At 37.3% G+C, this 57,671-nt stretch carries 45 protein-coding genes (1 of these 45 running past the window's edge); 23 read left to right on the top strand and 22 right to left on the bottom strand.

Annotated features, from left to right (window positions below; genetic code table 11):
- Positions 1-1,319, bottom strand: partial view of a glutamate--tRNA ligase gene (gene gltX / locus GVN22_RS21315; protein ID WP_205690989.1) — the 5' portion only. Its footprint begins 178 nt before the window's first position; only the first 1,319 of its 1,497 coding nucleotides appear in the window; the start codon lies at positions 1,317-1,319; the stop codon falls past the left edge of the window.
- Between the two features lie 293 nt (positions 1,320-1,612).
- The gene (locus GVN22_RS21310; protein ID WP_166553032.1) at positions 1,613-1,984 is read right to left on the bottom strand and encodes a Rid family detoxifying hydrolase; all 372 of its coding nucleotides are present in this window, start codon (positions 1,982-1,984) and stop codon (positions 1,613-1,615) included.
- A 170-nt stretch (positions 1,985-2,154) separates the two neighbouring features.
- Here GVN22_RS21310 and GVN22_RS21305 point away from each other — a divergent pair, with 170 nt between their 5' ends.
- The 12 genes from GVN22_RS21305 (at position 2,155) to GVN22_RS21250 (ending at position 15,244) form a co-directional block, all read left to right on the top strand.
- A complete protein-coding gene (locus GVN22_RS21305; RefSeq protein WP_166553031.1) occupies positions 2,155-2,544 on the top strand; it encodes a VOC family protein in 390 nt (129 codons plus the stop codon).
- Positions 2,534-3,418, top strand: a complete 885-nt coding sequence (locus tag GVN22_RS21300) for a DMT family transporter (protein WP_166553030.1) — start codon at positions 2,534-2,536, stop codon at positions 3,416-3,418. Before GVN22_RS21305 ends, GVN22_RS21300 begins: the two co-directional genes overlap by 11 nt.
- Before the next feature lie 11 nt (positions 3,419-3,429).
- Positions 3,430-4,251 carry an RsiV family protein gene (locus GVN22_RS21295; RefSeq protein WP_166553029.1) on the top strand — a complete coding sequence of 274 codons (822 nt, stop codon included), beginning with the start codon at positions 3,430-3,432 and terminating at the stop codon, positions 4,249-4,251.
- Between the two features lie 311 nt (positions 4,252-4,562).
- On the top strand, positions 4,563-4,895 hold the full coding sequence (locus GVN22_RS21290; protein ID WP_166553028.1) for a tRNA-binding protein: 333 nt from the start codon (positions 4,563-4,565) through the stop codon (positions 4,893-4,895).
- Positions 4,896-5,022: 127 nt separating this feature from the next.
- Positions 5,023-5,346 (top strand): hypothetical protein, encoded by a 324-nt coding sequence (locus GVN22_RS21285; RefSeq protein WP_166553027.1) that lies wholly within the window; start codon positions 5,023-5,025, stop codon positions 5,344-5,346.
- Positions 5,347-5,349: 3 nt separating this feature from the next.
- Positions 5,350-5,784, top strand: a complete 435-nt coding sequence (locus GVN22_RS21280) for a hypothetical protein (RefSeq protein ID WP_166553026.1) — start codon at positions 5,350-5,352, stop codon at positions 5,782-5,784.
- 91 nt (positions 5,785-5,875) lie between these two features.
- A complete protein-coding gene (locus GVN22_RS21275; RefSeq protein WP_166553025.1) occupies positions 5,876-8,125 on the top strand; it encodes a TonB-dependent receptor in 2,250 nt (749 codons plus the stop codon).
- Positions 8,126-8,170: 45 nt separating this feature from the next.
- A complete protein-coding gene (locus GVN22_RS27925; RefSeq protein WP_166552992.1) occupies positions 8,171-8,410 on the top strand; it encodes a heavy metal-binding domain-containing protein in 240 nt (79 codons plus the stop codon).
- Positions 8,411-8,492: 82 nt separating this feature from the next.
- The gene (locus GVN22_RS21265) at positions 8,493-8,834 is read left to right on the top strand and encodes a heavy-metal-associated domain-containing protein (RefSeq protein ID WP_166553024.1); all 342 of its coding nucleotides are present in this window, start codon (positions 8,493-8,495) and stop codon (positions 8,832-8,834) included.
- A gap of 101 nt (positions 8,835-8,935) precedes the next feature.
- A complete protein-coding gene (locus GVN22_RS21260; protein WP_166553023.1) occupies positions 8,936-9,373 on the top strand; it encodes a hypothetical protein in 438 nt (145 codons plus the stop codon).
- Between the two features lie 329 nt (positions 9,374-9,702).
- Positions 9,703-10,932, top strand: a complete 1,230-nt coding sequence (locus GVN22_RS21255; protein WP_166553022.1) for a dicarboxylate/amino acid:cation symporter — start codon at positions 9,703-9,705, stop codon at positions 10,930-10,932.
- Between the two features lie 211 nt (positions 10,933-11,143).
- Positions 11,144-15,244: a DEAD/DEAH box helicase gene (locus GVN22_RS21250; RefSeq protein ID WP_166553021.1), complete on the top strand. Its 4,101-nt coding sequence runs from the start codon at positions 11,144-11,146 to the stop codon at positions 15,242-15,244.
- 217 nt (positions 15,245-15,461) lie between these two features.
- On the opposite strand, the gene GVN22_RS21245 is transcribed toward GVN22_RS21250, so the two are convergent.
- Both GVN22_RS21245 and rbfA read right to left on the bottom strand, forming a co-directional pair.
- Positions 15,462-16,670 carry an ABC transporter permease gene (locus GVN22_RS21245; protein WP_166553020.1) on the bottom strand — a complete coding sequence of 403 codons (1,209 nt, stop codon included), beginning with the start codon at positions 16,668-16,670 and terminating at the stop codon, positions 15,462-15,464.
- Positions 16,671-16,801: 131 nt separating this feature from the next.
- A complete protein-coding gene (rbfA, locus tag GVN22_RS21240; RefSeq protein WP_166553019.1) occupies positions 16,802-17,182 on the bottom strand; it encodes a 30S ribosome-binding factor RbfA in 381 nt (126 codons plus the stop codon).
- Between the two features lie 223 nt (positions 17,183-17,405).
- On the opposite strand from rbfA, the gene GVN22_RS21235 reads away from it, so the two are divergent.
- Positions 17,406-18,755 (top strand): hypothetical protein, encoded by a 1,350-nt coding sequence (locus GVN22_RS21235; protein ID WP_205690988.1) that lies wholly within the window; start codon positions 17,406-17,408, stop codon positions 18,753-18,755.
- Between the two features lie 149 nt (positions 18,756-18,904).
- Here GVN22_RS21235 and GVN22_RS21230 read toward each other — a convergent pair whose 3' ends face one another.
- Together GVN22_RS21230 and GVN22_RS21225 are read right to left on the bottom strand one after the other, a co-directional pair.
- Positions 18,905-20,590: a PHP domain-containing protein gene (locus GVN22_RS21230; protein WP_166553017.1), complete on the bottom strand. Its 1,686-nt coding sequence runs from the start codon at positions 20,588-20,590 to the stop codon at positions 18,905-18,907.
- A 152-nt stretch (positions 20,591-20,742) separates the two neighbouring features.
- Positions 20,743-21,246: a DUF4494 domain-containing protein gene (locus GVN22_RS21225; RefSeq protein ID WP_166553016.1), complete on the bottom strand. Its 504-nt coding sequence runs from the start codon at positions 21,244-21,246 to the stop codon at positions 20,743-20,745.
- Positions 21,247-21,462: 216 nt separating this feature from the next.
- Here GVN22_RS21225 and GVN22_RS21220 point away from each other — a divergent pair, with 216 nt between their 5' ends.
- The 3 genes from GVN22_RS21220 (at position 21,463) to GVN22_RS21210 (ending at position 25,642) form a co-directional block, all read left to right on the top strand.
- On the top strand, positions 21,463-22,689 hold the full coding sequence (locus GVN22_RS21220) for a serine hydrolase (RefSeq protein WP_166553015.1): 1,227 nt from the start codon (positions 21,463-21,465) through the stop codon (positions 22,687-22,689).
- Between the two features lie 215 nt (positions 22,690-22,904).
- Positions 22,905-24,335: a circularly permuted type 2 ATP-grasp protein gene (locus tag GVN22_RS21215; protein WP_095166547.1), complete on the top strand. Its 1,431-nt coding sequence runs from the start codon at positions 22,905-22,907 to the stop codon at positions 24,333-24,335.
- A gap of 329 nt (positions 24,336-24,664) precedes the next feature.
- Positions 24,665-25,642 carry a DUF2167 domain-containing protein gene (locus tag GVN22_RS21210; RefSeq protein WP_166553014.1) on the top strand — a complete coding sequence of 326 codons (978 nt, stop codon included), beginning with the start codon at positions 24,665-24,667 and terminating at the stop codon, positions 25,640-25,642.
- Positions 25,643-25,990: 348 nt separating this feature from the next.
- On the opposite strand, the gene GVN22_RS21205 is transcribed toward GVN22_RS21210, so the two are convergent.
- From GVN22_RS21205 to GVN22_RS21190, 4 genes are all read right to left on the bottom strand, one after another.
- Entirely contained in the window at positions 25,991-27,685 is a 1,695-nt protein-coding gene (locus GVN22_RS21205; protein ID WP_166553013.1) for an FG-GAP-like repeat-containing protein, read from the bottom strand.
- A gap of 456 nt (positions 27,686-28,141) precedes the next feature.
- Positions 28,142-29,515: a vanadium-dependent haloperoxidase gene (locus GVN22_RS21200; RefSeq protein WP_205690987.1), complete on the bottom strand. Its 1,374-nt coding sequence runs from the start codon at positions 29,513-29,515 to the stop codon at positions 28,142-28,144.
- A 230-nt stretch (positions 29,516-29,745) separates the two neighbouring features.
- Positions 29,746-31,629, bottom strand: coding sequence for a RagB/SusD family nutrient uptake outer membrane protein (locus GVN22_RS21195; RefSeq protein WP_166553012.1), 1,884 nt, complete (start codon positions 31,627-31,629; stop codon positions 29,746-29,748).
- Positions 31,630-31,643: 14 nt separating this feature from the next.
- A complete protein-coding gene (locus GVN22_RS21190; RefSeq protein WP_166553011.1) occupies positions 31,644-34,841 on the bottom strand; it encodes a TonB-dependent receptor in 3,198 nt (1,065 codons plus the stop codon).
- Positions 34,842-35,625: 784 nt separating this feature from the next.
- Between GVN22_RS21190 and GVN22_RS21185 the strand changes: the two genes are divergently transcribed.
- On the top strand, positions 35,626-38,943 hold the full coding sequence (locus GVN22_RS21185; protein WP_166553010.1) for a VCBS repeat-containing protein: 3,318 nt from the start codon (positions 35,626-35,628) through the stop codon (positions 38,941-38,943).
- 216 nt (positions 38,944-39,159) lie between these two features.
- Here the strand turns inward: GVN22_RS21185 and GVN22_RS21180 are convergent, their stop codons facing one another.
- The 5 genes from GVN22_RS21180 to asnS form a co-directional block, all read right to left on the bottom strand.
- Positions 39,160-39,534 (bottom strand): diacylglycerol kinase family protein, encoded by a 375-nt coding sequence (locus GVN22_RS21180; RefSeq protein ID WP_205690986.1) that lies wholly within the window; start codon positions 39,532-39,534, stop codon positions 39,160-39,162.
- 27 nt (positions 39,535-39,561) lie between these two features.
- The gene (locus GVN22_RS21175) at positions 39,562-40,218 is read right to left on the bottom strand and encodes a hypothetical protein (protein WP_166553009.1); all 657 of its coding nucleotides are present in this window, start codon (positions 40,216-40,218) and stop codon (positions 39,562-39,564) included.
- Between the two features lies 1 nt (position 40,219).
- Positions 40,220-41,590, bottom strand: coding sequence for an ATP-binding protein (locus GVN22_RS21170; protein ID WP_166553008.1), 1,371 nt, complete (start codon positions 41,588-41,590; stop codon positions 40,220-40,222).
- A 253-nt stretch (positions 41,591-41,843) separates the two neighbouring features.
- Entirely contained in the window at positions 41,844-42,311 is a 468-nt protein-coding gene (locus GVN22_RS21165; RefSeq protein WP_166553007.1) for a nuclear transport factor 2 family protein, read from the bottom strand.
- Positions 42,312-42,576: 265 nt separating this feature from the next.
- Positions 42,577-44,022, bottom strand: coding sequence for an asparagine--tRNA ligase (gene asnS, locus GVN22_RS21160; protein ID WP_166553006.1), 1,446 nt, complete (start codon positions 44,020-44,022; stop codon positions 42,577-42,579).
- A gap of 370 nt (positions 44,023-44,392) precedes the next feature.
- Between asnS and rpoN the strand changes: the two genes are divergently transcribed.
- The 6 genes from rpoN to cdaA all read left to right on the top strand — a co-directional run bounded on the left by rpoN (position 44,393) and on the right by cdaA (position 51,036).
- Positions 44,393-45,862: an RNA polymerase factor sigma-54 gene (gene rpoN / locus GVN22_RS21155; protein WP_166553005.1), complete on the top strand. Its 1,470-nt coding sequence runs from the start codon at positions 44,393-44,395 to the stop codon at positions 45,860-45,862.
- Between the two features lie 140 nt (positions 45,863-46,002).
- The gene (locus GVN22_RS21150; RefSeq protein WP_166553004.1) at positions 46,003-46,602 is read left to right on the top strand and encodes a hypothetical protein; all 600 of its coding nucleotides are present in this window, start codon (positions 46,003-46,005) and stop codon (positions 46,600-46,602) included.
- Positions 46,603-46,728: 126 nt separating this feature from the next.
- Positions 46,729-47,508: an enoyl-CoA hydratase/isomerase family protein gene (locus GVN22_RS21145; RefSeq protein WP_166553003.1), complete on the top strand. Its 780-nt coding sequence runs from the start codon at positions 46,729-46,731 to the stop codon at positions 47,506-47,508.
- Between the two features lie 980 nt (positions 47,509-48,488).
- A complete protein-coding gene (locus tag GVN22_RS21140; RefSeq protein ID WP_166553002.1) occupies positions 48,489-49,511 on the top strand; it encodes an SPASM domain-containing protein in 1,023 nt (340 codons plus the stop codon).
- A gap of 32 nt (positions 49,512-49,543) precedes the next feature.
- Positions 49,544-50,224: a peptidoglycan DD-metalloendopeptidase family protein gene (locus GVN22_RS21135; protein WP_166553001.1), complete on the top strand. Its 681-nt coding sequence runs from the start codon at positions 49,544-49,546 to the stop codon at positions 50,222-50,224.
- A gap of 29 nt (positions 50,225-50,253) precedes the next feature.
- Positions 50,254-51,036 (top strand): diadenylate cyclase CdaA, encoded by a 783-nt coding sequence (cdaA, locus tag GVN22_RS21130; RefSeq protein ID WP_166553000.1) that lies wholly within the window; start codon positions 50,254-50,256, stop codon positions 51,034-51,036.
- Between the two features lie 222 nt (positions 51,037-51,258).
- On the opposite strand, the gene GVN22_RS21125 is transcribed toward cdaA, so the two are convergent.
- The 7 genes from GVN22_RS21125 to meaB form a co-directional block, all read right to left on the bottom strand.
- Positions 51,259-52,881 carry an NADP-dependent glyceraldehyde-3-phosphate dehydrogenase gene (locus GVN22_RS21125; RefSeq protein ID WP_166552999.1) on the bottom strand — a complete coding sequence of 541 codons (1,623 nt, stop codon included), beginning with the start codon at positions 52,879-52,881 and terminating at the stop codon, positions 51,259-51,261.
- A gap of 397 nt (positions 52,882-53,278) precedes the next feature.
- Positions 53,279-53,686, bottom strand: coding sequence for a DUF4332 domain-containing protein (locus tag GVN22_RS21120; protein ID WP_166552998.1), 408 nt, complete (start codon positions 53,684-53,686; stop codon positions 53,279-53,281).
- Positions 53,687-54,113: 427 nt separating this feature from the next.
- Positions 54,114-54,539 carry a hypothetical protein gene (locus GVN22_RS21115; RefSeq protein ID WP_166552997.1) on the bottom strand — a complete coding sequence of 142 codons (426 nt, stop codon included), beginning with the start codon at positions 54,537-54,539 and terminating at the stop codon, positions 54,114-54,116.
- A gap of 34 nt (positions 54,540-54,573) precedes the next feature.
- Entirely contained in the window at positions 54,574-54,879 is a 306-nt protein-coding gene (locus GVN22_RS21110) for a hypothetical protein (protein WP_166552996.1), read from the bottom strand.
- Positions 54,880-54,944: 65 nt separating this feature from the next.
- Entirely contained in the window at positions 54,945-55,130 is a 186-nt protein-coding gene (locus GVN22_RS21105; RefSeq protein WP_166552995.1) for a hypothetical protein, read from the bottom strand.
- A gap of 18 nt (positions 55,131-55,148) precedes the next feature.
- Positions 55,149-56,252, bottom strand: a complete 1,104-nt coding sequence (locus GVN22_RS21100) for an MFS transporter (protein ID WP_370520457.1) — start codon at positions 56,250-56,252, stop codon at positions 55,149-55,151.
- A 141-nt stretch (positions 56,253-56,393) separates the two neighbouring features.
- The gene (gene meaB, locus GVN22_RS21095) at positions 56,394-57,389 is read right to left on the bottom strand and encodes a methylmalonyl Co-A mutase-associated GTPase MeaB (RefSeq protein ID WP_166552993.1); all 996 of its coding nucleotides are present in this window, start codon (positions 57,387-57,389) and stop codon (positions 56,394-56,396) included.
- Positions 57,390-57,671 lie beyond the last annotated feature (282 nt).

Raw genomic sequence — 57,671 nt, 5'->3', positions numbered from 1 at the left:
ATTTCGTCGGCTACAAAATTTTCTAAAGCTGGCAATGCCTCTTTGAAAGTAGTGATTGCTTTTTTAGCATCGTCGTTCCATTTTGAAGCAATAACCGCTTGGTCATAACTTGTTGGAGCTACAAATAGCGCATTAGCTTCTGAAACAATTTGCTGAGGGAATGTTACACGCTCTTTGAACAGATGAACGATTTTTACCGCTTTATCACTTTCAAAGTCTGTTAAGTATTGAGATGCTAAAGCCTCGTCAGTTTGTTGACGCAAATACTGCTCGTTATACCATTTTGCTTTATTAATGTCAAATTTGGCACCCGATTTATTGATACGCTCCAAAGAGAAAGCCTGTGTCAATTCTTCCAAACTGAAAATTTCTTGTTCGGTGCCTGGGTTCCAGCCTAAGAAAGCCAAGAAGTTGATTAAAGCTTCTTTCAAATAACCTTCTTCTCTAAAACCAATTGATTTAACGCCTTCAGGGTTAGTCCATTCTAATGGGAATACTGGGAAACCGCCGATTTCTGCATCACGTTTTGATAATTTGCCATTGCCTTCTGGCTTAAGCAATAATGGAAGGTGAGCAAATTGAGGCATGGTGTTTTCCCAACCAAATGCACGATACAACATCACGTGCAATGGCGCCGAAGGTAACCATTCTTCTCCACGAATTACGTGGGTGATATTCATCAAATGGTCATCAACAACGTTTGCCAAGTGATAAGTTGGTAAACCGTCAGACTTCATCAAAACTTTATCGTCGATGGTTGAAGAGTGAACGTGTACCCAATCACGGATTAAATCTTTGAAACGGATTTCCTCTTTAGCAGGTACTTTCAAACGAATTACGTACGGTTCGCCTGCTTCGATTTTTGCTTTTACCTCTTCTTCCGTTAAAGTCAATGAGTTTTTCAAGCGAGTACGAGTTACAGCATTGTATTGGAATGCCGAACCTTGGCTTTCGAAAGTAGCACGCATCGCATCTAATTCTTCAGACGTATCAAAAGCGTAATAAGCTTTACCAGCGTCCAATAAGATTTGAGCATGTTCTTGATAAATAGCCGAACGCTCAGATTGGCGATATGGCTCATGTGGACCGCCTACACCAACACCTTCGTCAATAGTGATTCCCAACCATTGAAGCGACTCAATGATGTATTGCTCAGCGCCAGGAACAAAGCGGTTTTGGTCTGTATCTTCAATACGGAGCAACATTTTGCCCCCTAATTTTTTAGCTAATAAATAATTATACAGTGCTGTTCTTACTCCACCAATATGCAAAGGCCCCGTAGGACTTGGAGCAAATCGAACTCTTACTTCTTGACTCATTATCTCTTGGTTTTATTCAGACTGCAAAGATAATTGAGATTTATGTGAATATTGTACGGAAAAGGAAAAATAGCAGAGAAAGAGAGGAAACAAGAAAAATCCATCCATGAGCAGGGCTATATCGGATTTGAGATTTGGGATTTCGGATAGGGGGGGGTATTACTCAAAAGAAACAATGACACCCCTATCCGAAATGAAATATCCAATATCCGCAGCTTTCACAATTTTCGATTACAACTTTATGCATGGATGAATCGAGCTATGAAAGCAGAAAGCTGATATCCGAATGCCAATTAGGCTACTGCAATACAAGAAATCTCAACGTTCACGTCTTTAGGTAAACGAGCTACCTCAACAGTTTCGCGAGCGGGAGGGTTAACCGTAAAATAGCTACCATACACTTCGTTTATCAAAGCAAAATTGTTCATGTCTTTTACAAAAATCGAACACTTTACCACGTTTTCGAAAGTCATATTTGCTGCTTCAAGAATCGCTTTTAAGTTTTCCATCACTTGTTTAGTTTCTTCTTGGATGCTTGCACCTGCTTCTACCAACGCCAAGGCGATTTGACCAGATACATATAAAGTACCGTTTGAAAGAACCGCTTGTGAATAAGGACCGATTGCCGCTGGCGCTTTTTCTGTGAAAATTATTTGCTTACTCATGGATAGTTTAATACGTTTGTTAACGGAAAAAATGATTTTGCTTGCAAGATACAAAGTTTGATTCTTTATCAGGAAGGAAATATCCGATTATGTTTAAATGCCTTTCTGTAATCAATATCGTTAATGTATTGCACAAACATCATTTATCATTTATCTAAACTATCCCCATCATGTTACCTATCAATCATATTCATCATATCGCCATTATTTGTAGTAATTACGAGGTTTCGAAAAAGTTTTATACCGAAATCATGGGTTTTGAGATTCTACAAGAGGTTTATCGTGAACAAAGAGATTCGTACAAACTGGATTTGAAAGTAAATGGTATATATCAAATAGAACTGTTCTCTTTTCCTAATCCTCCAGCACGTCCGTCACGCCCCGAAGCAGTTGGTTTGCGTCATATTGCTTTTGAAACCGACGATGTTAAACTAGTACATCAATTAATTACCCAAAAAGGTGTCGAATGCGAGCCTGTTCGTATCGACGAAACAACAGGCAAAGAATTTTTCTTTTTTGCCGACCCTGATGGATTACCCATAGAGTTTTATGAAAAATAAAGGTGTTCAATACATGCTAATGTCCTCTTTATGTTTTGCCATAATGAGCGCCATAGCAAAGGTATTGGGCAAAGTATTTCCTTCGGTCGAACTGGTGTTTTTTCGAAATATTGTAGGATTAATTTTTATTATTTCCTCCATCGTCAAGCGACCTTTACAGCAAGTAGGAGGGCGGTTTGGTCTTCTGACCTTACGAGGTATTATGGGGACGATTTCTCTGTACACCTTATTTTATTGCATTACGCATATTGGTTTAGCTCAAACGAGTACCTACGGACAAGCATTTCCCATATTTCTTGCTATTTTTTCCTATTTCTTAACCAAAGACGAGCAACTCAATCGAAAACAATGGGCAGCTGTTGGACTAGGGTTTGTCGGGATTTTATTGATTTTCAAACCTGATGTTCGTATACCAATGCAACATCATTTGGCAGGATTAAACTATGCGATTTTTACAGCACTATCTTTCTTATCAATCCGTGAACTGAAGCGATATTATGATACCCGTTCGGTAGTCATGTCTTTTATGCTTACAGGTGTTGTGGCAAGTATTGTGTCTATGATTTTGGGCGAGTGGATTACCGATCATCGCTGGGATTTTATGATAGGGAAATTTGTGATGCCACAAGGTATGCAATGGTTTTGGGTATTGCTCATGGGGCTTTTAGCGATGGGCGTACAAATTTTCAATACCTTAGCATTAGGAGCCGAAAAAGCTGGAATCGTAGGAGTAGTAAGTTACAGCAGTATAGTCTTTGCGATGATTCTTGGTACAATTTTGGGTGACAAACTACCCGATACGATTACTATTCTAGGCATTGTCTGTATCATTATTTCTGGTATTTATATTTCCATCAAAAAGGATTCAAAATAAAAAATATACCCATGAAAAAAGTCTTATTAGGGATTACAATATTGGTTGTTGGCTTGGCAAGCTGTAAAAAATCAGGCAATTCATTCGAAACCGCAACAAGCGATACTTTAACGTATGAATTAAAAAAGTTTGAAAAGAAAAGCGATAACTGTATAAAAGAAGACTCGTTGTGTGCGACGGTACGTTTTGAGTATCCTTTTTTTAAGAATGAAGCATTAGACCAGCAAATTCAAACAGATTTGATTGCTATTTTTCAGGATAGTTCTGATTCCACTGTTGTACCTGCTAAGAAAGTCGACGACCTAGCTGAACCCTTCATTAAAGAATACGCACAAACGCTTGAAGAAGGCAAGAATTATGCGGAAGATGCCAATGAGAAAAACCCTGGAGGCTTTTTTGTGATGCCATGGATAGAGGAAGCAAGTTTGAAAGTCGAACGTCAGACAGATACCTATCTGATGCTCAAGGCCAATACCAATTGGTTTAAAGGCGGTGCACATCCCATCAGTATGGAATACTATTTTGTGTATAATCGTGAAACCTTGAAAAGAGTAAAACTAGAAGACTTGTTTGAAAAAGGATTTGACCAAAAATTGCTGGCAATAGCAGAGAAGCAGTTTAGAATCAATGAAAAACTCAAGCCCAATGAGCCATTAGACGACTTACATGGGTATTTTTTCGAAAATGCAAAGTTTATTCTGAATGATAATTTTACATTAACTCCCAAAGGGCTCAAATTTTTGTATAATGTGTATGAAATTAAAGCCTACGCTTTTGGAGTCACGGAGCTGGAGATTCCTTATGAAGACTTAAAAGAAATTTTGAAAAAATAAATAAAAAAAGAGGCAAAATCGATTGAAATTGCCTCTTTTAAATTTAAGATTTAAGTGAACTTTTGTGTAAAATGAAACTATTAATTTGCCAGGGGTAAGGTAAAAGGGTACATCTGTAACCCATGATATTATTTGTTTAAACGTGACTAGTGTAGAATATTCGTGATAATCTAAAAATCAACTACTTCCGTAGCTGTTTGGTGCAGGAATCTGTAACAAATGTAAGAGATAACCCGTGGAAGGTGTCAACCGTTTACTCAATCATCGACCGTTTACGCATTTTTTTTAACAAGAATCAAGAAATTTATTTAATGATAACTTGGCAGGATTTTGAAAAAGTAGACCTCCGTGTGGGGACTATTATCGAAGTGCAGGATTTTCCCAAAGCGAAAAAGCCTGCTTATCAACTCAAAGTAGATTTGGGTGAAGAAATTGGTATTAAAAAATCTTCTGCTCAGATTACTAAGCTCTACACCAAAGAGGAGCTTATCGGCAGACAGGTGATTTGTGTGGTGAATTTTCCTCCTCGACAAATAGCCAACTTTATTTCTGAAGTGTTGGTGACGGGTTTTGAACAAAGCGACGGAGAGGTCGTTCTCACTACCGTTGAGCGGAACGTTCCTAATGGTGCAAGACTCTTTTAGATAACATTTTATATTTTAGTGGGTTAACAAATATTAACGTTTGAAACTTTTTTTCGAATCGAGAAGTTTTGTAAATTGCAATGTCATTTGAAGTAACGTTCTTTTTAGCCTTGATAACCTTCTCAGTATGAAAACATCTACTCAAAATAAAATTTTGCTTTCAACTTTACTACTTGGCGTATGGGTCAGTAGTAGTGGATTTGGTTTGGTTGAGCCGACAACGGTTCTCGAAAATCGTCGCCATAAATCAGAAATGAGAGCTGATTCTAGTCAGAGTCTTGAAAGATTGAAGTTGGAGCAGGACAAGGATAAGAAAGAAAGCTCCAATAATTCAAATCAAGATTCGGATGATTCTGATAAAAAAGTAACCGATTCATTGATTCAATGGATAGCCAATAGTCTTCATGTTGTGTTTATCAATTTTATAAATGCATTGTTCCATTTAAAGTAATATATGAAACTTTTTCTCTCACGCATATTTTGCCTGTTTTTGGCTTTGCAAGTGCTTCTTTCGAGCGCTGGCTTTGCTATGAATGAGCATTATTGTAAAATTAAAGGAGAGAAAGTATGGTCGTTGAGTAAAGTTAGAGGTTGTTGTTCTGTTAAAGAAAAAAAGCAATTTCAAACTAAATCCCCTTCTTACAAAAAATCCAAATGCTGTAACGATAAGGTTTTTCATGCCAAAGTAACAACAGAATCAAGTCAGAATACCTATACTGATTCGATTGACCATGTTTCTTTGATTTGGGAAAGCCAAATGCCTCCGATGTGGGTTTTCCGCAACGAGATTTTGCCTATCGAAACGGCTTCTGTTTTATATTACCATTCTCCTGCGCCACCACCTTCGGGGCGCCAAATTCTTGTTAAAATTCAATCTTTCCTCATTTGAGATTACACTTTTGATCATATCATTAGTGTGTTAAAGGTGTGCATTTTTGAAAATGCCTCACTTTTTATATTTCCTCAAAATGAAAGATTTTATGAAAACTACCTATAAAGGGTTGATTCCTAGTATAATTCTTGGAGTAATCCTGCTCTTTATTTCTTCTTATTCAATCATGGCTCAAACAGTGGTAAAAGGTGCTGTTTATGAGCAAAAAAGTGATAACTCTTTAGAGCCTCTTATTGGTGCTAGTGTGCGCTGGGCCAATGCCAAAAGTGGTGTACTTACCGATACGGAGGGAAATTTTTCTATCTCGAAAAAGCCTGAAAATCATGAGCTTATTGTAAGTTTTGTAGGTTATAAAACTGATACGCTTATGGTACACACCACTGGATTTGTGAAAGTACTTTTGCAAGTAGCTGGTCAGCTTAACGAAGTAACGGTTACTTCATCTCCTACCAATATCGACCGACTAAATCCCATACAAACAGAGTTTATTAATACCAAAACATTGGCAAAAGCTGCGTGTTGTAACTTATCTGAAAGTTTTGAGACAAATGCTTCTGTATCTGTGAGTTATGCGGATGCGATTACGGGGTCTAAACAAATTCAAATGTTGGGTTTGTCAGGTAATTATGTACAAACCAATGTAGAGAATATCCCAAGTGTTCGTGGGTTGGCAACTACTTTTGGATTAAACTATATTCCTGGTACTTGGATTTCTTCGATTGATGTATCAAAAGGCGCAAGTTCGGTTGTAAATGGCTATGAATCAATGACTGGAGCATTGAATGTAGAGCTCCAAAAACCTGATGATTCAGACAAACTGTATGTGAATACCTATATTAATTCTTTTGGTCGTGGGGAGTTGAATATCAATACCGCTCGTAAATTGAATGATAAATGGTCGGTAGGTTTGTTGACGCACGGTTCGGGACAAAGTATTTCGATTGATCAAAACCACGATACGTTTAGAGATGTGCCGTTATTTGGTTTGGCTACTGCACTCAATCGCTGGAAATATCAGTCTGACCGTATGATGGCACAATTTGGCATAAAAGGCTTGTATGAAAATAGAACAGGAGGACAAAATGCTGCTGATTTTGTCAATAAGCCTTATTACGAGTTTGGCAATAGAACCAAAAGGGTAGAGGCATTTGCGAAGATTGCAGCGCTTTTTCCAGAAAAACCTTACAAAGGTTTGGGCTTTATTATGAATGCTTCTGTACATGATGCCAATGCGTATTTTGGTTTGACATCTCGTAGTTATACAGGATTACAGAAGACGTTTTACAGTAATTTGATTTATCAAAATATCATCGACAATACCAATCACACTTATAAAGTAGGAGCAAGTTTTATCGCGGATTCGTATCGTGAAAGCTATTTAGATTCGGCTTTTCATCGCAATGAAATAGTGCCAGGTGTATTTGGTGAATATACTTATGTAATTCCTGAAAAATTCACGTTGGTCTTGGGTGGACGCATGGATTTTCATAATCTTTATGGAAATCGTTTTACGCCAAGAATTCATGCAAAATATGACTTGTCGAGCAACACACACTTGCGAGCAAGCGCAGGTAAAGGCTGGAGAATGCCCAATGCTATTGCCGAAAACTTTGCGATGTTAGTTAACTCAAGACAACTATTGGTACTCGATCAAATTCGCCCTGAAGAATCATGGAATTATGGCGCAAGTTTAAGTCATGACTTTAAAGTAGGTACTCGCAATGCCAATTTGACCTTAGACTACTATCGTACCGATTTCAATAATCAATTGACTGTAGACATGGAGTCAGCTTATTATATCAAGTTTTATAATCAACGAGGCAAAAGCTATTCTAATAGTTTCCAGGCTGAGCTAAATTATTCGCCCATCAAACGAATGGATGTGAAATTGGCTTATCGCTTATTTGATGTGAAAAACGATATAGTGACAAGCTCAGGAGAATTGGCTTTGCTACCTAAAATGTTTGTCAACCGAGATAGAATTCTTGTAAATGTGGGCTATGCTACCAAGTTTGACAAATGGAAATTTGACCTTACATGGCAGTGGAATGGCAAACGTCGCATTCCTGATGCAAGCCATGAGCATGTTCAAACCATAGATTCTGAGCCAGTCTACGCTCCAGCTTTTTCTAATATCAACGCCCAAGTTACTAGAGGGTTTTATCGTTGGGAGCTGTATGTTGGAGGAGAAAACCTGACAGGATTTAGACAAAGTAATCCAATTATGAGCGCTAGTAACCCATTTAGTCAACACTTTGATGCCTCAATGGTCTGGGGACCTATCACAGGAAGAATGGTGTATGTAGGAATGCGTTGGAAAATTCCTTCGAAAGTCTAGTATAAACGTAAATTTATTCATAAACTCAATTTAAAAATCAAACTCATGAAAAAACTATTGGTATTAGCGATGCTTGCAACAGGATTGGCATCATGTGGACAAAAAGAAGCTGCGAAAGAAGAAACAAAAACAGAAGCTGTAGCAGCGGATTCTACTCAGCATGCAGAAGCACACAGCGATAGCACAAAAGCTTATAAATGTCCAATGAAATGTGAGGGAGAAAAAACGTATGCTCAAGCTGGAAAATGCCCATCTTGTGGTATGGATTTGGCTCAGGTTAAGTAAGCAAAACGATGAGTTGAGAATGTAGCGTCATTCTTAACTCATCGTTTTTAATTGTTATTTTAAACTTCTAATAAACATCAACATGAAAAAGCTAGCAATTATGTGGGTATTGATACTCACCACATTTTTATCCTTTGCAGATAATCCATCGACGGTAAAAATCAAAACATCGGCTATTTGTGAAATGTGCAAAGAGCGTATCGAAAAACGTTTGGCATTTACGAAGGGCGTTAAAGATGTGAATCTGAATTTGGATGATAAAGTCGTTTCGGTGACTTTTAACCCAAAGAAAACCAATGTTGAAGCACTTAAAAAAGTGATTACAGAAACAGGTTACGACGCCGACGATGTACAAAAAAATGAGGAGGCACATAGCAAACTTCCAAGTTGTTGCCAAAAAACTAGTAAGGGAATGAAACACTAAAATATGTTTAGTGAAAGATGACCAACCTTTGTTCAAACTTTTAAGTGGAAAGAGAGTTATTAAGGAAAAGCAAAGAATACCTAAGCTTGCTTTTGAACTATATGAATATTTTTCTGAAGACCTCAGTTGAAAAAAGTATCCAAGAAGTGTGGGATGGTTTTGATGAAAAGCTTTTCAAGGCTTTGGCTCCTCCATTTCCACCCTTTCGAGTATTACGATTTGACGGATGTTTGACTGGCGATAAAGTTGGAATAGAGTTAGATTTTATCTTTTTTAAACAAAATTGGGAATCAGATATTATTGAGCATCAAAAAGCGGACGGAGAATACTATTTTGTAGATAAGGGAAGTAGGTTGCCATTTTTTTTGAGTACTTGGCTGCACAAACATCGAATTGTTAGAGAAAATGAGCAGACCTATATAATTGATGATATAAAATATAAAACACCAAATATAATTTTGGACTTTTTGATTTATCCAGTTTTATATCTTCAATTTTTGTACAGAAAACCAATTTACAGAAGATACTTCAATACGTAGATTTGTTACTCAAAATCCTAAAACAGAATCCACTCTATTTGCAAAGGGTGGATTTTTTGCTTTATTTCGTTAATTCAAAATCCACTAAGAGAAGGTTTGAAAATTTTATTTGACATTTTTGAAAAAACTAAATTTCCTTTCGCCACACCTTACTTTTCTTGTCTTGACACAAGAAAAGTAACAAAAGAAAGTCAAGAAATCCTAAACTCGCCTTCGGCTCAAACAATAGGATTTCATAGATATAAACTTTTTCTCTTTTAATGATTTATAAAATTTAAACAAGCTCTAATCGGAAGAAAACTTCGTATTACAGACTAAACATTTATCAAATGAAATTAAACATTACGACAAAAATTCTATTGGGTTTTGTGATTGGTGTAGCCATCGGACAGTTTCTGAATGTGAGTATGAGTCCAGAGGCGGCTGCGGCCATTTCATCAAAATTTCAAATCCTCAGTAAGGTATTCCTTAAGCTCATCAAGATGATTGTTGGGCCGTTGGTATTTTGTACATTGGTAGTAGGGATTGCCAAATTAGGGGATTTCAAAGTGGTAGGTCGTATTGGTATCAAGACCCTATTATATTTTTACTTTGCTACTATTTTATCGTTAATCGTGGGGATGGTGGTTGTAAATGTAACCCGTCCTGGCGAAGTGCAACAGTGGCCTCGTCCGCAAGCAGGTACAGATACGGGTATTACTGGTAGCAAAATGAAGTCGATGGAAGACTTTATCTTACATATCTTTCCTGATAGTTTGTTTAAGGCATTAGCCGAAAATGAAATTCTTCAGATTGTAGTATTCTCTATCTTTTTTGGTATTGCACTTGGTTCGATTGGTGATAAAGGTAAGATTATCATCAAAGCCATTGATTCTTTAGCCGAAGCAGTATTCAAAGTAGTAAGTTATGTCATGGAGCTTGCTCCGTTTGGCGTATTGGGTGCTATGACTGCCGTAGTTGCTAGCAAAGGGTTAGGAATTTTGGTGAGCTATGCTTACCTATTGCTTTGTTTCTTTGGAGGATTACTTTTCTTCATATTCGTAGTACTTTGGGCTATTTGTTTGGTTATGAAAATTCCATATTGGAAATTATTGGCCGAAGTAAAAGATGCGCTATTTTTATCATTTAGTACTGCTAGTTCTGAAGCATCATTTCCACAAACTATTGCAGCTTTGGAACGTTTTGGGTGTTCGCAGCGTATCATCGGGTTTGTATTGCCATTAGGTTATAGCTTTAACCTCGATGGTTCAATGATGTATATGACCTTTGCTACAGGCTTTATCGCTCAGGCGTATGGTGTACCATTGTCATTAGAACAACAAATTACGATGCTTTTAACGTTGATGATTACCTCAAAAGGTATCGCAGGCGTACCACGTGCCTCATTAGTCGTAATCGCAGGAACGTTAGCCATGTTTGATTTACCTACCGAAGGTATTGCGCTCATTCTAGGCGTAGACCCATTCTTAGATATGGGACGTTCAGCAACTTCGGTTGCTGGTAATGCAGTGGCAACTTGTGTGGTGTCGAAGTTGGAAGGTGAGTTGCAGAATGTGTAATTAGCAATACATGATAACGAAAAAGGGATTGAGCTTGCTCAATCCCTTTTTCGTTATCATGTATTAATTATTTTCAATAAATACGAGCTTTTAAGAAAAAGAAACTTTTTAATAGGTAGAGTAGATGGAATAAACCTATCATGTTTAGTATTATTCAGAAAGTAACTAACTTTAGACTTTTAGCGTTTCAAGAATCATTAGAGGAATAAATATGACAAGTGCTAGTGCAGAAGAGTTGAAATTGAAGTATCAGGAGCTGGAGCAAGCAGAGAAAAAAATCCTGTTGGTGCTTTCCTATCTCAATAAATTCATACCAATTGGGGTAGTATATAAATTATTTGATGTATATCAAATCAAAGATGAGAATAGAAAGGATTTTACACAACAAAAGACCAAAAGATGTATCGATGACTTGAAGAAAACAGGTTTTTTAAGAACCTATTTTGGAGCAGAAATAGCTCTTTCAGATGAGATTTCTACCTATATATTTGAAGAACTTATCAAAAGTCCTTATCTGGAAAGTATCCAACAGTTGACAAAGGCTAATAGTCGGTTTATGACTGATAATAGACTTTATTTTAACGATTTGAATGAGTTTAGAGTTGCTATTTATACTGGTGATTTTAGTCAGTTTAGTGTCAAGAGTCAGAAAGATGTTTATGTAAGCTATTCTCGTATAAACTTATTTCAAGACGCAATTGGTTCGGGATTAGATATTACCAATTTACTTGGAGGCTACATTGCTGGTCAGCAAATTCAATGTGTCGAATACGCTTTTCTGTATTACCTAAATATAGGAAAAGATTTAAGCCAGTTTATTTCAGGCTTGAATGACTTTAATGTCGACAGTCAGTTAATAGATTTGTACAAAGCCTACTATCATTTTTTTAGAGCAGAATGGCAGGAGTTTAGTGCAATTGTTGAAGAAAATAATAGTTACTCCGACATATTAGCATTGCATGCCTTCTCGGAAGTAATGAAAGGAGAATATACGCGTGCGATTGAACTGTACGAAAAGTCGATTAAGCTTTGGAGAAAAGAAAACAATAAAAAGAAAGGATATTCAAATACCTTTTCACTTTTCGGATATGTACTGTCGTTGGCAAAAGTCGATAAATCTAAATTTATAACGTTCTACGAAGATTATTATGCTTTTCACCAGAAAAGTAACGTCCATTCTATTGTCTTTGAATTGATTATTTACTTTTACGGTTATTTTATTCAATCTTCTAAGTCAAAACTTACCAACACGCTCCCACCAAGTATTTTTAGCTATTTTGGTTTAAGTATTATCAATGCTCTCTTTAAAAATGCTAGTTTGTCCTATAGTTTGGCAGAAGCCCTACCATACCTGACTTCCAATAATTATATAGTGATTGAGGCCGAAGTGTTAAATGCCATTGCGAAAAGAGAAGAAGAAAAACATACACAAGCTAATGAAGAAAGATTAACGTTCTTAAAAGAACAGATAGGTACCACAATTTTGGGTAATCTTTTGGCAGAGCAAGAGGACTGGCAACGGGCATTGTTACTCTTACAAAAAGTAGCAGATTCAATTGGTGGAGTTACAAGTACTAATGAAAAATCAAACGTACGTCTGGCTTGGGGGATAGATTTACACTTTGATGAAGTTTGGCCAATTGAACAAAAATTACAAAAAAATGGTACTTGGTCGGTAGGAAGAAAAGTGGCACTCAAGAGATTGTACAATGACGAGTTAGATTATTTGACCGAACAGGATAAATTGGTTATTCAAAAGAGCATTAGCGTTCAAAATAGCTATAATGATTGGAGATATAATTCTAGCCAATACGTAATTAATTCCTCCGAAGCTTACAAGTTACTCTGTGATCATCCTCATTTGTATCTACAAAAAGGTGCTGAGATGATTCCATTTACGCTATCCAAAGGCGAGGTGATACTTCAAGTAAAAAGTACGAAATCCAAGCTAACGGTAAAATTTGATGAGAAAATAGAGGGTTCTGGTATAAGGCTGATTAAGCAAACGCCTAATCATTATAAACTTGTCGAAATAACACCTGCGCATGTGGCCATTAAGAATGCGTTCGGGAATAATAATTTGGAAGTTCCTATCGAAGCGAAGACTGAACTATTGAAATCATTGGAGTTGATTTCTAAAAAAGTGGTCATTCAAAGTGATTTAGAAGAACAGTTTGAATCATTACCTATTTTGGATGCCGATGATAGGATATATGCCCTGATTAATCCACAAAATGATGGGTTTTTAATAGAGTTTTTTATCAAACCTTCTAGTAAAAAAGCCATGTTTTTGCCTGTAGGCAAGGGTTCCGAAACCCTCGTTTCTACGGTTGATGATGTTCGAGTACAACTCAAGCGAAATCTGAAGAAAGAACGCAAAAATTATGAGGCTATAATAGAACAATGCCCAACATTGGGAATGTTTGAAAGTGGGAATAACCAATGGACAGTTGATTCGCCTAATGATTGTTTGACTATCTTACAAGAAATGGCTGAACCATTCAAACAAGGTAAATTAGTCATAGAATGGCCAAAAGGTCAGAAAATGAATTATTTAGGAGAAATTAATACCCAAAATTTATCGCTTAAGCTCAAAAGCCAAACCGATTGGTTTGAGGTATCTGGCGAGGCAAAATTAGATGATAAGTTGGTGCTGTCGCTTCGAGATATTTTGGAAAAACTCGATACGAATGCCAATTTTATAGAATTATCAGAAGGGCAATTTATTGCTATTACCGAAAAGCTTCGTAAACAATTACAGTTGATGAACCGTATATTGGACAACAAAATGCGCGGTAATATGCTTTTGTCAGAAACTGTCGAAGATTTATCGAATGATTTAGATAGTTTCAAAGCCGATAAAGCTTGGCTTGAAAATTTGAAGCGTATCAAGAAAATTCGTGACACAACCTATGAAGTGCCCAAAACGTTTGAGGCTCAACTAAGACCTTATCAGTTAGAGGGTTATCAATGGCTCGCTCGCTTGTCTGAATGGGGAGTAGGGGCGTGTTTGGCGGATGATATGGGTTTGGGTAAAACGGTACAATCTTTGGCATTGTTACTCAAGCGCGCCGAACTCGGACCAGCACTGGTGATAGCACCCGTAAGTGTTTGTCGAAATTGGGAGTCCGAAGCGCTAAAGTTTGCACCAACACTCAATGTACTGACCTTCGCAACGGCAAGCAATAGAGCAGAAATGCTTGAAAATGCAGGTACATTTGATATTGTAATTACAAGCTATGGCTTATTGCAAAGTGAAGAAGCGCTTTTTACGAAAAAGAAATTTGCGACTATTTTGCTCGACGAAGCGCAGGCTATCAAAAATAAAGCCACTAAGCGCTCAAAAGTTGTTATGGCATTGGACGGTGATTTTAAGATTGCAACAACAGGTACACCTGTCGAAAATCATTTGGGCGAACTCTGGAATTTGTTCAGATTCCTTAATCCAAGCCTATTGGGAAGCCATGATAGTTTTCAAGAGAAATTCTCAAATCCAATTGAAAGATACCAAGATAAAGATGCCCAAAAGGCGTTACAGAAAGTCGTAAAACCTTTTATCCTCAGAAGACGTAAAAATCAGGTGTTAGATGATCTTCCTGCCAAAACAGAAATTGTATTGAATATCGAAATGTCTGTTGAGGAACGCTCATTTTATGAGTCTTTGAGACAGTCGGCTCTTGAAAGATTAACCAGTGAAGAAGAAGGTCAGGATAAACGATTTAAGATTCTTGCCGAATTGACAAAACTCAGATTGGCGTGTTGTAATCCAAAATTAGTCAATGAAGACGTACCAATTGGTAGTTCGAAGCTCGAAGCTTTTGTTGAAATACTCGAAGAACTTCGTGAAAATAATCATAGAGCATTAGTCTTTAGCCAGTTTGTAAAACACCTAGAGATTATCAAACAATATCTCACAGAAAATGGCATTGCTTATCAATACTTAGATGGCAGTACGCCTGCCAACAAACGACAAGAGAGCATTGATGCTTTCCAGAAGGGAACTGGCGATGTATTTTTGATTAGTTTAAAAGCTGGTGGAGTAGGGCTAAATTTGACAGCAGCCGATTATGTGATTCACCTCGATCCGTGGTGGAATCCTGCCGTAGAAGACCAAGCAACCGACCGTGCGCACCGTATTGGTCAGCAACGCCCAGTAACGGTATATAGGTTGGTTACAGAAGATACCGTTGAGTCCAAAATATTGAAACTTCATGAAACGAAAAGGGATTTGGCAGATAGTTTGCTTGAAGGTACTGAAGGAAGTGGTAAATTATCAGCTGAGGAGTTATTGGCCTTGATTAGAGAAATATAGTTTTCAATGAGTGAGTGTTGATTGAGTTAGCGATTATTTTAAAGTCTATATTTTAGCTGTAGAGACGCAATGATTGCGTCTAAAGCCGAGTTGTATCTCGTATCAAAAAAGCGGTCGGAAATTGTTTTTCCGACCGCTTTTTTCATAAAAAGTTGGATAATAACCTTTATGCTAAAATTCTGGATGACTTATGTTTTAATATCTAGCCATAAGGTAATTAAAACTTCACTGCACGCTTGGCAGGGAAGTACGATGCTACAAGGGTCATGATAATTACGACAACTGCGGTAAAAAAGAAATCATTGAAGCGCATTTCTACAGGATAGGCATCTACTAAAGAACCTACGATTCCCATTGAAACAAAACCATATACTTTCTGAAGCCAACAAATGGTAAAACCTAAAATCAAGCCTACCAAAGCACCACTAAACGCCACAATAGCACCTTCATATAAGAAAATTCGCTTAATTACACTTTTTGATGCGCCCATAGCACGAAGGGTTTTAACATCTGGTTTTTTCTCAATAGCCAACATTGAAAGTGAGAAAAAGATATTAAAGCTGGCAATTCCTATGATAAATGACAGAGTAAGAAATACAAAAAGTTTTTCGATTTTGATAGCACGTAATAGACTGGCGTGTTGCTCGTCTTGGTTTTGTACGACAAAACTTTCTCCTAATAAATCCTGAATCTTACTCTGGATTTGAGGGATCTGTTTAGGGTCTTTTACTTGGATTTCTAGAGAAGTACGTTGGTTGCCATATTCGAACAGCTCTTGGGCAAAACTAAGTGGCACAAACACAAAATTATTGTCATATTCTTGCTCGATGGCAAAAATACCTGTTGGTAATAAGTTTAAACGATTAAATGCGTCTGTCGAATTAAAATCGATGGTTTTACTATGATTATTGCGTGGATACCATGTTTCGAGTGGATAAAATGCGTCTACATCAACCCCTAGTGTAAAAGCTACCCCAGAGCCAACCACTGCATAAGAGATACCTTGACCGCCCAATTTTAATTCACCGTCAATAATGCTCGATTTGAGGCGTTGTTGTTTGAGAAAATTGTCATCAACACCTTTTAACGTTACTACCATTTGGGCTTCTTTATACCTAATGAGGGCACTTTCTTGAATAACTTGTGTAATAGTGCTTACACCATCTACCGCTTGAATTTTGGCAAGAAAGGCAGGAGTACATGGAAAGTTTTTCCCTTTTTTAGCACTGATTTTTAATTCTGCATCAAAAGTTCGGAAAAGACCTTTTTGGAAAGCTTCTAATCCATTAAACACCGATAAAACAATCACCAATGCCATTGTACCAACGCAAACGCCGAGCATTGAAATCCAAGAAATAAGGGAAATAAAGGAAGTCTTTTTTCGAGCAATGAAATATCGTTTCGCAACAAAGAAAGGCAAATTCATGATAGGGAGCTCTTGGAGATAAGATAAACAAATATATAAGAAGCAATGAGTATAAAAGTGAAGGAAATGAAACGTAAATGAGATTACGTTTCAAACCTAAATTCTTCACTTCCTATTGGTGCAATCCAATATTAATCCTCAATTTCTTCTCCTTCTTTCAAAGGTGGAATGTCTAAGCTTGAAATTAAACGATCCATTTTGGCAGCATATTCGGCGGTATCATCCAAAAAGAACTCCAAATCAGGAATAATACGAGCTTGGTGACGGATACGTTGTCCCAAAACTCCCCTGATTTGTTTCGTTTTTTCACGAATCTCCTGCATCAAACCTTGTTTATCGTTGGCAAGCATGAAGCTCAAGTAGATACGGGCAATAGACAAATCTGGTGTTACTTTTACATCGGTGATCGTGATGAAAGCATTACCAAAAGCACTACGCATATCTTTTTGAAAAATCTCGCTCAAATCTTTTTGAATCTGACGAGAAAATTTTTGTTGTCTTTTCGAATCCATTTCCGCTAGTCTTTACAAATCGGCATATATTGCCATCTATGAATAAATAAACCAATAGCACTGGTTATCATAGCGATTTTCTGAGGGTGCTATTGTAATATTAATGCAAATTTCGGGAATTTAATTTGATTAACCGTAATTTCGTGAAAAATACCTTTTAATTAAAGTAACAGTTATGTTAAGTTTTTTCAGGGTGAATGCCCTCTATCAAATATTTAGTTTATTGATTTTACTAATCATATCTCGTATTCATATATTCTTGTACGGTTCGCCTGAACTGATTCCTGAATTACAGTGGATGCTAGTCGGCGAGCAAATCAATAAAGGTTTTGTAATGTACTCAGATATTTGGGATAATACCGCGCCGTTCTCTGCTATGGTATATGCAGGAATTGATAGTATTGTTGGTCGTTCTCAATTTGCGTATCAATTTCTAGCCTTTTTTGTAGCTGCTTTTCAGGTAATATATTTCAATGTGGTGATTAACAATAGAGATATTTTCCCCAAAAGAACCTATTTGCCTGGTTTGATGTATGTAATCTTTTTAAATATCTCGATTGACTGCGCTACGCTATCACCCGTGTTGATGGGCACTAGTTTTTTGTTGCTAGCTTTCGGGACAATTGTTAAGCAAGTTAACCGACTAGAGGCTACCGATGAAGTGTTTGAAATTGGCTTTTTGATTGGGGTGGCCACATTGTTTTATCCTCCTGCTGGTGTTTTTATTTTGTGGGCAATTGCTTCATTATTGTTCTTTAGTGGTGCTACATTGCGTCAGCATTCATTGGCTATATTTGGTTTCTTGTTCCCTTTATTTTTGACTGGACTATTCTTTTATTTGGATGGTACTTACGATGATTTTTTCCAAATATTTATCTCATCTGTATTCCAAATTCGCCAGTATAATCTTAATGACTTCCGTACGTTATTGGCGACGTTGTTTCTGCCATTTATTTTTGCTGTTTTGGGTTTTTTGAGATTGGTTAATGCCACAGGATTCGTCAATTTTCAGCTTCGTTGTCAACAAGTGATGATGCTTTGGGGATTAACAGGTTTTCTTTCGATAGGACTAATGCCCTTTTTGGCGCCAATGCAGTTCATTATTTTTGTGCCAGCTTTGGCATTTTTTGCAACAAATTTTTTTAGTAGTTTCAAAAAAACATGGATGGCCGAAATGCTCTTTTTGGGTAGTTTATCAGTAATGATTTTTTTCTATTTCCAAGGGGCAAACGATAGCGATGAATCTTTTGCAAAGCTAAATAATTTGAAAATCAAGCGTAATAGTGCTTTTCCTTTCAAGAGTAAAAAAGTATTAGTGTTGGGAAATGGTATGGAGGAATACTTGGATAACTATGCTGCCACGCCTTACCTTAACTGGAACTTGGCAAAATATGAATTAGAGAATTTAGATAATTACGAAAATGTAATAAGTATCTTGAGAAATTTTGAAAAAGATACGCCAGAAGTCATTATAGACAAAGCGAATTTAGTTCCTAAACTGTTTAAAAGAATCCCCGCACTAGCCCGTCGCTATCATGCTGATGGTAAAGGCGTTTATTTATTGAATTCGTAAAGGCTAAATTTAGTGAGCGAATGGGTAATTATTTTTAATTGTAGAGACGCAATGTTTTGTGTCTAAAGAGGTATCAGGAGAAATACGGTATCAAAAAAAGCGTTCGAAAACCTATTTTCGAACGCTTTTCATATTTATATCATAATCATTTACTTTTTTCTACCCCTCAAATACGCTTCCATTTCGGATATACTCATTGCATTAAAAGTCATATCTGCTGTCAAGCCACCTTTGCGGGCGTTGGCAACACCAAAGTGCATATCAAAATACCCTTCTTTTTCGTGAGCATCTGGATTAATAGACAACTTAACGTTTTTCTCCAAAGCATATTGAATATATCGCCAGTCCAAATCCAAACGATAAGGGCTTGCATTGATTTCAATCACAACACCATTGGCAGCACAAGCATCGATTAGTTTATAGTGATCGACAGGATAACCTGCTCTTGATAATATCAATCGTCCTGTAGGGTGCCCCAAAATCGTTGTATAAGGATTTTCTATGGCTTTTATCAAACGATACATGGCTTTTTCTTCAGTCATTTTCAGGTTTTGGTGCACCGATGCTACGATATAATCAAAGCTTTTTAAAACCTCCTCATCATAGTCCAAAGAACCATCTCCCAGAATATCGGATTCTATGCCTTTGAGAATTTTAAAAGGTTTGTCGCCTAGCGTATATTGTGCATTAAGCTGGTCGATTTCGGCATGTTGTTCCGCCACACGGACTTCGTTGAGCCCACGTGCATACGACGCTGTTTTGGAGTGGTCGGCAATGCCAAGATACTCAAAGCCCAATTCACGACAATAATTGGCCATCTCAGCCAAAGTATTTTTACCATCTGAATAGGTAGAGTGATTGTGCAAAATACCTTTGAGCGAGTCCCAAGTTACGAGTTGGTCGTTATGATGTTTTTGAATCCAATCAAACTCAAATGCACCTTCACGCATTTCAGGGATGATATATGGAATGCCCACTTTGGCATAAATATCCTCTTCGGAGTCAAAAGACTGATTTTGAACGGTCTGATAAAGATGATGCTTGGCTAAATGTTTTGGCGAAGCACTGAATATAAAACTTTGATTAATAAATTGTTTTTCAGGACAAATAATCACTTCGATAGGAATCAGTTTGCCTTCTATATTGCCACGCCAAGTAAATGGCGACGAATCTTTTTCATTTTGTTGTAGGGTAGGAGTAGCATTGAGTAATTGTTGTACCTCCCAAGGTTGATCGTGACCCACAACCAATTGAATAGACTCAACCACTTCATTTTTACGACGAATATCTCCTACGATTTGGACATGTTCAAAAACTGGCTCAAGAATATCGAGAATAAAATCGGCAATTTCTTGTCCTTTTTCCATTCTTAATTTACCCGAATTCGACTGGTTGTAAAGAATAGATTGCTTAATACTCTCTTGAATTTTGTCCCCAAAACCTTTGAGTTTGGCTACTTCACCATTTTCACAAGCTAGCAATAATTCACGGGTATCGGTAATTCCCAATTCCTGCCAAATCATGCGCACTTTTTTAGGACCTATTCCTTTAATTTTGAACATCTCCAAAATGCCTTCTGGAGTTTTATTTAATAGCTCATTTAACTCTGCAAGTTGTCCTGTAGTACGAATTTCTTCGATTTTAGAGGCAGTGCTTTTCCCAACTCCTTGGATAGCCGCCAACTGTGCTATGGGAGTCGTGATAAAGTCCTCAGTAGCTTTGTCCAATGCACGCACAGCAAAGCTGAGGTTTTTTATTTTAAATTCATTCTCGTCGTGAAGTTCCAATAACTTGACGGTTAGTTCGAGAATGTCCAGTATATCTTGATTGTTCATATCGTAAAATTTAAAAGCGCAAGGAAATAGAGTTGTTGTACTACACCTCATTTAAGGGCGTTGGCAAGCACGTTACTTCTTTTCAAAAATAGCAAAAAGGGTACAAAACAGCGATTGTGTATGTACCCTTTTATCAGAATTTTCTCAAAGTATTAGGACTGTTGATTAGCTTCTTGCTCCGCCAATACCTCTGCTACTGGACGAAAATTGCCTTTTTTGAGCATTTCGTTTTCTGGCTCATAAGGACATACTTCCAAGATCGTTGTAATATTAATATCAGTAATCTGGTAATCGTTGAGGTTGCCCAAATTCTTTTTTAGTAAAGTATAAACTTCACCTGGGTCGTTGGCATTGATTAGCATCATGTGAGCCGTTTTTTTCTCTTTTTGAGATTTCTCATCAAAAGAAATATACTGCACTTTTGCTTTAAACCAAGTTTCGGCATTGTTGTCTTCAAAAAACACCTCACTTAGTTTCATTTTTGTAAGGTTTGTAATTTGAAATTCGGGTGTATTGCTGGCCACAATCTCAAAAACTCTAGCCTCTGCGTCGGTGTAAGATACTGCATCAATCAAATACGCTTCGTTGATGGTTTTTAATGAGCCTGCCTCGTCCTCTCTCTGGTAACGAATTTTGGCCAAATACCAAGTTGCCATAATTAATCTGTTTTATTTTATGCCTGCAAAACTATCAAGACTTTCTTAATATTCCTCAAAGCGCGACCCAAACATTTTCGGTACAATTATTCTTCTTGAATGAATAAGCGAATTTTTTCTGTTGCTTCGAACAATTGTCGATTGATGTAGCGTAAATTTGGCTATTGAGTTGCTACTTATCTGAAATAACTCATTTTCATCCCAACTAAAAACCTTATGAAAAAAATAGTACTTATACTTACCTGCTTGTGTGAATCATTATTAGGTTTTTCACAAAAGAAATCTGTTGCAGTTACGCCAACGGTTTATTATCCTGAGGCAAAAGAGTGGCAAATAAAATCTCCAGAAAGTGTAGGTTTAAAATCAGACAAAATTCAAGCGGCAATAGAGTTTGCTAAGTCCCACGAAATTAAGAATCCTCGTAGCATGGAGGTTAATCATTACCAAACCTTCGGTAAAGAACCTTATGGTATCGGAATAGGACCTTTTGCAGATAGGGGCGAACCAACAGGAGTGATTATACATAAAGGATATGTCGTGGCGACTTGGGGTGAACCATTGCGTTGTGACATGACCCACTCAGTAACCAAAAGTTTTTTGTCGACCGTCGTTGGCTTGGCTGTTGACAACGGGCTTATTGGTTCTGTCAATGATACAGTATATAAATATGTGCCACCGATTGAGGTTTATGGAAACCCAGTTGCTCGACCAGCCGAGGACTACGGTAAACCAGAATTGCTCAAACCGTTTGATACGCCACACAATCGTAAAATCACTTGGGATCATTTGTTGCGTCAGACGAGCGATTGGGAAGGAACACTTTGGGGTAAGCCTGAGTGGGTAGATCGCCCAAGCGCTAACCCTGCCGAATGGACTACCCGACCACGCAATACGCCAGGTTCAGTGTATGAGTACAACGATGTACGGGTAAATGCTTTGGCTTTGGCAGCTACAGGCGTTTGGCGTAAACCTTTACCCCAAGTACTCAAAACCATGATTATGGATCCAATTGGTGCTTCGAATACTTGGCGCTGGACGGGTTATCGCAATTCTTGGATTGTACTAGACGGACAGCCCGTGCAATCAGTGAGTGGAGGTGGACATTGGGGCGGAGGTATGTTTATCAATGCTTATGATATGGCTAGATTTGGTCTATTATGCTTGAGAAAAGGTCGTTGGAAAGACCAACAACTTATTTCAGAAAATTGGATTAAACAAGCCTTAACGCCAACCTCAGCCGAACCAACGTATGGTTATATGAACTGGTTTTTAAATACAAATCAGAAATTGCTACCGAGTGCTTCGCCAAACGTGTATTATCATTTGGGCAATGGCACCAACATGGTTTATGTCGACCCAGACCATGACTTGGTAATGGTGGTGCGATGGATTGATAATAAATCTTTAGATGGAATGGTAAAAGCTGTTTTGGAGGCTTTTTGAGATGGTAAAAAAATTTAGAAAAAAATACGCTAAAAAATATAGTGAGTAAAAATACTTATTTTTAAAAGGGATTCTTTTTTATTTATAATCTCCCATTTAAAAAGTACTATAAAATTATTATTTTCAAAATATTGTTTGGTAAATCAATTTGGAAGCAAAATATAATTTTAATAAATTAGGTTTTACGTTCTGAACAAAACACTAAAAGAAAGCCTATGAACTTTAGCTTCAACAATTACAATACAGAAGGATTTTACGATGAAATGTTCGATGCAGAAGGAAATGTACGAATAGGATATGAAGCCTTCAAAGAGCGTGCCGAGCAATTGGGCGTAGAGGAATTTCTTCGTCGTCATCAAGCGGCTGAACGTTCGTTGATGGCCTTGGGCATTACTTTTAACGTGTATTCTGAAAACGAAGGTACTGAGCGTATCATGCCCGTGGATATTATTCCAAGGGTAGTAGCTGCCGACGACTGGGCAAAAACTGAAAAAGGTTTGGTTCAGCGCATCACAGCATTAAACATGTTTTTGGACGACATTTATAACGACCAAAAAATCCTAAATGATGGAGTAGTTCCTCGTGAGTTAATCGAGTCTTCGAAAAACTTTTTGAAGCCATGTATCGGGTTAAAACCTCCCAAAGGTATTTGGATTCACATTACTGGTACCGATTTGATTCGTGGCGACGATGGTGAATTTATGGTTTTGGAAGATAACTTACGCTGTCCTTCGGGAGTAAGTTATATGCTCGAAAACCGTGAGCTATTAAAACGTACTTTTCCTGAAGTACTTGGCAAAACACGCGTGCAACCTATTTCGGATTATCCAACACGCTTGTTGCAAATGTTACAATACATCAGCGACCGCCCAAATCCAACGATTGTTGTACTTACGCCAGGAATTTATAACTCTGCGTATTTCGAGCATTCGTATTTGGCTCAACAAATGGGCGTGGAGCTAGTTGATACCCGTGACTTAGTCGTTCACGATGGTTATGTAAAAATGCGTACAACCAAGGGTTTCCAGATTGTGGATGTAATTTACCGTCGTATCGATGATACGTTCTTAGACCCGCAAACTTTTAATCCTCATTCTTTGATTGGTATTCCAGGGTTGATGGATGTGTACAAAGCAGGTCGTGTGGCGCTTGCCAATGCCCCAGGAACAGGTGTAGCTGACGATAAGGTAATTTATGCCTATGTGCCTCGAATCATTAAATACTACCTAGGAGAAGAGCCAATTATTCCAAATGTGGAGACCTACATTTGTGGAGAGGATGATGATTGTAAATATGTGTTAGAAAATATTGAAAAGTTAGTTGTCAAAGAAGCGAACGAAGCGGGTGGCTATGGTATGTTGATTGGTCCGAAATCTACGAAGGAAGAACAAGAATTGTTTAAAAAACGTATCAAGGAAAACCCAAGAAACTATATCGCTCAACCAACAATCTCGTTGTCGCGCGTGCCATGTTTGATCGATGACCACGCAGAAGGTCGCCACGTGGATTTACGTCCTTATATCCTTTATGGAAATGGTGTACAAGTAATCCCAGGAGGACTGACTCGTGTGGCGTTGCGCAAAGGCTCATTGGTCGTTAACTCATCTCAAGGTGGAGGCTCTAAAGATACATGGGTGTTGTACTAAGTATGAATGTTGAGTCCAAAGTGTTACGAAATTCACAGCTCATCATTCGATACTAATATTTAAGTAAAGCGCTAAGAGATTAGTATTGAATTTACTTTTCCTAAAAAACAAATTGCCACAGATGCATAATTAATATGTATTTGTGGCAATTTGTTTTTTGTTGAATAAAGTTTAAAATATTAAAATTTATTCTTAATTTTCAGGTACTTACAATTGAGATGCTTCAATGAAAGATAGTTTCACCTTACTAAATTCTAACCTATTTTTCGACACCAAAGCTCGCTTCTGTAATCTATTATCACAATTCACTAAATCTTTTATAATTTCCTATGAAGAGAATTTTTCTACTTCTCGCACTGATGTGCTTGACAGGGCTAAATACTTTTGCCCAAAAAAAAGCTAAAGAACCTTTAACAGAAGCTGAACTACTCAAAGCTCAACAAGCCTACCTTGACTCAGTTGAAACTGCAATTAAGTATCAAACAGGTACTATTACACTCTCTAATAATTTGGCAAAACTGAAAATTCCTGCTGGATTTAAGTATATTAATCCTGAGCAATCCAATCAAGTGCTGACAGAACTATGGGGTAATCCACCAAGCGAAGGGATTTATGGGATTATTTTACCCGAAAAAATGAAAATCACTGATGAGAATGCCTATGCGTTTGTAGTTGAATGGGATGAAATGGGTTATGTAAAAGATGATGACGCTGACGAAATAAATTATGATGACCTCTTAAAGGATATGAAAGAGGACATGGAGTCTGAAAATGAGGAAAGAAAAAAAGAAGGATACCCTGCTATTCAAATTGTAGGTTGGGCTTCTAAACCTTTTTATGACAAAAATCGTAAAATTTTGCATTGGGCTAAAGAACTTAAGTTTGAAGGTGGCTCAGAAAATACCTTAAATTATAATATCCGAATTTTAGGACGAAAAGGAGTACTTGTTCTCAATGCAGTCGCTGGAATGGCTGAATTTCCGCTGGTTAATAAAGACATTAATAAAGTACTTGATATTGTAGAGTTTACGGATGGAAACAAATATGCAGACTTTAATCCTAGCGCAGATAAGATTGCCGCTGTTGGTATAGGAGGATTGGTAGCAGGGAAGGTCTTAGCAAAATTGGGAATTTTAGGAGTTTTGGCTAAGTTTTTTGCACCACTTCTTAAGTTTGGCAAATTGTTGATTGTGGCTGTCGGAGCAGGATTGTCTGCAATATGGCGATTTTTTACAGGGAAAAAAGAAGAGGAGGGTGAAGTACTGAAAGAAATTAATCCAGAAGAACCTACAGAGCCAACCGTGTAGTTATTAGTATTTTATAGTAAAATATGAGTCATCCCGAATCTTACTTGTAGAGACGCAATGCTTTGCGTCTAATTAGGTATTGTTTTGAAGTATATCATTAAGAATGGCGGTTGAAATTAGTTTTTCAACCGCCTTTTTTGATAAACTTTTGACAATAACCCGAAGTTAAAATTCGGAATGACTCACGTTTTAATACTAGCTTGTAATATCTGACTCTGCTTGAGACGCAATGCATTGCGTCCCTACAACTAGAATATAAATTTTAAATTAATCACTCATTCAATCGCTAAATCACTAAATTAGGGATGCCCCCTTTCTTTATCGCTCATTCATTTATCCATAAAATGCCTATTTCTTCTTTCTCACATTTTTCCAAATAAAAAATCCTCCTAAAAGCACCAGTATTATGACTACTCCTATGGCTAATTTGGTCCAAACTAAAGGATTTATATGTTCTTCTTCGGTTATGACTACTAATTGATTAGCCTTCTGATTTTTGAGCACTTGCGTATAGCCTCCCGTCCAATGCACAATGATTTCATCAACCTGAGTAGCGTTTCCGAGTCCGAAATGGGCAAACGTGGCATTTTGGGATAAATGACTTGAGCCTCCTCCATCAATTTCACGAATATGGTGCTTGCCATTAACGACTATCTCTACTTTTGAGCCCAAGCCGTGTGTTTCGGCTTGAATACCTTTCAAGGCAATTTTTATCCAATTTCCTTTTGCTCCATCGTTTCGGTACAAATGGGTAACAGACTCAGTTGGGAAATTGGGTAATACAGGCTTTTGATTAACCACTAGTAAATCCAAATCGCCATCGTTGTCATAATCAAACATGACAGAACCACGCCCAATACCATAATCATTTAGGCCTTTGAGACCAGCCAGATCGGTATATTTGCCATTGTTATTTTCGAAATAAAAATCCCCCATTGGTACGCAATTAGGATTTAAATCTCCGTTTACCACAAACAAATCTAAATCGCCATCGTGGTCAAAATCGGCAAAATTTGCGCCCCAACTAATTGTAATGGTATTGAGTCCAGCCTCAGCCGTTTTGTCAGAAAAAGCTTTTCCAGGACCATTATTTATCATCAGTTTATTAAACCGAATATTAGTAAAAAAGTAATCCAACAATCCGTCATCGTTATAATCGCCAATGGCAGTTCCCATCGAATTAATTTTCAAGTCCATTCCCAATTTAGGCGCTACGTCATTGAAATAACTCATAGGATATTGGTTGTCCAGCAACAAGTTAGGGGTCTTTTTATACCCAAAATCATGGTTGACAATCAAATCTTGGTCGCCATCGTTGTCGTAATCGGTAAAAACACCTCCGAAACCAAAACCTTTATGCGAAAGTCCGTAGTTTTTGTATTCATCTTTAAAAGCTTTTCCTTGTTGATTAATCAATAAATTGCCCTCTCCTATTTGATTGGCACCAACGATCATCGAGGCGTTGATGGTACTCAGATCGCCAGGATATTGGGTGAAATAATTTCCTACATATAAATCTGGATATCCATCGGCATTGACATCGCCAAAATTGGCTCCTGTACTAAAAGTGTGTAGTTCACCCAACACATATTCTTTGGTAGCATCTCTGAAAGTATTGTTTTTATTATTCAAAAAAAGCAAATTGATTTCTCGCGGAATTACTTTTTTTGTCCCTTTCGAAGTAATTGTCGTGATATATAAATCTACCCATCCATCACGGTTTACGTCGGCTGCTACTGCTCCTTGTGTTAAGTACTTTTGGGTTTTGGTAAGCCCTGATTTTGCATAGATATTGGTAAAAGTTCCGTTCCGATTATTGAGATATAATACATCATCGGCTTTACCACCAGCGATAAAAATATCATCAAAACCATCGTTGTTGATGTCTAACACACACGCACCACCACCCAAAAAACCTTCGAATACTTCGAATTGGTGATTGATACCTGCTTGTTTTGAAACATCGGTAAACATTTTTTGCGCTTGTACAATTGTAGTGCTCGCAAGAAACACTATTCCTAATTTTAGTAAAGGTTTAATCATAGAAATTTGCTTAAAGACATGAAAGAGAATAGCCCTGAAAAGACATAACATCCGTCCAGTAGACTACATAAGAAACACCTTGCAATCGTATAACTGCAAAACATAATCAATCCTTAAAATAAGTAGAGTGCCAAGTATGGTCAACGTGAGTATCATGAATGAGACTAAAGGTATCATTCAAATATCAAGTAGTATAACAGTAGCTCGTTGGGTTAATAACTAGTGGTAGGTGTCAAACTTGAGCTATGTTAGATGTTTTAGTATTTATACTTGTAGGTTTTTAGTGCCGAATAATGAGTTACGAATTTCTGATGTAAGTTTTAATTATCAATACCTTACACCATTAATCCATCACTCACAATTCAACATTAATATTTAAAATGACTTAGAAGTGGTGTATTCCACCTTGATTTACTACCTATGAAGGCAATAACAAGGCGAATCCTTACCGCTTCATTATTCCTTTTTATAGAGGCTTTTTTGCCATGTAAGGCTATTAATATTTTCTCCAATTTCTTTTCCTTTTTGCAAGCCTGCATTATTGTCCATTGGTGTATGAATACCGCCGTAAAAGCGTGAGTTGGCTACTTCATTGGCAACATCCCAAAGTGCATTAAATGTACGAGCTTTAAATTCTACATTTCGTAGTCCATCGGGTTTTCGACCTACGTGTGAGTCATCAGTGATGGTGATAGAGTTGCCATACAAATTGCCTAAAACGGTTGCTGTTGCAGCCGCTTGAATAGCATGACCTGATGGGAAAGCAGGAAATGGCGGATCTGGCCAAAATGACTCCCAAAACTTATCGATATACTTTGGAATAAAGGTATTGGGACGTTCTGTAAAAAACTGATATTTCCATTTCCAGCAATTAACAAAAGCATCTGCAACTCCCATACCTACACGAGCATACGTTTCGGCACATTTGATGAGCGGAGGATTGATTTTCTTAATCACTAGTGTTGCAATATAATAAGAGTGACCTGGTGGTGTAAATGTTTCGTCTGGATCATCTCCCCACCATACAGCCGCTTCTTTTTGTTGCTGAGTCAAAGCATTTCTTTGACGATATACTGCCAAAAACTGCTGATAGTATTCAGATTGAGGTACTGAGTCAAAAGGAATGGGCTTAGGAGCTGCTATTTTATGATCTGCTATTAAAAAGGTACGGTTTTTACCCCAATCAGGATGTAATGGTGAACGACTAATCGATTGACTATAAAGTGGAGGTTGCCATCCTCCTGGCTTTTGAGGATAGACTCTTTTTTTATCAAAATTATTAAAATAGCCTTCGTTGCCTCCATCTGTTTTTGCCCATTCGAATATCTTTTCGGCTACTGCACGTCCGTAGGCAATAGAACGTTTTGTAATTTCGGGGTCAGTGATATTAGCAGAGCGTGCTTCTAGGAAAGCATTTTCGAGTGAATCTATTTTTGTTTTATTTACATCAGATGTTTGTTTGTAAAGCGCCTTGATGATATGCGCCTGAGATGCATTGAGTGCAATAAGCCAATCATAGGTCTGATTCGGCTGAGGCATCGGTAAGCTTTTTAGACTGTCTAACTGACCTGCCATTGAGGCATAAGTTTGGTCGCTATGCACCACAGATTCGTACATGGTAAGACCAATATAACCAAGACATCTAGAAGCATAAGTTGGCGAGTTGCCAGGGGTATTTTTGGTAATATACAAAGCCATATCCGACCAGCGGGTAGCGTAGTCTTGCTCAGTAATTTTTTCTTGAAAAAACTGACAACTTATACAAAAGCCAACTAAAGCAACTGCAACTATCCCGTTGAATACACCTAAGCTTTTCATTGAAGGTTTCATATTTTATAAATTTACGTTGAAAGAGGAAAAGTCAAATGCCTTCTACCTAGTAGTACAACTCTAATATTGACTGATTAGTGCACAATATATGTATATTTTATATTGATAAAATCATAAAGTAAAATAAATCATTGAATTAGTGGTAAAGCATCTCCAGAGATGTAAAACGATTTAACCAAATTAGGCAGTCATTTCTGACTGCCTAATTGATATTTGGATTAGGGATAGGATTAATTCGAATATCCAGGGTTTTGTACCAACTTGGTATTACGTAATACCTCGTTACGACTCAACGCACGATAGTACATTTTATCGTTCCAAGTACGCGTTTCGTTAGACGTATTATCCTCCACTGAGTAGCTATAATTGTAACGATTTTTATCGTATTTATAGATAGCAGGAGCAGTCATTCCTGACTTAAGTTTAGCCTCCACGTGGATAGATTTTACGCCACGTCCTACCGTAGAAGCAGCAATCATCCAACGACGTGCGTCATGATAACGATGCTCTTCATAAGACAACTCGATACGTCTTTCATTTCTCAAACGATCACGCAAAGCAGTTCCTTTATCATTTACAGCTGGCATACCCGAACGGAAACGAATTTTGTTAATCCATTTCAACGCTTCCGCTTCATCGCCTGTTTCGAGACTTGCTTCAGCATAACTCAAAGCCATTTCTGTATAACGAATAAACGGCCAAGGAATCACCTGTGCAGAAGATTGGTTATCTGCCAATGCTGGGTTCGGATCAATAAACTTACGAGTATAGTAGTGCGTACGGCTACCGTTCCAGTTTTCTACGGCTGATTCACGTGTGTCAATACCATTTAATAATCCTCCTTTTCCATCATCATAATAACCTGTTTGGATTTGGTTAGCAGGGTCCAATGCACTAACGTCAGTAGGACGAGGCTTCCAAGGTGCACCATCGTATAAAACCGAAGCATAGAAACGAGGGTCACGGTTTTCGTATGGAGCTGCTTTATGTGTAGCATTACTCCAATCAAATTTAGTGCCGTCCATCATTTCGTAATCGTCAACCAATTGCTGGATTGGCGTATTACCTGCCCAGTTGTGATAACCGTTTGGACCATTGTTGATACCATAGTGAATACCACCCAAAGGCCAGTTATCTTCCTGTGTATACAAAGCTGTATGTGTACGTTGGAACAACAATTCAGATGCAGCAGCAGGATCCGCTACGGCACTTTGACCACCCATTGCAATAGCATTGTAGTTATTTTTACCTTCTTCAGCAGATACTGGTGCTGTCAAATTCATTTTATAGCCAGTAGTAGCATCCAAAACTGCTTTTGCAGCAGCTTTTGCCGCTTGCCAACGAGCAGCACGGTCACCAGAAGGATATGCCAACAAATCAATATTTTGATAGGTAGCTAACACTGGAGATTTTGCTTTAGCGGTAGGGCCATCATGTAAATCACTCGCAGCATACAACAATACACGTGCTTTTAATGCCATAGCTGACAACTTGGTAGCACGTCCTGGTGTAGATGGTTTTCCATCCAAAAGTTTGATGGCATTATCCAAATCACTCACAATAAACTTCACGCAATCATCATACGAACTTCTAGCTACAGTGTAGTCTTCATTCAAACCATAAGATTTGCTGATGAGTGGAACACCACCATAAAAACGCAACAACTGCTGATAGTAGTAAGCACGCAAGAAGTATGACTCACCGATCAAACGATCCTTCAATGTAGCATTGGTAAAAGTAGCTGTTGGAAGGTTTTCAAGTGCTACGTTTGCTTCACGAATAGCCAAGTACATTTTATCCCAACCGTAGGTGTCACTCACCCAAGCAATGTTGTTTGGACTTTCAGTGCCTTCCGTAAAAGTATTAATATTACGACCAGCGTGGGTAAACATCGCTTCATCGGTGTAAGCAGCTAAAGCTTGCTCTTCAAAACCACCATATCCTAAGAAAGAGTACACATTAAAAACAAAAGCTTCCGAAAGTGGTCCATCGGCCCATGTTGCTGCACTCGATATTTTATCTAAGGGTTTGGTATTCAAAAATTCTTGATCACAAGATAAAGTAAGCCCCATCAGAGCAGCGAATAAGCCTACTTTTATACTAAATTTCTTCATGTTAAATTACGTTTTTAGAAGGTTAGACTCAAACCTGCATTTATCACACGTGATTGTGGGTAGTACACACCACCTTGAGCAGTCGCCTCTGGGTCAAAGATTTTGTTTTTGTCAATTGTCAACAAATTCAATGCATTGACATAAACTCTCAAACTTCCTAATTTTAACTTCTCAGTAATATTACTTGGAAAATTATAGCCTAATTCGATGTTCTTCAAACGAACATAGTTTTTACTAAATAGGTAATAGGTATTGTTACCGTAGTTACCGCCAGTAAAGTAGGTATCTCCTCTACTTGCCAAACGTGGGTCTACACTACTTGGGTTGTCTACTGACCATCTGTGATCATAAGAGTATTTCAAATAGTTACCGATGTCACCCGATTCTGTTTGAATACGAATAGCAGCACCCATAGCACCTTGGAAGAGTGCACTTACATCAAAGCCTTTGTAACGAACATCAATAGTAGCACCAAAGTTGAATGTTGGTGTTGCATTTTGGTCTAATCTTACTTGGTCATCACCATTGATTTTACCATCGCCGTTTACATCTTTAAACTTCATATCGCCAGGTATCAATTTTGACGTTACTGCCGAGTAGTCTAATTTGTTTGCATCAATATCAGCAGTGTTTTTAAATACACCATCATATTCATACACCAAATATCCACCAATAGACTTACCTTCTTGTAGCTGGTAACTAGGAGCTCCTGGTACTTCATCCATAAACACTACCTTGTTTTTAGCATAACCTCCGTTTACAGAAGCTCTGAAAGTCAAATCTTTTGATGCTTTTCCGTTATAGGATACATTGAATTCAAAACCACGGTTGTCAACAATACCTGCATTTACTGGAGGCAACAAAGAGTTGATACCTGAAGATGCTGGTGTTGAACCTGTTTTCTGAATCAAGATTTGATCTCTTCTGTTGTAGAAATACTCCAATGTTAGGTTAATCTTGTTGTTTAAGAATGAACCATCAATACCTATGTTATAGTTATTGGCACGTTCCCAAGTAAAGTTAGGGTTTGCTAAAACCGTCTCATTCAAGGTTGTTACAACTTGGTTGTTGATTGGGTACTGTCCAAAGCCAAATGTCGACAAGTAAGCATATTCTTGCAATTGATTGTTGAAGAATACTTGGTCGTTACCCATTTGGCCATAAGAAGCACGAAGTTTCAAATTGTCAATACCTTTAACTTTGAAGAAATCTTCGTTAGAAATGTTCCAACCTACTAACACCCCTGGGAAGAAACCAAAACGGTGAGCACCTGGGAATATATAAGAACCATCATAACGCCAGATATATTCTAACAAATATCTCTCTTTGTAGTTATACTGCACACGACCATAGTAACCCAAACGAGCACGGTTGTAAGCACTACCACCTGTATTTTGTTGTAATGAACCACCTGCAAACAATTGGTCAACCGCCGAAGAAATATAGTTACGTCTGTAAGCAAAGAAGTTGTCGCCATCGAATGTCTCACGAGTTACACCAGCCAAGAAACTCAAGTTATGGTCTGCACCAAATTTCTTGTCGTAGTTAATCATAGCAGTCAAGTTGGTATTCAAAACATTACTGTATGATTGAGTTAAACGTGGATCAGTAAAGTTTGAGCGAATGGCTCCTACTAACAAAGGCGTTACACCATCAGATTGATAGGTTTGCTTGTCCCAATAGTACAACATCCAAGGTGTTTGCCAAGTCTTACTTGTCTGGCTATTTTTATCGATAGCACCTGACAAAGTTACTTTCAAACCATCTACCCAAGGGTTAGTCAAGATTACTGAACCGTTTGATTGCACATAGTCTGTTGGGTTATCTACATAACCTGTAGCATTAGTTGTAATCACATAAGGGTTTTGACCATTTTCAATATCTGGACCTGGCATTCCATTTGGCCAAACTTCTGGCTCAGTCGGACGACCACGCATCAACATACGGAAGATTGAACCTGCACTTTCAGTAGGATATCTACGTTGTTCACGACGCACCATGATACCCAAGTTAGCACTAATGTACTTATTGATTTTGGCATCAAGGTTTGTTCTGAAGTTGTATTGGTGATAGTTAGTAGCTGAATTTTTGTAGTACGCATCTTGTGAAACATAGCCCAAAGAAGCCATATAACGCATATTTTCAGAACCACCCGATAACTGTAAGTTATGACGAGTTTGTGGCGTCCAAGTTTTGAATGCATCGCCAAACCAGTCAGTATTTGGATAACGCCAAGGGTCTGAACCATCAGCGTATTTCTTCACAGCATCTGGGCTATAATTCGCATTGATTGTACCAACACCTGCAGTTGGAGACTTGTAAGTACCTGTGTTTTGGATACTTTGCCATGCTGCACCCCACTCGCCTGCTGGAATGTTTTTGTAAATCGGAAGCTCATTCATGATTTTAGCATACTCCACAGCACTTGACATTTGAGGAACTTTTGTTGGTTGAGCCCAACCAAGGTTCATGTCATAAGTAATTGTTGGTTTACCAGACTTACCTCTTTTGGTAGTTACCAAGATAGCACCGTTTGCAGCACGAGCACCATAAATTGCCGCCGAAGCATCTTTCAATACCGAAATCGATTCGATGTCACGTGGGTTCAAACGACCCAAACCACCATCACGATCAGGAATACCATCGATTACAACAAGCGGACTACTGTTACCAAGGGTGTTTGTACCACGAATCGAAATACTTGCACCATCGTTTCCTGGCTCACCACTTTGTTGGACAACAACCAAGCCTGGCAAGCGACCTGCCAATGAGTTTGATAAATCCACTGCTGGTGATTTCAAAATTTTCTCACCTTGTACTGCAACAACAGCACCTGTAACAGTCACTTTTTTCTGCGTACCGTAACCTACTACAACAACCTCTTCGAGAGATTTGACATCTGTAGCAAGTGCAACGTCAACAACAGAACGATTATTCACAGATACTTCTTGGGAAATAAACCCAACTGAGGTAATAACCAATGTCGCAGATTTACCAGCATTCACTGAATACACACCATTGACATCGGATGTAGTACCGACGCTAGTGCCCTTCACTAAAATGTTGACCCCGGGCAAACCTTGACCTTTGTCATCAGTGATTTTTCCTTTTACACTTTGGGCAAGTGTATTAGCAAAAACCATAAAAATGAACCCCAAAGTCAGAAAACAAATTCTCCGACTCTGATGCTTCCACTGAGTAGAATTAATCATAATTTTTTATGTTATGGAATTGTAATGGGATTGGAATAAATACACGTAGGTATTGAGGCAATGCTCAATCTTGAACACGCAGTCGTCCGAAATTTTCATAGTTATTATTACTTTAGATAGATATGGTCAAGCCATCATGCACAAGCTCGCCTGTAGTATGAAAGTGGGGTCTAAGCACAGACATACTTTTAACAAATTAAGAAATAGTTGTACTTTTTATACCCATACCATTATTCATAAAATTGAGAATTATTTTATTTTTTCTGGTTTTTTGAATAAATACGGCTGTGCAAACATTTGCACAAAAAGAATAAAATTTATCATAAAACAGTCAATTGGTCTGCATACTTATTGATTAATGTCAATATAATACGATAAAAGAAGAATATGTCTGAAATATGCATCTATGAAAAGTATATTTTAAAGCGCCTTAAAACTATACCTTATTGAGTAAAACGATACTTTATAAATATTTTAAATATTTTTATTAAAGATTACTCCACTACCTTTTGAGGAATGCTCAATACTCACTTCAATCGAAAAAAAATGTTAGAGCAAGCACTTTTTAGTACTCTTTGTTTCGCCATACATGAAGTGCTTGATGAGATTACTTTTTCCTTCTTTTTCTCTATATCTTCTTTAAAAAATTCGAGAAAATTGGGTAGTTTTCAGTAGTTATAACTCTTAAGCAATAAGTAGCTTACCAATCCAAAGTGGTAAAATGGCTTATTAATTAACAAAATCTAAATCAAGCAGACCCTTTAAAACTGTCTATTTAACAAGCATGAAAATTTTTTCCTATTCAACCTTTCTCATTCTCTGTACAAGTATTCTCATCAGTTGTACAGATTCCTCCAAAGCTCCCTCGGAAGATGATGAGTCTCCCGATGAGCTTTTCACCTTACTACCTGCAGAAAAAACTCATGTGGATTTCCAAAACGTAATAGACGAAGGGCTCAATACCAACGTACTCATGTACGAGTACTTCTATAATGGTGGAGGCGTTGCCGTGGGCGATGTCAATGGAGATGGTTATGATGATTTGTATTTTACCAGTAATATGAATGAAAACAAGCTTTATTTGAACAAAACTCAAATGGCGTTTCAAGATATTACTGCCCAAGCTGGTGTAGCTGGTCGCCAAGGTCCTTGGAAGACTGGCGTTACGATGGTGGATATTAATAGCGATGGCAAACTAGATATTTACGTGTGTCATTCTGGGAATCTTCGTCCAGAGAAAAAAGCCAACGAGCTTTTTATCAATCAGGGAAATGATGCCAATGGTATTCCGACATTTTTGGAGGAGGCTACAAAATATGGCTTAGATAGCCCTGCTTCGAGCACAAATGCTTATTTCTTTGATGCCGACAAAGATGGTGATCTCGACCTTTTTCTGTTAAATCATAATATCAAATCACTTCCAGTACTCAATTTGTCAGATACTGCCGAGTTACTGAAAGTAGATGACTCGGTAAGTGGTTCAAGATTTTATACCAATGATAAAGGGTATTTTAGAGATATTACAAGTCAGGCGGGTATTCAAAGTTCGGCTCTTTCGTATGGTTTAGGAGCAGGAATTGCAGACTTTAACCAAGATGGCTGGCCGGATATTTATGTAAGCAACGACTACGCGGTTCCTGATAGGTTGTATCTCAACAATCAAAAAGGAGGGTTTTCGGAGGTTAGTCTTGAGCAATTAGGGCATACCTCTAACTTTTCGATGGGCAACGATGTAGCTGATATTAACAATGATTTATTGCCAGATATTTTTACCTTGGATATGTTGCCAGAAGACAATCGTCGTCAAAAATTACTGATGGCTCCCGACAACTATTACAAGTTTGACTTGAGCGTACAATCAGGTTTTCACCACCAATATATGCGCAATATGTTGCATTTAAACAACGGGAACGGCTCATTTAGTGAAATTGGACAAGTATCGGGTATTTCGAATACAGACTGGAGCTGGTCAGCACTTTTTGCAGATTATGACAACGATGGCTGGAAAGATTTGTATGTAACCAATGGCTATTTGCATGACTATACTAATTTGGACTTTTTGAAATATATGGATGATTTCATCAAGAAAAAACAGGGTGGTTTTCAGCGTGAAGATGTATTGGAGTTGGTCAAAAAAATGCCTTCTTCCAATGTAAGTAATTACATGTTCCGTAACAAAGGCAATCTCCAATTTGCCAATTTATCCGACAAATGGGGCTTAAGTCGTCCATCAAATAGCAGTGGCGCTGCCTATAGCGACCTTGATAAAGATGGCGATTTGGATTTGGTGGTCAATAACATCAATCTTCCTGCCTTTATTTACCAGAATGAAAGCAAGCAAAAGTCTGAGAATCACTACCTCAATATTCAGTTCAAAGGAAATGCTCCCAACACCATGGGAATCGGAACAACGGTTAGAATATACGCTTCTGGGAATTCACAACAACAAGAGCAAATGCCAACTCGTGGTTTCCAATCAAATGTAAGTTTTGAACTCCACTTTGGCTTAGGAAAATCACAAACAATTGATTCACTGAAGGTTACTTGGGCAAGCGGTAAAGTACAAGTTTTGAAAAATGTTAAAGCAGACCAAGCCTTAGTATTGGAAGAGAAAAATGCGACGGATAGTGCTCCTAAACAATCAGTGGTTAATACCTATTTAGTCGAAACCAACTCCCCTATTCAAAGCGCAGCGGCAACGATAGTTCAAAATGATTTTAAGCGTCAGTCGTTACTCACGCAAGCGATGTCATTCGTTGGACCAGTCATGATTAAAGCCGATGTGAATCAAGATGGCTTGGAGGATGTATTTGTAGGGGGGTGTTTTGGTAAAAATAGTGAGTTATTTATCCAAAATAAAGTCAATGGGTTCAGCAAACAAAGTATTAATACCAAAACCAATGCTGATATAAGCGACGCTACTTTCTTCGATGCCAATGGCGATGGAAAAGTAGACTTGTATGTGGCTTATGGCGGGTATCGAAATTTCACCGAAAATGATCCATTGCTTCAAGACCAACTATTTATCAATAACGGCAAAGGCGGATTTACGTTGAGCGCTTCTGCTCTGCCTGCTATGCCAGTAAGCACGGGTTGCGTACGAGTAGGCGATGTCAATCAAGATGGAAAACCTGATTTGTTTGTAGGGGGAAGAGTAATTCCTGGCAGATATCCAGAAACACCACGAAGTTATATCCTCATTAACCAAGGCAATGGCACTTTCAAAGATCAAACCCCAGCAGAATTACAAAAAATTGGTATGGTGACAGACGCTGCTTTTGTGGATTTGAATCAAGATAAAAAGCAAGAACTGCTTGTTGTGGGCGAATGGATGCCTATTTCGGTATTTACTATACAAGGAAATAAGATAGAAAATCAGACGGATAAGTACTTTGATAAAAATTATCAAGGTTGGTGGAATAAAATCATCGTTGAAGACTTGAATGGTGATGGCAAGCCAGAAATCTTATTAGGAAATCAAGGGCTTAACAGTCAATGTAAAGTAAGTTTTAAAGAACCTGCCGAATTATATTTCAAAGATTTTGACCAAAACGGAACTGTCGATCCAATTTTGTGTACTTACGTTCAAGGAAAGTCATATCCTTATCTTACCCGTGACGAATTGCTTGAACAACTTACCATTAAGCGTAAAAAATTCACGAGCTACGACAGTTATGGAGATGCCACGTTAAAAGATATTTTTGACGACAAAGAACTAGAAGGTGCCGAAAAGTTAACAGCTAATTATCTCAAGACAGGATATTTTACCTTGAATGCACAAGGCAAATTTGAAGAAAAAGCGTTACCGATAGAGGCACAATTTGCACCAGTGTACAACCTGTTGATATTTGACTACAACAAAGACGGTAAGAAAGATATATTGCTAGCAGGTAATCAAAATATCACTCGACTCAAATTTGGAAAATCTGATGCCAATTATGGTTTACTTTTACAAGGCGATGGAAAAGGAAATTTTGTAACCATTCCACAGAATAAGTCAGGGCTGAAAATCAAAGGCGACGTTCGTTCGGTGCTACAACTAAATCAAACGATAGTTTTTGGTATCAATCAGCAAGCGCCAAAAGCTTATAAGATTCAGTAAGAAAAACATGAGTCATTCCGAATTTAGTGATTGAATGAATGAGTGATTAATTTAAAATTTGTATTGTGGCAGTAGAGACGCAATGATTGCGTCTTAAGCTGGGTAAAATCTAGCATAGTTTCATCAAAAAAGCGGTCGAAAAATATTTTTCGACCGCTTTTTTGATGAAAGCTTAGAGAATAACCCCAATCTTAAAATTCGGGATGACTCATGTTTCTATAAAAGACTTTCTATGAAATTGATAATTTTAGGTAAAAAGATAATAATATGGCAAATCATAGAAGCCATCGCCGTAATCCAAACTGAGCCAGCAGCAATATCCTTGGCTTTTTTCGCCAAAGGATGGAAGTTTGGAGAAGCCAAATCTACAACCGCCTCAATGGCAGAATTAAACCCTTCCGAGGCAATAGCTAGTCCATTACCCAATATCACAAATAGCCACTCCGTAACGCTAATATCGAAAAACCAACCAAATAAAAGCCCAAAGCCGAAGATAAGTAGATGTATCCGAAAGTTATTTTCTTTCAGTAACATTCCTAAGCCCTGAAAAGCATAACTGAGGCTTTTAAAAAATTTGGGAAATTGAATCATGGGAAAATAATGGTATTGGTTTAACAATTATACTAAACCTAAATTTCGTTTGGTCATTTCGAATGCAGTAGGGTATTCAGTAAGTGGAACAGGTTCAAGACCAAATTCTAAGGCTTTTATTCTTGAGGTTATCTCCTTTCGTCTCCAATCTTTGACGTAGTTTATACCAAGAATATCTATCATATCATTGATGCTTTTGATATCCTCTTCTGTTAAATCTGTATTCTGTGTATTGGCAAAAAAGATATGTTTTTTGCCATCATAAGAAAGTAATAAGAAGGGGTCATATTCTGGTAAATCAGGCTTTAAAATATTATCTATTCCTTTTGAACTTTTTTTACGATTAATTTTTCCGTCAACCATAAATAAATTATCCCATAGCCAACCTTTATTGGATTTTAAACTTTCATCAAAGTGCTCTAATTCCCCAAAATGAGATGGTAAATCTGCTGAATAGCGTCCTTCTTGATTCCAACAATGATTTTCTAAACCTGTTAGAATGAGTGATTTTTCTGTGTATGCACATAATCCATTTTGACAATGATATAGATTCATGATTATGTCATGATAGAACATTCCTTTTGATGAATTATATGCAGGATGAGGATGCTGATGCGCTTCCAGATTTTCTTCCCATTCTTTATAGGCTGTAGATAGTATGACTGATTTGTCTATTTTTTTCATCTTATTTCAATTCCCAATTTAATAGTGTAGCTAGTTTTTGATATTTCTCAAAGGTTTCCTTTTTCTTTTCAAGGCTTAATGAGTTATGCTTTAACTTACTTTCCAAGGTTGCTAACTCTATCAATTGTCTATCTCTCAGTGGATTACTTTCTTGTTCTAAGTCAAAAACCTTTTGTAAAATACCTGTCCATGTCAAATACTGAGGATTAATAGTGTAGTTATCGACATGGTTCTCTCCTTCATAATATTTCTCTTGATATACCTTACCTTTTTCGTTAAACTTTAATTCTACAATTTCCCACGGTTCAAATGAGGAAGCGATAAGGGGTGAGTGTGTAGCAAAAAAGAATTGACTATCTTTTGCCATACTCGTATAAAAATCAACAATTTCCTTTTGAATATCAGGATATAACGACCTTTCAGGCTCATCAAAAAGAATAATTGCTTTTTCAGGTTTTAGACCATAAAGAGGCAATGCCGTAAGTATCACTTGTTTTGTACCTGTACTGAGGGCATCAAAAGGTATATCCTCGCCTTGTCGAGTTTGAATTTTGATAGTTTCTATATCTTCCTTTCTCTCAAAATCTAGCTCGGTTTTTACTTTTAGGTTAAAACGATTTAAGATTCTATCGAGAAATTTTTCTGCAAGATCGACAATTGGATTTGGTGAGTTTTTACGCCAGTTAAAAAACTCCTCTCTAGCCTTTAAAATATCTTCATTTGTTAATTTGGGATTTTGTAAGGCTTTAGATATTTCTAGGCTTTTTTTGATTTCAAGTTCTCGGTCTTTTATTATTTTTTCATTGATAAAAGACCAACTATTTTGTAAACTAAGTTTACTAAAGTCATATAGAGTAGTATCCAATAATAGAGGAATAAAATCGTTATTCACTAATTGAATATTAGATGAATAGGATATGTCGTAAGGGTAATAAAATATCTTAGACTTGTTCGATAATAAGTTGACAATATCTTTGTTTAAGCCAATCGCCTTTAAAACAAAGGATTCTCCATTATTGGAAAAATCATTTTTATCATCATATCTATCAAATGTAAAGTTAATTTCCTGATCTAATTTGATAGATATTCCATTCCTGCTAAATTCAATATCATTTAATTGTTCATTACCAAGTACAGTACATTCATTGTTTTTTTTATCAAGCAACGCATTTAGTACTCTCTCACTAGAGATTGTAAACATAGTTTTCCTTAGTAATTCTATCAAACTAGTCTTTCCAGTACCACTTTGACCAATAAAACATACTTTATCCAAGGCTTGACCTGCTTTTGGGTGTCCTTTAGGATAGGTGAGGTCTAATTTGAAATCTTCAAATTGATTATAGTCTTTGATATGTAGTTCTGTTAGCTTCATGGTAATGGATATTTTCCTCGCAAAATAACTAAAAAAAGGCCAGTCCCTTGAACTGACCTATTAAATTAATGCTTTAATGTGCCTAAATGACAATGCCTAGTTCAAGACTTAGTCTTGGACTTATTTTGAAACAGTTTTAAAACTAAAGCAAAGGCTATAGTCAGAGACTAAGTCTCGAACTAGGTAATATGGTTAAATGTGGCTAATTAGGAATTAAATTCACAATTCTTAATTCACAACTCAGCATTTATACTTACTTGCCACAATCTTTTCTACGAGTATCTGCTAGTGCGATGATTTTCCAACCTTCTGGGGTTTTGAAAAGCTGGAAGGCATCAACGCCACAATGACTAAATTTACCATTGGCATAAAATTCATAAGGAGTCCAAGCGGTTGCCATCTGCCCATCAATTCTGATTTCATAGCTCAATAATCTTTCTTCAATTGCCAAACTGGCAGGGAGTGAGCCAATTTGTTTGACAAAATCGACAATTCCATTTTCGGTTGTAAGCTCCATTTGCTGGGTTTTTCGACTCATTCCTATCGACTGCATTCGGATAGATGGGTGAAATACCGCTTTAATCATAGTGGTGTCATGTTTTTGCATACCTGCAAATAGCTGGTCGATTACCGCTTTTACAGCAGTTTCATCAGCCGATTGGGCAGATAGTGATGCCGTAATACCTAGGAAGATGGAGAAGGTTAATATAATTTTTTTCATATCAAAAAAGAGTTTAAATGCGTATGTTGACTTTGAAGTGTATTTTCAAATAAAGATATCCATTTTCAATCATTTTACCATAACGGTAGAGATTCAATACCAATGTCTGGATTTTAAATAAATGATACAAATGCTGAATAATAAAAAAGGTTGTGTCAACATTTTTTCAAACATCAACACAACCTATAAAATCGGTTATTTCTGTAGCATACAAGATATATCTTATTTTCTGATAACAGATATACGTATAATTACTAACTATTTCCTAGAACTCAGCAGTTTTTGGCGTACGAGGGAAAGGAATTACGTCACGAATATTGGTCATACCTGTAACAAACATCACCAAACGTTCGAAACCAATACCGAAACCAGCGTGAGGAGCTGTACCAAACTGTCGAGTCTCCAAATACCACCAAATAGATTCGATAGGGATACCTACTTCTTGACAACGTTGTGCCAATTTTTCATAGTTATCTTCACGTTGTGAACCACCAATGATTTCACCAATACCTGGGAATAATACGTCCATAGCACGTACAGTTTGTCCTGGAACACCCTCAGAAACCTCATCTAGTTTCATATAGAAAGCCTTGATATCTTTCGGATAGTTGGTTAAGATAACTGGTTTTTTGAAGTGTTTTTCTACCAAATAACGCTCATGCTCAGATTGCAAGTCGATACCCCACGCTACAGGATATTGGAATTTACCTTCTTTATGGCGTTTTGAGCTCAATAAAATTTGAATTGCTTCGGTATATGTCAACTTGACATATTCGTTGTCAATCACAAATTTCAATTTTTCGATAAGCGCCAATTCAGAACGTTCTTCTTGTTTCTTGTTTTTCTCCTCTTCTTTCAAGCGACTTTCCAAGAATACCAAGTCATCATAGCAGTTTTCAAGGGCATATCTGATAACATATTTGGTGAAATCTTCTGCCAATGCCATGTTGTCTTCCAATTCATAGAATGCAACCTCTGGCTCAATCATCCAGAACTCCGCTAAGTGGCGAGCAGTATTTGAGTTTTCGGCACGGAAAGTAGGACCAAAAGTATATATCTTTGACAAAGCCATCGCACCCAATTCACCTTCAAGCTGACCAGATACAGTAAGGTTTGTTTCACGACCAAAGAAGTCTTCTTTGTAGTTCACAGAACCGTCTTCGTTCAATGGCGGATTCTTAGGGTCGAGCGTAGTAACACGAAACATTTCACCTGCACCTTCAGCATCCGAACCAGTAATGATTGGAGTATGAAGATAGAAGAAACCATTGTCGTTGAAGTATTTATGAATCGCATAAGCCAAAGTGTGACGAACACGAAGAATTGCTGAGAATGTATTTGTACGAGGACGCAAGTGACCAATTTCTCTCAAAAACTCCAATGAGTGTTTTTTAGGTTGTAATGGGTATTTCTCAGGGTCTGCAGTACCATATACAAGTGCAGATTTTACTTGTAATTCTACTTTTTGACCTGAACCTTGTGACTCGATTAAAGTTCCTGTAATGGCTACACATGCACCAGTTGTAATGAGTTTTTGAGTTTCCTCATTCAAAACACCTGCCTCAGCTACAGCTTGGATATTGTGAATAACCGAACCGTCATTTATATTAATGAAAGTTACGTTTTTTGATTCACGCTTGGTTCTTACCCAGCCTTTTACTGTAATTTCTGAGCCTACAGCTGCTTCTGCTAAGATTTGTTTGATTTGCATTGTCTAGTTTTACAAAATGTATTTGAATAAATCTTCTTTATACTTCAATACGTAAGTATTTTAGTAAATAGGATTGCCATTTTGGTTACCTACTATTCAAAATTACTTACAATTCTGTCAATTACCGAATGAAGAATTGCTTTTCATAAGTTTTTTATAAGTAGTAGAAAAATTTTAAAAAATGTAAGTATTTGTTTTATAGGTGTTTGTGTAAAATGATTATTTGTATTTGGGATTTATCAAACATCTTAATTATTTTTATCAGATAAATTGGCAAGATTGTTGATAGAGGGTGAAAAGAAAGACCGTCCTCAAACCTCATACCAAACTTGATGGATGTTTCTACAGTAATCCTTACATGTCATAAAATATGCAAAAACTATCCTTAAACCAGTCGCTTCAGCAGCGACTATCACCACAACAGATTCAGTTCATAAAGCTCTTGCAAATTCCAACGTTTGAGCTGGCGGCTAGAATTGAAGAGGAGCTTGAAATAAATCCAGCTTTGGAAGAGGGCATGGAGATGGACAATGATGTCCAAGAGCAAAAGGAGGAATTTGATGAAGAATTCGACGACTTTAAAGAAGATGAATTCGCAGACTATGAGGATAGAGATTTGGATATAGACTCTTACCTCCATGATGATTATAGTGGCTACAAAATGCAGGGTGACGGAAATGGAGGGGAGGAAGAAGAAAAAGAAATGCCAATCATGATGGTGGAAAGTTTGACAGACCACCTCAATACTCAGCTCGGATTTCTTCGATTAGACGAAACAAAAGAAACAATTGGAAAACAAATCATCGGGTCTATTGAAGCCGATGGCTATATTCGACGTCCTTTGCAGGCCATCGTAAACGACCTTGCTTTTACTCAAGGTGTTTATACCAGCATTGAAGAAGTCGAGGAGGTTCTGCGTGCCATTCAAACTTTTGATCCAGCGGGTATTGCTGCCAGAGATTTGAAAGAATGCTTGTTGCTTCAACTTGACCGTAAGCCCCAAAGCGAACCGCGTATTCAAGATGCTATTCGTATAGTAGACGAATACTTCGAGGAGTTTTCGAAAAAACACTACGAAAAAATCCAAAAACGACTCAATATCAGTGATGAGGCAATGAAGGAAGCAATTTCCTTGATTACCAAACTGAATCCCAAGCCTGGCGCTTCTGATGATGATTCGAGTGTGACACAATTCTTAATGCCCGATTTTATTCTGACGAATAATAATGGCAAATTGGAGATTTTCTTGAATTCTAAAAATGCACCAGAATTACGAGTGAGTACTTCATTCCATGAAATGCTCGAAACCTACGATAAAAGCGACAAAAATAATAAATCAATAAAAGAAACGGTTACGTTTATCAAGCAAAAGCTGGATTCGGCCAAATGGTTTATCGACGCAATTAAACAACGCCAACAAACGCTTCTGAAAACTATGCAAGCGATTGTGGATTATCAGAAAGAGTTTTTCCTGTCTGGTGATGAATCAAAACTCAAGCCAATGATTTTGAAAGATATTGCCAACGAAATTGAGATGGATATATCGACGGTTTCGAGGGTGGCAAGTAGCAAATCCGTACAAACAGAATTTGGCTTATATCTGCTCAAGTATTTCTTCTCAGAAGGTATATCGACCGAATCTGGCGAAGATGCTTCAAGCCGAGAAGTGAAAAATATCTTGAAAGAATTGATTGAAAATGAACCTAAGAAAAGTCCACTTTCGGATGATAAACTAGAAAAATACTTAAACGAAAAAGGGTATAATATTGCTAGAAGAACGGTAGCAAAATATCGCGAACAGTTAAATATCCCAGTAGCCCGCCTTCGTAAACAACTTTAATTGCGAGTCTATCATAAGTGAATGATGAATAGTTTTAAATTTGCTGTTGCAAGAAAATAATTCATCATTCACTTTTATTTTACTCGACTTTGAACGCTCGTCTCGCATATATTCTCTCTGTAGTACTACATCCCCTAGTTATGCCAACCTTGCTGTTTGGGATTATTTTTTACCAAGCGCCTGCTGCTATCGCCAACTTGGAGCTTTTTAACAGTGCAGCCAAAGTTGGAATGCTAAGTCTAAAGTTAGGACTTTTGATTTTGATATTTCTTCAGACTTTTCTTGTTCCTGCTCTTTCTATTTATTTCGTCTACCGTTTAGGCTATATCAAAACCCTTGATATGCAAACGCTTCGCGACCGACGATTGCCTTATCTCCTCACTGTGATTATTTATACTATTATTACGGCATTTTATACAAAATCCATTCAACAATTTCCTGAAGTGGCCGTGCTTATGAGTAGCATTACATTTTCTATCGCAGTAGTATCTTTTGTTAGTTTGTACTGGAAAATATCTGCTCATGCTGTTGGTATATCAGGAACAATAGGTGCAATCTTAGGAATTGCGATTCATTTTCCTGAAGCACATTTGCTTGGAACTCTTGTTGCCTTGGTACTTTTAGCAGGATTCTTGCTTTCGGCTCGACTACAACTGGCGGCACATACACTTTCTCAAATTATTGCAGGAGTAGCGGTCGGCTTGGCGATCAGCTTATCTGCCACTTTACTATTACTGTAAATAGATATTGTGGCGAGGTTTATCCAAAACGAATATTAAAGCTAAAATTAAATAGTATGCTTGCATAACAAATTATTTTTTTAGAACTTCAAACATTGATTGTAAAACCTTTTTAACAGAAAATCTATGTTTGAATTACTAAAATATGAAGTGAAAAATGCCATTGCATTTATTACGCTCAATCGACCAGAGGTATATCATGCTTTAAATCCTGCATTGATTCAGGAGATAACCAAGGCAGTAAATATAGCTTCAGATGATACGGAAGTTCGTGTGATAGTGTTGACTTCAGAAGGGGAAAAGGCTTTTTGCTCTGGTGCAGACTTAAAAGAAGGGTTAGGTAATATAAAACTACCAAGCGAATCACTGCGTAAAAACTACAACCCAATGGTTTTAGCCATGCGAAATTCACCCAAACCTATCATTGGAGGGTTAAACGGAATTGCCGCAGGCGCAGGATGTTCACTTGCTTTGGCTTGTGATATTCTGATTGCATCGGAAAACGCAGTTATGTCTGAAATTTTTGTTAGTATTGGGTTGATTATCGATGCAGGGTCTTCCTATTTCTTACCAAGAATTGTGGGATCACAACGTGCATTTGAATTGTGTTCCACAGGCAGACGCTTAAGCGCTCAAGAGTGTTTGGAGTTAGGACTAGTTTCGAAAGTAGTACCAGCCAATGAATTTAAGGCAGCTTTAGCGCTTGTCGCACAACAATATGCCAAAGCACCAACCAAAGCAATTGGTCTAATCAAAAAAGTGCTAAATCAATCTTCACATTCTTCCTTAGAGCAGATGCTAGAACTGGAAGCAGTTCATCAAGACGAGGCAGCTCAAAGCCATGATTTTGTAGAAGGAGTCACAGCGTTTTTACAGAAAAGACCTGCCAATTTTCAGGGTAAATAAAGAAAATTAGCAAAACGGTATAGATATAAATTAGAAAAGTCAAGAGTATCACTCTTGACTTTTTCTGTAACCCGAACCCATAAAAAAATAATCTAATAAAAGATTACTTAGTTAGTATTTTGAATGCTTTCGCAATAGAATATCGTATGTTAATTGTTGATTAAAATCTTGGTCAAGTGATGCCTTAAATGCTTATTGGACGCAACGAGGATGAGCCGAGCTTATAACTCAGGAACAAGTATGAAGAAATTAGTTTTAAATTAAGTAAGGTTATAATTTATACTAATTATATCATATCGTCATCACATCTAGCGGTATGTTTTGAGGACATCTATAACAACAGCAATTTGCATTAGAATTGTTAAAATAACAATATTTTTTTCAAATATTTTTCATAGAAAATCTGCATTTTTTTAAAAGTATATATTTTTATCGTTGAAAAATCATGATTTTTGAGAAAATAAAGTGATTTGTTTTTGTTTGATTCCGAATATTCATTCATTTTATGTGGGCCTCTAAAATTTATTTTATGGTATATTTAAGGTATAATTACCCTTGAAATAACCTGTTGAAAATAGATATTTTCAATCTATAGTTTCATGCTTCAAAATGCGCTGAAGATGACTCGAAAAGATACTTTTCAGATTTGTTATTTATAGATACCCCTCTTGTATTGCACATAAACGTTGTTAGGTAATAAATGAAGAAAGAGTTCGTTGCTCCCATGAACTTTTTTTGAAATATCTCTTTTATTCAATAAAGCTGTACTCTTTTACAAGGAATTAAAGAATATACCCCAATGTTTTGACATTTATTGAGTAATTTGCGGAGTAAATAGCAATAACAACCAAGTTCTTTAATGTACGACTGATTTTGTGTAAAATAAAGGCTTGCATGGTGTTGGAAAACTCTCAAAATGACTAGATAAATGTGGCGGATTATTGTTCTGTAATCCTATTCCACATAGCTCATACACTGTAATGAATAGAAACCTTACTGATGGTCTGAATTTTATCTCAAAACTTACATGGAAGCGTTTCCTAAATGCTACTCAAGTATTGGCGAGCTACTATTTCTCTAAATTTACAGGTAAAGTTTATCATTGGGGGCTTCCTATTAGTATTTCATTTGAGCCAACGACTTCTTGCAACCTACGATGCCCCGAGTGCCCAAGTGGACTTCGTTCTTTTACCAGACCAACAGGAATGCTTTCTGATGAAATGTTTCGTCAGACTATTGATGAGCTTTCGGATACGCTTTCGTATCTGATTTTTTATTTTCAAGGCGAACCTTATCTTCATCCACAATTCTTGGAATTGGTTCAGTACGCTGCTCGTAAGAAGATTTATACAGCTACTTCGACCAATGCTCACTACTTAAGCGATGCTCAAGCCAAAAAAACCGTAGAGTCAGGACTAGATAGACTGATTATTTCGATAGATGGAACAACGCAAGAGGTGTATGAACAGTACCGTGTGGGTGGTAAACTACATAAGGTAATTGAAGGCACAAAGCATATTGTCAAATGGAAAAAAGCGCTTAAGTCTTCCACACCACATATCGTATTTCAGTTTTTGGTGGTACGTCCCAACGAGCACCAAATCGAGGAAGTAAAGCAATTGGCGAAAGAGTTAGAGGTAGATGAAGTTGCTTTAAAAACAGCTCAAATTTATGATTATGAGCAAGGTTCGGACTTGATACCGACGATAGAAAAATATGCTCGCTATCAACAGCAAGCAGACGGTAGTTATCAAATCAAGAATCATTTGCTCAATCACTGTTGGAAAATGTGGCATTCGTGCGTGATTACTTGGGATGGACTGGTAGTACCATGTTGTTTTGATAAAGATGCTGAGCACAGACTGGGCGATTTGACTCAAACGTCATTTAAAACTCTCTGGAATGCACAAGCTTATCAGCATTTTAGACAAGTTGTTTTGAAATCAAGAAGTGAGATTGAAATGTGTAAAAACTGTACTGAAGGTACCCAAGTTTGGGCATAAAGCCTTGATACAAACAAGCTTTTGAGACAAAAATGTTAATAGAAGAAATATTAAGAAAATATGATTTTGCTCCAGTTGTGCCTTTCGATTTGTCGAAAGACACACTACTGAAAATTGACCTTACCGCTGAAAATACTGACTTAGAAAAAATAGACCTAACTAATACCGCTATTTTTACCGAATATGTATTTGCCAAAATCCAAGAAGCTCATGCTGTTTGTGCGATAGGTGGATACTTTGAAAATAGGTATATTTATCGCAGAAGTGAGCATTTCCAACAGACAGAAGAGGCACGCTCTATTCATTTGGGAGTGGATATTTGGGCTGCGGCTGGTACGGCAGTATTTGCACCATTGGCTGGTAAGGTACATAGTTTTGCCAATAACGATAACTTTGGCGATTATGGTCCAACTATCATTCTGGAACATGAACTTGAAGGACATATTTTCTATACTTTATATGGACATTTGAGTGTAGGTTCTTTAGATGGACTAGCAATTAATCAAGTAATCAATAAAGGACAGCGTATAGCAGAATTCGGCAATTTCCCAGAAAATGGTAACTGGCCTCCGCATTTACATTTTCAGGTGATGACGGATATGTTGGGTAAACGAGGAGATTTCCCTGGGGTATGTGAACCGTCCAAAATTGATTTTTATCGAGCTATTTGTCCTAATGCTCATATCTTACTTAAAACCGACACTTTATATTAGTACTTTAATCGCAAAAACCTTAAAACTGTATGCACATTGGCTTTTTAAATATTGATTTTATAGATGTAGTTGACGTAATGCTGGTAGCTTTCTTGCTCTATCAGATATACCGACTCATTCAGGGTAGTATTGCGAATAAGATATTTTTTGGCTTTATCATCGTATATGTTGTCTATTTGTTGGCAACAGCCTTTGGAATGGAATTGCTTTCAGCCATTTTGGGGCAATTTATGAATGTAGGAGTATTGGCACTTTTGATTATTTTTCAACAAGAAATTCGCCGTTTTTTATTGATGCTTGGTCGCTCGACTTCTGTTCAGGAAAATGCTATTTTGAAAAGATTTTATACGCCTAAAATTTCCAAAGATAAGGTATCCAATCTTCAAGCTATCGTAGAAGCAACTCGTACAATGGCGGCTACTCATACAGGTGCGCTGATTGTTATTGAAAAAGAAGATGATTTGAAAAAATTCATCGAATCTGGCGATGAAATAGACTCTCAGGTATCCAAAAGATTATTGTTGACCATTTTTCATAAAAACTCACCATTACACGATGGCGCCGTTATTATCAAAAATAGTCGTTTGGCTGCGGCCCGCTGTATGCTTCCTATCTCAGAAAGTGGTACGATTTCGCCAACGTTGGGTTTCAGACACCGTGCTGCATTTGGGATGAGTGAGCAAACCGATGCGGCAGTGATTGTGGTTTCTGAGGAAAAAGGAGAGGTTTCATTTGTATCTCATGGTGGAATTTTTAGAAATATGTCTACCAAAGATTTAGAAGCAAAATTGAGTGAGTACTTATTGAATTAGCTAGTTACTAGTTAATCGTATATCTGTTATTTGAAGGTGCTCACAACTCATAATTCAGCATTAATAGTGATACATAAAAACAAAATGGCTGTTTCAAATTTGAAACAGCCATTTTGTTTTTATGATAAGTAAAAAGCCTTCATTGGTTAATAGTAGGAGAACATCCATTGTTGAAGTAGATAATCTCTGATAACAATTATACTAATAACCAATAACTATTACTTACAAGATAAATCTAGTTGACAAGAAGTTAGATTCTTGATTTTCAACAATTTGGTTTACCAATGCTTTGTTCTCAGCAGTTTGTTTTGTTGCTACAACCGTACGAATCGAGAACGAACGAAGGGCTGCTGTTACAGACAAAGTACCTTCAGCAGAGTCTTTACGACCTGTGAATGGGAATGTATCTGGTCCACGTTGACATTGAGCATTGATATTCACACGAGAAACTTGGTTTACTGCTGCATCAATCAATTCAGAAATCTGATTTACATCCGTTCCGAAAATAGATACTTGCTGACCGTGTGACGAATTGGTAATATATTCGATTGGTTCTTCAATATTGTTGAAAGGAACCACTGGAACTACAGGACCAAATTGTTCTTCATGCCAGATTTTCATTTGGCTACTTACTGGTGAAAGTAAAGCAGGGAATACGAATGATTTGAAGCTTTCGCCACCGTTTTCGTTAATCACTTTAGCACCGTGCAATTTAGCATCTTCGATAAGTTCTTTCAAAAAAGCAGGCTTATTTGGCTCAGGAAGTGGCGTAATATTTACACCTTTTTCCCACATCAAACCTAATTTCAATTTGCCAATTTCTTCTGCCATACGTTGGTTAAACTTCTCAATCAATGTGTCGTGAACGAACATGATTTTGAGTGCAGTACAACGCTGACCATTGAACGACAATGAGCCTAGCATACATTCTTTAACGGCTAATTCGAGGTCTGAACTTTCTGTAACGATAGCTGCATTTTTAGCATCCAAACCTAAGATTGCTCTCAAACGGTTTACTTTAGGGTGCATTTTTTTCAACTTATCTGCTACTTTCGATGAACCAATTAACGTCAATACATCGATTTTACCTGACTCCATCAAGCTAGGAATAACCGAGTTTCCACGACCATAAACAGTGTTGATTACACCAGCAGGGAATGAATCACGGAATGCCTCTAACAATGGGTAGTGCAATAAAGTACCGTGTTTCGGAGGCTTAAACAACAACGTATTTCCCATAATCAAAGCAGGAATCAACGTCGTGAAAGTCTCATTCAATGGATAGTTGAATGGTCCCATACACAATACAACTCCTAGTGGCGAGCGACGTACCTGACCAATAATGCCTTCTTCAATCAAGAAAGTAGAAGAGTTACGGTCGATATCCTTAAGCGCATCAATTGTATCGTAGATATATTGAACGGTACGGTCAAATTCTTTTTGAGAATCACCTAAAGACTTACCGATTTCCCACATCAACAATTTAACAACCTCGTCACGTTTTTGAATCATCTTTTGTGTAAAACGCTCAACACATTCGATACGTTGTTTTACACTCATCGATGGCCATTCGCCACGACCGTTGTTGTAAGCTTTCACAGCTGCATACAACACTTCAATGGCATCTGGGGCATCAGTGATAGGGTAAGAACCAATACGTTTTTGTTCTAAACCTTTCTCAGTTTTTACATAAACAGGAGACCATACATCTTGGGTTTTACCAGTCCATTGACGCATCTCGCCATTTACCAAGTATTCACGTTGCTCAATCGGCTCAGTGATATTATATTCTGCTGGAATATCAACCTCCGCAGGAAACAAATTTTCGAGTTGGGATGTGTTCATAATACGCTAAAAAATAATTGGCTTGAGATTAATTTTTGTTTCAGTTAACAGTTTTACTATAGTGTTTGAATATGCTACGAATTGTACAATTTTCGCTGATTGATTTCTTGCCAAAGTTCAATAAAAAGCTAATTTCATCCGTCAAGCTTCGTTGATTTATTGAAATTTTACAATGTTGGATTAGTTTTATTCAAAAAAAATCTTTTCAGCTTTGATAAATGGCCTTAATATTATAAGCTATTTTATCTACTCTGAGTTCCTGTTTTGTTGACTTTGTATATTGTTTTTGGGTAGATATAAAGCAAAAAAAATACCTTCAACACTTACTATCACAAAGTCGTGTTGAAGGTATTTTTACTCTATTGAAAGATATATTCGTGTGACCAAATGCTCAAAATTAGTATGTCACTACTGGAGCTAAAGTTTTTGCGTGCTCTATAAATCCTTCTACTTGAGACAAGCTTGGAACGCGTCCACTTAAGCCTTTTGCTTCATTTGTTTCTAACATTTTAGCATGCAAGTTAGCTGCATTACGAGTTGCTAATTCTTTTACAGTATCTACACCAGCAGCCTCCAAAAGATCTGATGTTTCTTCTGCTACTCCTTTGATTCTGAACAAATCAGCCATGTTTACCCAACGAAGGATGCGTTTTTCATCGATTCCTGTTTCATTTGCTAATGAAGAGCGACCTTTTTTAGTAGCGCCAACTTCAAGAAGTTGTTCAACAGTTTTGATGTTTACGGCACCTAATTTTTCAGCATAAACTGGACCAATTCCTTCGATGTCTAAGATGTTATAAGCCATTTTTTCTAAAAGTTAAATAATTGATTATTAGATTGTTGTTTTGATTTTACTCCAATCCTCAATCGATTAAAGAAAGAGAGTTATTGAGTAAAGATTATTTTAAATTTATGACAAAACTTCGTGCAAGCACAAATACAAGTCTTTTACACAAACTTAATAGACAAGAAAAGCTAGATAGGATTTTGATGCTAAGCTACAATCAAGCTATTGATTTTGAAAGTAAATTTTCGAGGAGTCAGAAATTCAACTATTCAAAGTTATAGCAAGATGATATAAATGAAAAAGGGGGCAAAAAAACAACTACCAAGGTTATATCTTGTTGTGAGTAAATTTAGAAATATATCTATAAAAAAAACAAGGATTATTAAGCTTTTTTCTATTCTGATAGCTTAAAATCCTTGTTTTGTGTAATATGAATCAAAATGACTCAATGATCTATTTGAGGAAAATCAATATAATTATTTAAGTATTTAGAAAAATCATTACCCGAACAAATAACACTCTCATTTTTGAAGGCAAAATAGAAAATTATGTTACCATTACTTTCAGCCCCTACATGGCTATTTTCAAAATAATCGAGTAAATAGTCTTGTCTAATAACCAAAGGCTTCGACCAATTATGATTGTGCCTAACCAAAAAGATATAGTGAACTAATACATTTGAAATATTTCTTAAATTTTTAAGAGGAACACTAAACTGGGCACTGAATCCATCTTTACGAATTTTTGAGGTAGATGTTTTTACTTGTACTCTTCTTAATGTCCCACTATCATCCTGAACCACGAAAATATCATCGCCAATATCAACCTCTGGGATAGCGACATTCCACCCTAACATTAAAAACTCTGACATGATAAATAGGTGTCCGGCTTTGCCGAGATATTGATTAAATTTTTTCGTCACGAGGTGTTACTTTGTGTAAAACATTTCCTGTCTTGTTATCTACAAACTCAATTTCATCCAGCATTTTGAGGTCACTATTTTTATCAACTCCTAAAAGTGCAGGGTAAATGTAGTTTTCTAAGGTACCAAAATATATTTCAAAATCACTTTTGGTATCGTATCCTACAAAAATATTATTAGCAGGATGTGCATTGGGAAATAGCTTTTTGATAAAATCCCTTATCGAAGGGGCTATACTGAAAGAATACCCATCTATCTGTTTATTTACATTGATTCTAACAGTGTTCATAATGAGTTGGTTATAACTTATAGAATATTTTGAGAATGAAGTATAAACAGTACTCTATCTACACATTACGCAAACTGCTTCAGCATATACTTACGACGAAGTTGGTTTATTAAAAACTTCTTCTGCGCTGTAAAGCCATCAGGGTGCATTTCATTAAAAATCTTTTTCAATTCTGCGAAATGCTTTGGATTGTCCCATAAAAACATTTCAGCATTGATATTTTTTTCTTCGAGATATTGCTCAAATACCATGATTTTGTGATTTAAACTTTAAGCAGCAAGGTGCTTTTTCTGATTCTTACGTAATATTACTAAATACACCAAACTTACCAAAGACAATACCGCTGCAATGATGTACGAATAGGGGAGGTTTTCAACTTTACCTTGGTAAAGTTTTCCTGCCACAACTGCTCCTATACCAATGCCTGCTTCAAGAGCAATATACATGGTTGCCATGGCGCGACCTCGGTATCGCTCGTCAGACAAGTCTACAGTCCAAGCTGTTAGGGTAGGAGTGTTAAAGCCCCATGAGAAACCAAACAGAATAGAAGCTAACATCAAGGCTGTAAAGTTATTGGCATATCCTAAAATCAGCATAGCTACAGCCAATAAGACACTTGAAATGATAAGTACAGGAATTCGTCCGTATTTATCTGAGCTTTTGGCAAAAAACATCCTAACCACTAAAGATGCAATCGTATAAACTGTAAAGAATATTCCTTTGTTGCTCATGCCAAGCACCTTGGTTTGATCGGGAATGAGTGTTAAGATTACGCCCGACGAAAACGAAACTAATAACATGACCAAAAAAGTAGGAATTACTCTCGGTTCGAAGACGTCGACCCAGCCTATTTTGAAAAGTTTTAGCGAAAAAGGCTGTTTTTGTTCTTTGGGAAGGGTTTCTTTCATATTTACCAAAATCAAAATCGATAATAAGGCAAATGAAGAAGAAGTATAAAACATGGTATTTATCGAGAATAACTCAGTGAGGTAGCCTCCAATGGTTGGACCCATCGACATACCAGTAGCGGTAAAAATGCCTAACATTCCTTGTGCCTCGCCACGACGATCTTCGGGAATAATATCGGCAACATAAGCCGAAGTTGCCGTAGGTTTGGTTCCAGTAGACATCCCATGAATAAATCTTAGGAAAAGGAATGTAGCTACGCCACTTACTAAAGGATAAATACCACCGCAAATAAAACATACCACAGAACCAAAAGCCATAATTGGTACTCGACCAATAGTATCAGTAAGCTTGCCTGAAAATGGTCGCGAAATACCAGCGGTAAGTGTGAATAAGGCAATGATATATCCAATATATTCTTTGCCACCCATAGATGCCAAATAATCTGGCAACTCTGGTATCATCATTTGAAAACTTGCTGAAAAAAGGAAATTACTTAAACATAAAAGCCAAAACTGAAGGGTGTAAATAGAATTTTTTTTTGTCATGTTACTAAATGGATTGTGTCAAAACTCATACGCCTGAGCAATACAACTTATGAGAATGTATTAGGAATGTATCGACTTTTCAAAGAGCCTTAATAGCTCAAGAGCAGCCTTGATGGGTAATTTTTGCCCTTCTGTTACCGCTGATTCTACACTCGAAAGTTCTTGTTGAATCTGTGGATTTTGGTAAAATCGTTCTTCTAGTGTCTGCTTGATAAAATCATGCATCCATGCTAGATTTTGTTGCTTGCGGTTATTAAAGAAATACCCATTTTGTTGTAAAAGTTCACGATGAGAAAGGATAGTTTTCCAAATATCATCTATTCCCGTTTGTGTCACTGCCGAGCACGTTAATACTTTTGGATACCAGCCGCTACCACTGGCAGGGAATAAATGCAAGGCATTTTCATAGGAAACTTTCGCCTGACGAGCTTGTAGTTCATTGCCCGAATCAGACTTGGTAATTGCTACCAAATCAGCCATTTCCATAATGCCTTTTTTGATGCCTTGAAGTTCGTCGCCAGCACCAGCTAACATTAGCAATAAGAAAAAATCTACCATACCATGAACAAACGTTTCTGATTGTCCAACTCCAACAGTTTCTATAATAATCACTTCAAAACCCGCTGCTTCGCAAAGCAACATCGTTTCTCTTGTTTTATGTGTTACGCCTCCTAATGAGATACCCGCTGGCGAAGGTCGTATATATGCCAAAGGGTCTCTCGAAAGTTCTTCCATGCGTGTCTTATCGCCAAGAATACTACCTTTTGAAATTTGACTACTTGGGTCGATCGCCAGCACAGCAATCTTTTTCCCTTGATTGGTCAAGTGTTTTCCAAAGGTCTCAATAAAAGTACTTTTGCCAACGCCAGGGACTCCTGTAATGCCTAAACGGACTGAGTTTCCTGTATGTGGCAAGAGTGTTTCGAGTACTTCTCTGGCTAGTGCCTTATCTGTATCGAGCTGACTTTCGATTAAGGTAATTGCTCTGCTCAGTATCATTCGGTTGCCTTCTAATACTCCAGCAACGTATTCTTCCTTGCTAAGTCGTTTTCTCATTTGGTTTTTATATGGGGTTTTGTTTTGTTTTTTTGAGTTATTAGGGGTGAGGGTATAGGGTTTAGTTTTTCTTTTGAAGTGAACAGGCACAAAGGCACAAAGTGTTTTTAGGGTACAGGGGTGAGGGTATAGGGATTAGTTTTTTTCGAAAAAAGTGGGAAAACGTAGGTTAAAAGTGAGTAGATAGGATGTGGGAGCGTTTTTCCCCTAATCCCTAATCCCTAATCCCTAATCCCTAATCCCTAATCCCTAATCCCTAATCCCTAATCCCTAATCCCTAAT

It is taken from the genome of Cellulophaga sp. BC115SP (genome assembly GCF_009905545.1).
In the GTDB taxonomy this organism is placed as follows: Bacteria; Bacteroidota; Bacteroidia; order Cytophagales; family Spirosomataceae; genus Flectobacillus; species Flectobacillus rivi.
This window is presented reverse-complemented; position numbering and strand designations above follow the sequence as displayed.

Bases quoted from the DNA above. Each gene is read 5' to 3' on its own strand.
- GVN22_RS21310 (WP_166553032.1), bottom strand. From the start codon at position 1,984: ATGAGTAAGCAAATAATTTTCACAGAAAAAGCGCCAGCGGCAATCGGT.
- GVN22_RS21305 (WP_166553031.1), top strand. From the start codon at position 2,155: ATGTTACCTATCAATCATATTCATCATATCGCCATTATTTGTAGTAAT.
- GVN22_RS21300 (WP_166553030.1), top strand. From the start codon at position 2,534: ATGAAAAATAAAGGTGTTCAATACATGCTAATGTCCTCTTTATGTTTT.
- GVN22_RS21295 (WP_166553029.1), top strand. From the start codon at position 3,430: ATGAAAAAAGTCTTATTAGGGATTACAATATTGGTTGTTGGCTTGGCA.
- GVN22_RS21290 (WP_166553028.1), top strand. From the start codon at position 4,563: ATGATAACTTGGCAGGATTTTGAAAAAGTAGACCTCCGTGTGGGGACT.
- GVN22_RS21285 (WP_166553027.1), top strand. From the start codon at position 5,023: ATGAAAACATCTACTCAAAATAAAATTTTGCTTTCAACTTTACTACTT.
- GVN22_RS21280 (WP_166553026.1), top strand. From the start codon at position 5,350: ATGAAACTTTTTCTCTCACGCATATTTTGCCTGTTTTTGGCTTTGCAA.
- GVN22_RS21275 (WP_166553025.1), top strand. From the start codon at position 5,876: ATGAAAACTACCTATAAAGGGTTGATTCCTAGTATAATTCTTGGAGTA.
- GVN22_RS27925 (WP_166552992.1), top strand. From the start codon at position 8,171: ATGAAAAAACTATTGGTATTAGCGATGCTTGCAACAGGATTGGCATCA.
- GVN22_RS21265 (WP_166553024.1), top strand. From the start codon at position 8,493: ATGAAAAAGCTAGCAATTATGTGGGTATTGATACTCACCACATTTTTA.
- GVN22_RS21260 (WP_166553023.1), top strand. From the start codon at position 8,936: ATGAATATTTTTCTGAAGACCTCAGTTGAAAAAAGTATCCAAGAAGTG.
- GVN22_RS21255 (WP_166553022.1), top strand. From the start codon at position 9,703: ATGAAATTAAACATTACGACAAAAATTCTATTGGGTTTTGTGATTGGT.
- GVN22_RS21250 (WP_166553021.1), top strand. From the start codon at position 11,144: ATGACAAGTGCTAGTGCAGAAGAGTTGAAATTGAAGTATCAGGAGCTG.
- GVN22_RS21245 (WP_166553020.1), bottom strand. From the start codon at position 16,670: ATGAATTTGCCTTTCTTTGTTGCGAAACGATATTTCATTGCTCGAAAA.
- rbfA (WP_166553019.1), bottom strand. From the start codon at position 17,182: ATGGATTCGAAAAGACAACAAAAATTTTCTCGTCAGATTCAAAAAGAT.
- GVN22_RS21230 (WP_166553017.1), bottom strand. From the start codon at position 20,590: ATGAACAATCAAGATATACTGGACATTCTCGAACTAACCGTCAAGTTA.
- GVN22_RS21225 (WP_166553016.1), bottom strand. From the start codon at position 21,246: ATGGCAACTTGGTATTTGGCCAAAATTCGTTACCAGAGAGAGGACGAG.
- GVN22_RS21220 (WP_166553015.1), top strand. From the start codon at position 21,463: ATGAAAAAAATAGTACTTATACTTACCTGCTTGTGTGAATCATTATTA.
- GVN22_RS21215 (WP_095166547.1), top strand. From the start codon at position 22,905: ATGAACTTTAGCTTCAACAATTACAATACAGAAGGATTTTACGATGAA.
- GVN22_RS21210 (WP_166553014.1), top strand. From the start codon at position 24,665: ATGAAGAGAATTTTTCTACTTCTCGCACTGATGTGCTTGACAGGGCTA.
- GVN22_RS21205 (WP_166553013.1), bottom strand. From the start codon at position 27,685: ATGATTAAACCTTTACTAAAATTAGGAATAGTGTTTCTTGCGAGCACT.
- GVN22_RS21200 (WP_205690987.1), bottom strand. From the start codon at position 29,515: ATGAAACCTTCAATGAAAAGCTTAGGTGTATTCAACGGGATAGTTGCA.
- GVN22_RS21195 (WP_166553012.1), bottom strand. From the start codon at position 31,629: ATGAAGAAATTTAGTATAAAAGTAGGCTTATTCGCTGCTCTGATGGGG.
- GVN22_RS21190 (WP_166553011.1), bottom strand. From the start codon at position 34,841: ATGATTAATTCTACTCAGTGGAAGCATCAGAGTCGGAGAATTTGTTTT.
- GVN22_RS21185 (WP_166553010.1), top strand. From the start codon at position 35,626: ATGAAAATTTTTTCCTATTCAACCTTTCTCATTCTCTGTACAAGTATT.
- GVN22_RS21180 (WP_205690986.1), bottom strand. From the start codon at position 39,534: ATGATTCAATTTCCCAAATTTTTTAAAAGCCTCAGTTATGCTTTTCAG.
- GVN22_RS21175 (WP_166553009.1), bottom strand. From the start codon at position 40,218: ATGAAAAAAATAGACAAATCAGTCATACTATCTACAGCCTATAAAGAA.
- GVN22_RS21170 (WP_166553008.1), bottom strand. From the start codon at position 41,590: ATGAAGCTAACAGAACTACATATCAAAGACTATAATCAATTTGAAGAT.
- GVN22_RS21165 (WP_166553007.1), bottom strand. From the start codon at position 42,311: ATGAAAAAAATTATATTAACCTTCTCCATCTTCCTAGGTATTACGGCA.
- asnS (WP_166553006.1), bottom strand. From the start codon at position 44,022: ATGCAAATCAAACAAATCTTAGCAGAAGCAGCTGTAGGCTCAGAAATT.
- rpoN (WP_166553005.1), top strand. From the start codon at position 44,393: ATGCAAAAACTATCCTTAAACCAGTCGCTTCAGCAGCGACTATCACCA.
- GVN22_RS21150 (WP_166553004.1), top strand. From the start codon at position 46,003: ATGCCAACCTTGCTGTTTGGGATTATTTTTTACCAAGCGCCTGCTGCT.
- GVN22_RS21145 (WP_166553003.1), top strand. From the start codon at position 46,729: ATGTTTGAATTACTAAAATATGAAGTGAAAAATGCCATTGCATTTATT.
- GVN22_RS21140 (WP_166553002.1), top strand. From the start codon at position 48,489: ATGAATAGAAACCTTACTGATGGTCTGAATTTTATCTCAAAACTTACA.
- GVN22_RS21135 (WP_166553001.1), top strand. From the start codon at position 49,544: ATGTTAATAGAAGAAATATTAAGAAAATATGATTTTGCTCCAGTTGTG.
- cdaA (WP_166553000.1), top strand. From the start codon at position 50,254: ATGCACATTGGCTTTTTAAATATTGATTTTATAGATGTAGTTGACGTA.
- GVN22_RS21125 (WP_166552999.1), bottom strand. From the start codon at position 52,881: ATGAACACATCCCAACTCGAAAATTTGTTTCCTGCGGAGGTTGATATT.
- GVN22_RS21120 (WP_166552998.1), bottom strand. From the start codon at position 53,686: ATGGCTTATAACATCTTAGACATCGAAGGAATTGGTCCAGTTTATGCT.
- GVN22_RS21115 (WP_166552997.1), bottom strand. From the start codon at position 54,539: ATGTCAGAGTTTTTAATGTTAGGGTGGAATGTCGCTATCCCAGAGGTT.
- GVN22_RS21110 (WP_166552996.1), bottom strand. From the start codon at position 54,879: ATGAACACTGTTAGAATCAATGTAAATAAACAGATAGATGGGTATTCT.
- GVN22_RS21105 (WP_166552995.1), bottom strand. From the start codon at position 55,130: ATGGTATTTGAGCAATATCTCGAAGAAAAAAATATCAATGCTGAAATG.
- GVN22_RS21100 (WP_370520457.1), bottom strand. From the start codon at position 56,252: ATGATGATACCAGAGTTGCCAGATTATTTGGCATCTATGGGTGGCAAA.
- meaB (WP_166552993.1), bottom strand. From the start codon at position 57,389: ATGAGAAAACGACTTAGCAAGGAAGAATACGTTGCTGGAGTATTAGAA.